Raw genomic sequence first — 45,697 nt, 5'->3', positions numbered from 1 at the left:
CGAATGTCTCCTGACTGCTTGTCAAACTTTCGGTCCATTCTACGCCGTAACGTCCGCGGCGAGCCCCGCCGCGGGCTGCGATAATCGTGTTCCAACCCAACCGGGCCGCATCGCGGCCGCGCACGAGAGGACACTCGCATGGGACACCGCTTGAGCAAGATCGCGACGCGCACGGGCGACGACGGCACCACCGGCCTCGGCGACGGGCGACGCATCGGCAAGGACGACGCGCGGATCGCGGCGATCGGCGACGTCGACGAACTGAACTCGAACCTCGGCGTGCTGCTCGCCGAGACGCTGCCGGACGGCGTGCGCACGGCGCTCGTCACGATCCAGCACGACCTGTTCGATCTCGGCGGCGAGTTGTGCATTCCCGGCCATGCGGTGCTCGACGACACGCATCTCGCGCGCCTCGATCAATGGCTGGCCGACTACAACGCGACGCTGCCGCCGCTGAAGGAATTCATCCTGCCGGCCGGCTCGCGCGCGGCGTCGCTCGCGCATGTGTGCCGGACGGTATGCCGCCGCACGGAGCGCTCGATCGTCGCGCTCGGCCGCGACGAAACGCTCAACGATGCGCCGCGGCGATACGTGAACCGGCTGTCCGACCTGCTGTTCGTGCTGGCGCGCGTGCTGAATCGTGCCGACGGCGGGACGGACGTGCTGTGGGAGCGCGGGCGCGTCCGCTAGCGCGCCGTTGCGCACTGCGACAATTTGTCCGGGTGAGGCAGGTTTTTAAACATGTATTGTATGAGCATGTTTAACGGAGAACCGAACATGACCCAGATCACCGCTGACCAGATGGCTCGCGTGAAGGCCACTGCCCCCGTCCTCGCCGTGCACGGCGCGACGATCACGAAGCATTTCTACCAGCGCATGTTCGCGCGTCATCCGGAACTGAAAAACCTGTTCAACCAGACGCACCAGAAGACCGGTAGCCAGCCGGAAACGCTCGCGAAGGCGGTTTATGCGTATGCGGCGAACATCGACAATCTCGGCGCACTCGGCGGCGCGGTGTCGCACATCGCGCACAAGCACGCGAGCCTGAACATCCGCCCCGAGCATTACCCGATCGTCGGCGAGAACCTGCTCGCGTCGATCGTCGAAGTGCTCGGCGACGCGGTCGATGCCGACACGCTCGAAGCCTGGCGCGTCGCGTACGGCCAGCTCGCGCAGATCCTGATCGGCGCCGAGGCCGACCTGTACGCGGGCGCAGCGTGGAGCGGCTTCCGTCCGTTCAAGGTGGCGCGCAAGGTGCGCGAGAGCGACGAGATCACGTCGTTCTACCTGAGCCCGGCCGACGGCGGCACGGCGCCGACCTTCGAGCCGGGCCAGTACGTCACGGTGAAGCGCTTCGTCGGCGATCTCGGCGTCGACCAGCCGCGCCAGTACAGCCTGTCCGACGCGCCGCACGGCAAGTGGCTGCGTATCTCGGTGAAGCGCGAGTCGGGCCAAGCCGAGGCGATCCCGGCCGGCAAGGTGTCGACGCTGATGCACGACGGCGTGGAGGAGGGCGCGATCGTCGAAGTGACCGCGCCGATGGGCGAATTCTCGCTGAAGCGCGGCGTCGATACGCCGGTCGTGCTGATCTCCGGCGGCGTCGGCCTGACGCCGATGGTGTCGATGGCGTCGACGCTGGCGTCGGAAGGCAGCAAGCGCGAGGTGCGCTTCATCCATGCATGCCGTTCAGGCGCGGTGCACGCGTTCCGCGACTGGCTGAACGATGCGGCGCGTGAGCACGCGAACGTCAAGCGCACGGTGCTGTACGAACTGGTCGGCCCGGACGATCGCGCAGGGCTCGACCACGACCTCGAAGGGCGGCTCACGCCGGAACGCGTGAAGCAATACGCGCTGGTGCCGGACGCCGACTACTACATCTGCGGCCCGATCGCGTTCATGAAGGCGCAACGCGATGCGCTGGTCGCGCTCGGCGTCGCGCCGGAGCGCATCAATACCGAAATCTTCGGCTCGGGCGCGCTCGAATGATGCGCTGACGGGTGGTCTCCGGCCAATAGAAAATGCCCGGCGCGAGCCGGGCATTTTCGTTGCGATGCCAGTGATCAGTTGCCGCTGCCGCGCGCCACGCGCCGCGCCTTGACCGACTCCGCGAGGCCTTCGAGCACCTTCACGCTGTCGTCCCACGCGATGCACGCATCGGTGATGCTCTGGCCGTAGGTCAGCGGGCAGCCTTCCTTCAGGTCCTGACGGCCTTCGACGAGATGCGACTCGATCATCACGCCGACGATCCGCTCGTCGCCCGCCGCGATCTGGCGGCCGATGTCCGCGCACACCGGGATCTGGTTCTCATGCTTCTTCGAGCTGTTCGCATGGCTCGCGTCGATCATCAGGCGCGCGGCGAGGCCGGCCTTGCCGATGTCCGCGCAGGCGGCGTTCACGCTGTCCGCGTCGTAGTTCGGCGTCTTGCCGCCGCGCAGGATCACGTGGCAATCCTCGTTGCCGGCCGTCGACACGATCGCCGAGTGGCCGCCCTTCGTCACCGACAGGAAATGGTGGGGTTGCGATGCGGCCTTGATCGCGTCGACCGCGATCTTCACGTTGCCGTCGGTGCCGTTCTTGAAGCCGACCGGGCACGACAGCCCCGACGCGAGCTCGCGGTGCACCTGCGACTCGGTCGTGCGCGCGCCGATCGCGCCCCACGAGATCAGGTCGGCGATGTACTGCGGGCTGATCATGTCGAGGTATTCGGTCGCAGCCGGCAGCCCCATCTCGTTGATCTGCAGCAGCAGCTCGCGCGCGGTGCGCAGCCCTTCGTTGATCTTGAAGCTGTTGTCGAGGTGCGGATCGTTGATGAGCCCCTTCCAGCCGACCGTCGTGCGCGGCTTCTCGAAATACACGCGCATCACGATCTCCAGTTCGCCCTTGAAGCGCTCGCGCTCCTTCACGAGCCGGCCCGCGTATTCGATCGCCGCCTTCGTATCGTGGATCGAGCACGGCCCGATCACGACGATCAGCCGGTCGTCCATCCCGTGCAGGATGCGGTGCATCGACTGGCGCGAGTTGTAGATCAGCTCGGACGCGGCTTCGGAGCACGCGAATTCGCGGATCAGGTGGGCGGGCGGCGTCAGTTCCTTGAGTTCGCGAATGCGGACGTCGTCGGTATTGTGCGGGGGCATGCTGTTTCTCCTATGTCGACCGAAGTTAGCGCTTTAGCGGTTACTCCGGTCCCATGCAAAGCGGTTGAGGGCGCCGTTCGGTCAGTGCGTGTGCGGCAGATTCATCAATTCAAGCGATTCAGTGGTTTCGGTCGGGGCCGCGGGACCGCTGCGGCGGCGACCGGCTGGCGAAGGGCGAAAAAAAACCGCCGGGTTCGCCGGCGGTTTTTTCGGGAATTTCGGTTGCGCTTTACGCGCCATCAACCCTCTCGATCCGCCAGCGGTCTGAGATACCAAAAAAAGTAAAAATAAAACTTGGCGGACATGACGGAGATTCGGCTCGTCAAAAAAAGTTGATTCGGAATTTATACCCCGTCGCCGAGCGGCTGGCAACCGGGAGAGGTTGAAAATGCGGACAATCCGCGCGTTTTCTTCAAAATGCGCGGATTGTCTGCGCCGCGATGCGGTTATGCCGTACCGCCAACCGTCATCTTGTCGATCCGCAGGGTCGGTTGGCCGACGCCGACCGGCACGCTCTGGCCTTCCTTGCCGCACACGCCGACCCCCGTGTCGAGCGACATGTCGTTGCCGATCATGCTTACGTACTTCAGCGATTCGGGGCCGCTGCCGATCAGCGTCGCGCCCTTCACCGGGTACGTGATCTTGCCGTTTTCGATCATGTACGCCTCGGACGCCGAGAACACGAACTTGCCGTTCGTGATGTCGACCTGGCCGCCGCCGAAGTTCACCGCGTACAGGCCGTTCTTCACCGACGCGATGATTTCCTGCGGATCCTTGTCGCCGTTCAGCATGTACGTGTTCGTCATGCGCGGCATCGGCAGCGCCGCGTACGACTCGCGCCGCGCGTTGCCCGTGATCGGCATCTTCATCAGGCGCGCGTTCAGCGTGTCCTGGATGTAGCCTTTCAGGATGCCGTCCTCGATCAGCGTCGTGCATTGCGTCGGGTTGCCTTCGTCGTCGATATTCAGCGACCCGCGGCGGTTCGGCAGCGTGCCGTCGTCGACGACGGTCACGCCCTTCGCGGCGACCCGCTCGCCGATCCGGCCCGCGAATGCCGACGAGCCCTTGCGGTTGAAGTCGCCCTCGAGGCCGTGGCCGATTGCCTCGTGCAGCAGCACGCCCGGCCAGCCCGGCCCGAGCACGACCGTCATCGCGCCGGCCGGCGCGGGGCGTGCGTCGAGGTTGACGAGTGCCGCGTGCACGGCGTCGTCGACGTAGCGCGACAGGACGTCATCGGTGAAGTAGCCGTAGTCGAAGCGGCCGCCGCCGCCGCCGGAGCCGATCTCGCGGCGGCCGTTCTGTTCGGCGATCACCGTGACCGACACGCGCACGAGCGGGCGGATGTCGGCCGCGAGCGCGCCGTCGCTGCGCGCGACGAGCACGACGTCGTATTCGCCCGCGAGGCCGGCCATCACCTGCGTGATGCGCGGGTCGCGGCCGCGTGCCATCTGCTCGATGCGCTCGAGCAGCTTGACCTTGGCCGTCGCGTCGAGCGACGCGAGCGGATCGGACGGCAGGTACAGGTCGCGGCCCGAGATGCCCTTCAGCGACGTCGCCGCCTTGATCTTCTGCCGGCCGCCGCCGGCCGCCGCGATCGCCTTGGTGGCCGCGGCCGCCTGTGCGATCGCTTCGGGCGACAGGTCGTCCGAATACGCGAATGCGGTGCGGTCACCCGCGACCGCGCGCACGCCGACACCCTGGTCGATGCTGAAGCTGCCCGACTTGACGATGCCTTCCTCGAGGCTCCACGCTTCGCTGCGGGTCGCCTGGAAGTACAGGTCCGCATAGTCGACGCGATGCGTGAAGATGTCGGCGATCGTGCGCGTGAGCAGGCTTTCGTCGAGGCCGTACGGCGTGAGCAGGATGTCCTTCGCCAGCGCGAGGTTGCGGATGCCGGGTTCGATGATGTTCATGCGGATATCGGGGTTTCTCAAAAAGTTGTCGGGTGCTTCTGGGCAGATGGGTTGGCCGCGCGGCGTTTCAAGCGGTGCGGCGGATTCAGGTCAGCACGCGGTGCCGCCATGCGGGCAGGCTCTGGCGCACGTCGGCGATGCGCTGCGGATCGATTGCGCCGAGCACGACGCTCGCGCCGACGTCGCGGACCGCGACGATCTCGCCCCACGGGTCGATCAGCATGCTGTGGCCCCAGGTGCGCCGGCCGTTCTCGTGCTTGCCGCCCTGTGCGGCCGCGAGCACGTAGCACTGGTTCTCGACGGCCCGCGCGCGCAGCAGCGTTTCCCAGTGCGCGCGGCCCGTCGTATACGTAAACGCCGACGGCACGACGATCAGCGCGCAGTCGCCCATCCTGCGATACAGCTCGGGAAAGCGCAGATCGTAACAGACCGACAGGCCGACCCGCCCGAACGGCGCGTCGAACGTGACGACCGTATCGCCCGCGCGGATCGTGCGCGCCTCGTCGAACGACTCGTCGCCTTTCTCGAAGTTGAACAGGTGGATCTTGTCGTAGCGCGCGGCCTCGTTGCCGGACGGATCGAACACGAGCGTCGTGTTCAGCACGCGATCGGGTTCCGGCGCCTTCAGCGGCAGTGTGCCGCCGATCACCCAGATGCCGTGGCGGCGCGCGGCGTCCGCGAGGAAGCGCTGGATCGGGCCGTCCTGGTAGGGTTCGGCGAGTGCGAGCTTGTCGGTATCGCGGTGGCCCATGAAGCAGAAATACTCGGGCAGCAGCACGAGCTGCGCGCCTTCGCCGACCGCTTCCGCGATCAGGCGGCGGGCTTCGGCGAGATTGCGCGTGACGTCCGGCGTGCTCACCATCTGCAGCGCGGCGACCCGAAAGGGCGTGGCGGAACGGGTGTGGTCGGTCATCGCGGGATCGGTTGCGTCATAAATGGGGTGCGGCCCGGCAGCGCGCGGAACTCAGTGGCTCGTCGCATCGGCCGGACCGTGATTCATCTTACCCTGATCGCCCCGCACCCGCTCGATGTGCGGGTGCGCCCACGAGCCCGTGATCGCGTAGTCGAGCGCGAACGCGTGCGACAGCGTTTCCGACAGCGCGTAGTTCGCGGCCAGCACGCCGACGCCGAGCAGCGGATTGATGATCGCGGCCGCGATCGCCGCGGTGCCGGCACCGATCTTCGGTGCGACGTGCGCGTGCAGGTCCTGCGTCTCGGTGCCGAGGTCGACCGCGCCGCGCACCGTCACGTTCGCGGGCGCCGTCGTCATCGAGAAGTCGTCGGTGCGCGCGATGCCGTTCGAGATTCGGCCGGTGCCCGTGATCTTGTCGAACGGCAGCCCCTTGCCGACCACGTCGCGGAAATTCAGCGTCAGGAAGCGCGCGAGGCTTTGCAGGCTCAGCACGCCGAGCAGCTTCGCGGCGCCCGGATCGACCTTCAGGATCTGCCCGTGTTCGAGGTCGACTGCGACCTGGCCGCCGAGCGACGGGAAGTCGACCGCGGTCGGGCCGCCGCGCCAGCCGACCTTGCCCGTTACCGTGCCGTGTCCGTCCGCGAGCGTGCGCGGCAGGCCGACGCGGTCGAGCAGCGCGCCCGCGTTGTCGATGTCGAGCTTGAAGTCGAACACGGTGCGGCGCGGCGCATCGTTTTCGTCGGCGCCGCGGGCGAGCGCGCGGCGCGACGTGCGCCAGTTGCCGGTGGCCGTCAGTTTCGCGGCCGGGTTCGACAGCTCCAGCTTGTCGAGCTGCCACACGGGCGTGCCGTCTTCGTCGATGTTGCGCGCGTTGACGACGAGGCGGCCGATGTCGTGGTCGCGCGCGACGACCTGGTCGACGATCAGGTCGATCGACGGTATCGGGCGATCGGTCGGCGTCGGCAGGTTCATCGCGCGGCCGACGAGGTCGTGCTGCGCGCTGTCCGGAATCACGAGCTTCGCGAGCCGCGCGTTCAGTACGCCCGCGCCATTGTGGCCGCCGCCCGGCGCCCACGACAGGTAGCCCGACACCTGGTTCGACGCGATGTTCGCCTGCCACAGCTCGTCGACGTGCGACGCGCCGACGATCACGTTTTCCCAGTTGCGCTTGAGCAGCTTCAGCGTGCCGAAGTGGAGCGCGAAGCGCTTCGGCGCGAAACTCGCGAGATCGACGCGCGACGGTGCCTGCGGCTCCGGCGCACGCGGCGTGTCGGGCTTCAGCGTGCGGGCGAGCGCAAGCCACGCGTCGGCATCGAGTTCGTCGACGTCGACGGCCGCGCTCACGCCTTCCTGCGGTATGTCGGGCATCCGGTGGATGCCCATCGCGCCGCGCACCGCGCGCAGCGGCCGGCCGCGCGTCGCGTCGAGCAGGTAGGTCGCCGTCACGGGGCCGAGCGTCAGGTCGGCGTGCTCGAGGCGCTTGCCGTCCGCCTGCGGCGCCGGCTGCAGCGTGAAGCTGAACGGCATCGGCGTGCCGGCCGCCTTCGCGAACGGCGCCGGGAAGTTCAGCGCGACGCCCGTCAGGTCGGAGCGCGCGGTGACGTCGGGCAGGCGGCCCGGCGCGCCGCGCACCGCGACCTTGTACGGCGCGTCGCCGACCACGTGCTCGAGCAGCGCCGCGGCCGCGCCGTGCAAGTTCAGGCCGCGCGCGGCGTCGAGCGCGAGCTTGCCGTCGACGTCCACCGCGTACGGGCCGTGCGACTGGAAGCTGCCGTTCGCGCGCACCGGGCCGCCGAGGAAGCGCCCCGACAGGTCGTGCAGCGACGCGCCGGCCTCGGTGAACCGGACGCTGCCGCGCAGCGCGGACAACGGCGGCACGCCGCGGGTCGACAGCGTGTTGCCGCCGAACGCGAGCGCGCCTTCGATGGCCGTGTGCTTGTGCGCGATGCGCTGCGGAATCGTCAGCTTGAGCGACAGCGCCGCGGGGCCCTGCGCGTCGATCCGCTGCGCCAGGTGGCCGCTCATCGCGCCGAGCGAGCTGTTGTCCGCGTAATCGAGCAGGTCGGCGAGCGGGCCGTTCGCATGACCTTCGATCACGAGCGGCGAATCGGCCGGGCGGCCGAGATCGTCGATGCGGCCCGCGACCTTCGTCATCGCGACGCGTTTGTAGTGCGCGCGGTCGATGTCGAAGCGCAGCTTGTTCTGTGCGAGCTCGAACACGCCGTCGATCCCGTCGAGCGCCGGCCAGACGCTCGGCGTGCCGTTCGCGAGCTTGCGCGGCGGGTACGGCGTCGGCTCGAAGCGGCCGCCGGTGAACGGCGCGACGATGTGGAACACGCCGGCGTCCGGCTCGTGTTCGAACGGGAATTTCTCGAGCGGGCCGCGGGCGACGATCGACGCGCCCTTGGTCACCTTGCCGTCCTGCAGCGCGTGGCCGAGATAGTCGCGCAGGTGCTCGGACATCCCGGTCGGCAGGTAGCGCGGAATGCGCGCCACCGACGCGCGATTGAAATCGGCGCGCAGGTCGAGCGAGCCGCGGCCGTGGCCGGGGTTCGTGTACGAGCCCGACACCGCGATTTCCGCATCGGGGTTCGAGACGAGCAGATCGGGCAACGTCACGTCGACGCGTGCGTGCTTGTCGCCGGGCGCGGGCGTGATCACCCATTTGGCGTTGCCGCGCAGCCGGTCGAACGTCAGGCGCGGTTCGTCGAATTCGCCGGGCACCGTGACGGCCGCGTTGACCGTGTCGAAATGCGCGGCGCCGCCCGTCTCGTTCGCATCGACGCGGCCCCACAGGTTCTCGACGCCCGGCCAGCCGGCACGCGGGTGGCCGCGCGGCGACAGGCCGGGCGGCGGCTCCTGCGCGGCGAAGCTGATGCCCTGCAGGTCGCCGAGGAAGCGGTAGCGGACGATCGGCGCGGCGCCGGTGCGCCGCTCCTCGTCGGCGAGCTCGGCCCGCGCGGGTTTCGCGCGCTCGACCTCGATGTGATAGTTCGACACCATCCCGCGCGGGTCGAGCTTGATCAACTCGTTGCGCAGGCGCGCCGGCAGCGGCAGCCCGCGGATGAACTCGCTGAGGATGCCGAGATCGACGCGGTCGCCGACGACGCTGATCAGTTGCCCCTGGCTGGCCGTCGGCACGCGGTAGCGGGCCGTCAGCGTCGACAGCGCGAGCGAGCGGGCGAGCGGCGTGCCGTCCGGCAGCGGCGGCTGGCCGAGTTCCGCGTGGAAGCGCGACAGGTGCAGCGTGTAGTCGTGCCCCGTGTCCATCGCCATGTCCCAGCCGAAGCCGACCGCCGGCACGTCGAGCCGCGGCTGCGTCGGCCGCACGCGCAGCGTGACGTCGGCGCCCTGCAGGTCGCCGCCCGCCGAGCGCAGCCGGCCGTCGCGGAAGGTTGCCCAGATCGCGTTGTCGATTCGGCCCGCATGGATCGTGAGCGGTATGTCGAGGTAGCGGGCGAGCGTCTGCAGGTCGACCGGGCCGGTCGACAGGTACGCGTCGCCGGTCCAGTTCGACGGCTTGCCGACCGGCGCGAGCGCCTTGTGCGTGAAGCGCGCGCGGAAATCGAGCGGGCCGAGCAGCAGCGTGCCGTTCGCGGGCGCCTGCAGCGCGGCCCGGTGCACGCGGCCGTCGTTGAGCACCGCGATCCGGATGCCCGACAGCACGAGTTCCGGCGCGGCGTGCTGTGCGTCGCGCCAGCGCAGCACGCCGCCGCGCAGCACGATCGCTTCCTGCTTCAGCAGCCACGTGCCGAACGTGTCGTTGCCGCCGTGGGTGGTCGCCACGCCGACGCCCGCGACGCTCAGCGAGCCGTCGGCCGCACGCGCGACGACGAGGTCGGGCTGGTCGACGATCAGGCTCGACAGCGCGGGCGACAGCCGCAACAGCGACATCCACGACAGCGCGGCCGTCGCGTGCGGCACCGACAGCGCGACCTTGCCGTCACGGCCGCGGATCGTCAGGTTCGTGAGTTCGACGCCCGGCTGCATGCCGGACCAGTTCGGGGAAAGCTTGCCGATCGAAAGCTGCGCGTGGAGCTTGTCGGACACGACGCGCTCGATGCGCGGGCGGAATTCGTCGATGCGGGGCAGCAGCACGTAGCGCAGCCCGAGGAACGCGCCGGCCGCAACGAAGTAAGTGCCGATCCCGACTGCCAGCGTCACCTTGAACACGCGACGCAGGACCGGATGATCGTGCTTCGGAGGTCCCGCTTCGGGCGCAGCTACGGCGGATTCCTGACGGTCGGACATGCGGCGGACGGGCGGCGATATGGTAGTTTTGCAGATTGACGTTGAAATGTATCACATGGGTTCGTGCCGGCGGCCGTTGCGGCAGCACGGCACGGGCTTTCCGGCGCGCGGTTTCGCGGCGGACGCACGCGCGTCCCGCGATGCCGCGCCGAGTCCATGGTGCCGGCCGGCAGCGGGGCGCACACGCGTATGCCCGCGCCGGCCGGCCTTACCGCCAGGCCCGCTTCTCGATGACCGACGCTTCCGCCCTGATCAGCACGTCCTATTCCCGTTATATCGCGCGCGCGGCCGCCGCGCGGCCCGCGCTGGCCGAGCAGGTCGCCGCGTGGGCCGCCGCGCCGCTCGCCCGCGCGCAGCTCGATGCGCGCCTCACCGAACTGCTCGCGATGCCGGACGGCGCGGCCGCGCCGTCCGAGGAGCAACTGAAGCGTGCGCTGCGGCAACTGCGCGCCGAGGCGTTCGGCGCGGTCGCGGAGCGCGACCTGCGCGGGCTGGCGGACGTCGCCGAGGTGACGGGCGCGATGACCGATCTCGCCGAAGTGGCCGTGCAGCGCTCGCTCGCGCTGCTGTCGGCCGAACTCGAGGCGCAGTACGGCGAGCCGCGCGGCGCCGACGGCCAGCGCGTCGTGCTCGGCGTGGTCGGGATGGGCAAGCTCGGCGGCCGCGAGCTGAACGTGTCGTCGGACATCGACCTGATCTTCGTATACGAGGACGACGGCGAGACGACCGGCGGCGCGCGCGCGCCGCTGTCCACGCAGGAATACTTCACGCGGCTCGGCCGGCGCCTGATCGGCGTGCTGTCCGAGGTCACGGCCGACGGCTATGTGTTTCGCGTCGACATGCGGTTGCGCCCGAACGGCGATTCGGGGCCGCTCGTGTGCAGCCTCGGGATGCTCGAGGAATATTTCTACGTGCAGGGGCGCGAGTGGGAGCGCTATGCGTGGATCAAGGGGCGGCTCGTGTCGGAAGGCGACAGCGACGCGGCGCGGCGGCTGGAGTCGCAGCTCGAGTCGATCGTCAAGCCGTTCGTGTATCGCCGCTATCTCGACTTCGGCGTGATCGGCGCGATCCGTTCGCTGCACCAGCAGATCCGGCAGGAAGCCGCGCGCCGCGCGTCGATGCGGCCCGACAAGGCCGACGATATCAAGCTCGGCCGCGGCGGGATCCGCGAGATCGAGTTCAGCGCGCAGGTGTTCCAGTTGATCCGCGGCGGCCAGGACGCGGAGTTCCGCGTGCGGCCGACGCTCGCGGTGCTGCGCCATGCGCAGGTGCGCGGGCTGATCGGCGAGGACGTGCGCGCCCGCCTGACCAACGCTTACAACTTCCTGCGTACGCTCGAGCACCGGCTGCAATACCGCAACGACGCGCAGACGCACGCGATGCCGGTCGAGCCCGACGAACGCGCGGCGCTGGCCGCGTCGCTCGGCTTTGCCGACTATGCGGCGCTGATGACGGTGCTGGACGAGTACCGGAACTTCGTCGAGGCGCAGTTCGACCAGATCTTCGCCGACAAGGTGAACGGTGCGCCCTGCGGCGCGGGCGAAGAGACGGCCGCCGCGTGGATCTGGAGCGGCGCGCTCGCCGACGACGGCGAGGACGACGCGCTCGCGGCCCGCCTCGACGGCCTCGGCTTCGCCGATCCGGCGGCGGTGCTCGCGCGGCTGCGCGCGATCTGGCAATCGTCGCGCTACACCGGCCTGCCGGAAAAGAGCCGGCACCGCTTCGACCGCGTCGCGCAGCGGGCGCTCGAGGCCGCGCCGCGGATCGACGCCGCGCGCCGCGACGACACGATCGTGCGCCTGTTCGACCTGCTCGAGACGGTCAGCCGGCGCGGCGTCTATCTCGCGCTGCTGACCGAATATCCGGCCGCGCTCGACCGCGTGCTGTCGGTGCTCGGCGCGACGCGCTGGGGCGGCGGTTACCTGATCCGCCACCCGCAACTGCTCGACGAACTGCTCGACGACGAGGCGATCGCGAGCCCGTTCGACTGGCCCGCGTTCAAGGATGCGCTGCGTGCGCGCCTCGCGGCAGCCGACGGCCCCGAGCAACAGATGGACCTGCTGCGGCACGCGCAGCACGCCGAGGTGTTCCGGATCCTGCTGATCGATCTCGCCGGGCAACTGTCGGTCGAGCATGTGAGCGACCGGCTGTCCGAGCTGGCCGACGCGGTGCTCGACGTGACGATCGAAGTCGTCTGGTCGCAGCTCGCGAAGCGCCATCGCGACGTGCCGAAATTCGCGATGATCGCGTACGGCAAGCTCGGCGGCAAGGAGCTCGGCTACGCATCGGATCTCGACCTGATCTTCCTGTACGACGACCCCGACGAGCGTTCGGCGGACGTCTACACGACCTTCACGCGGCGGCTCATCACGTGGCTCACGACGGCGACCGGCGCGGGCGCGCTGTTCGACATCGACCTGCGGCTGCGGCCGAACGGCGAGGCCGGGCTGCTCGTCACCGATCTCGACGCGTTCCGCCGCTACCAGCTGCGCGAGGGCGACGCCGCGAACACCGCGTGGGTGTGGGAGCACCAGGCGCTGACGCGCGCCCGCTACAGCGCGGGCGACGCGCAGATCGGCGCGGACTTCGAGGCGATCCGCCAGCAGGTGCTGACGACGCCGCGCGACGGCGGCGTGCTCGCGAAGGAGATCGTCGACATGCGCGGCAAGGTGTTTGCCGGCCATCCGAACCAGACCGAGCTGTTCGACCTGAAGCATGATCGCGGCGGGATGGTCGACATCGAGTTCATCGTCCAGTACTGGGTGCTGCTGCACGCATCGAGCGACGCCGAACTGATCCGCAACACGGGCAACATCGCGCTGCTGCGCGAGGTCGCGCGCTTCGGGCTGATGGGCGAGGACGAGGCCGAACGCGTCGGCGCGGCCTACCGCAAGTACCGGAAGCTGCAGCACAAGCTGCGGCTCGACGGGATGGAGAAGGCGCGCGTCGATCCGGCCGAGGTGGCCGACGAGCGGGCGGCCGTGACCGCGCTGTGGACGCGTGTGTTCGGGGCGGTTGAAACGAACGTTTGAACGAGGGCAGGGCGGGTTGCGGGCGCTTCATCCGCAGGCGCTCCGCGCTGAAAGCCGAACGGTGCGAGCCCGTTCGGCGTGGGCGGGACAGTCTGACGGCCGCGTCAGGCCGCCAGCATTTCCTTCGCGTGCTTGCGCGTCGTCGCCGTGATCTCGAGGCCGCCGAGCATCCGCGCGACTTCCTCGATCCGGTTGGCCCGGTCGAGTGCGACGACCGTCGACACCGTGCCGCCGCGGTCGTCGGCGCCTTTCGCGACCTGGAAGTGGTGGTCGCCGCGCGCGGCGACCTGCGGCAGGTGCGTCACGCACAGCACCTGACGGTCGCGCCCGAGCTGGTGCAGCAGGCGGCCGACCACTTCGGCGACGCCGCCGCCGATCCCCGTATCGACTTCGTCGAAGATCAGCGTCGGCGTCGGGCTTGCCGCGCTCGCGATCACGGCGAGCGCGAGGCTGATCCGCGCGAGCTCGCCGCCCGACGCGACTTTCCCGAGCGGCCGCAGCGGCACGCCGGGGTGCCCGGCGACCCGGAACTCGACCTGCTCGAGCCCGTGCGGGCCGCCGTCGGCGAGCGGCACGAGCGCGACTTCGAAACTTCCGCCCGCCATCGACAGTTCCTGCATGCCGGCCGTGACGGCCGTGCCCAGCGTCTTGGCCGCCTGCGCGCGCGCCTTCGACAGGTGTTTCGCGTCGGCCAGATACGCTTCCCGCGCCTTGGCCTGCACCGCCTCGAGCGCGCCGAGATCGGCGGCCGCATCGAGCGCGGCGAGCTGCGCGCGGCGTGCCGCGTGTTCTTCGTGCAGCGTGCCGGGCGGCAGCCGGAACTTGCGGGCGGTCGAGTGCAGCGCATCGAGACGGGTTTCGACCTGCGCGAGCCGCTCGGGATCGAGATCGACGCGCTGCGCATAGTGCGACAGCGAATAGACGGCTTCCTGCAACTGGATCTCGGCCGGTTCGAGCGACGCGAGTGCATCGCCGAGCGCGGTGTCGTAGTCGGCGAGGCTGCGCAGCTTCGACACGATCGCACCGAGCTGCGCGAGCATCGCGTCGTCGGATTCGGACAGCGCGTTGAGCGCGCCGCGCACGCCTTCGATCAGGTTCGCCGAATGCGACAGGCGCTTGTGCTCGTTGCTGACTTCGTCCCATTCGCCGGCTTGCGGCGCGAGCTTGTCGAGCTCGGCGAGCTGCCACGCGAGCTTTTCGCGTTCGAGCTGCAGCTCGCGCTCGTGCGCCTTCGCGGCGTCGATCGCCTGCGTCGCGTCGCGCCAGACGCGCCACGCGCGCGCGACGTTCGCGGCATCGGCGACGAGCCCCGCGTGCGTGTCGAACAGCTCGCGCTGCGCATCGGGCCGCATCAGCAACTGGTGCGCGTGCTGGCCGTGGATGTCGACGAGCATCTCGCCGAGTTCGCGCAGTTGCGCGAGCGTCGCGCTGGTGCCGTTGATGAACGCGCGCGAACGGCCGTTCGCGTCGATCACGCGGCGCAGCATCACGGTGTCCTCGGCGTCGAACGCGTGTTCGTCGAGCCAGCGCGCGACGCGGTCGTGCGGCGTGAATTCGGCCGTGATGTCGGCGCGGCCGCAGCCGGTGCGCACGACGCTCGCGTCGGCACGTTCGCCGAGCGCGAGGGCGAGGGCGTCGATCAGGATCGATTTCCCGGCGCCGGTTTCGCCGGAAAAGACGGAAAAGCCGCTGTCGAATTCGAGATCGAGCGCGGCCACGATGACGAAGTCGCGGATCGAGAGGTGGCGGAGCATGGTGTCGGGCGGTGGGGCGTCAGGACGCCGTGTCGTCGTCTTCGTTCGACGCGTGTTCGTTCCAGTGCAGCTTCTTGCGCAGCGTCGCGTAGTAGCTGTAGCCGATCGGGTGCAGGAACGGCACCGTGTGCTTCGAGCGGCGCACCTCGATCGTGTCGTTCAGTTCGAGCGAGGTGAACGACTGCATGTCGAAGTTCACGTTGACGTCGCGCCCGCCGACGATCTGGATCGCGATCTTGGAATCGTCAGGCAGCACGATCGGCCGGTTCGACAGCGCGTGCGGCGCGATCGGCACGAGCACGATGCCCTGAAGCTGCGGATGGAGGATCGGGCCGGCCGACGACAGCGCATACGCGGTCGAGCCCGTCGGCGTGGCGACGATCAGGCCGTCCGAACGCTGGTTGTACATGTACCGGCCGTCGACCGACGCGCGCAGCTCGACCATCCCGGAGAAGCCGCTGCGGTTCACGACGACGTCGTTGAATGCGAGCGCGTGGTAGATCGGTTCGCCGTCGCGCATGATCCTGGCCTCGAGCAGCGAGCGCTCCTCGCGCTCGAACTTGCCCGCCAGCATCACGGGGACGAGCGCGTGCATGTCGGCCGCCGCGATGTCCGTGATGAAGCCGAGCCGCCCGTGGTTGATCCCGATCAGCGGTGTCCGGTACGGCGCAAGCTGGCGGCCGATGCCGAGCATCGTGCCGTCGCCGCCCAGCACGACCGCCACGTCCGCGCGCGCCCCGATTTCGGCCGGGGTGAGCGCCGGATAGCCGGTGATGCCGAACTCGCGCGCGGTATCGCCTTCGAAGACGGCCTCGAAGCCAAGCTTCGCCAGGCTGGCGGCCAGTGTGGCGAGCGGCTCGGCGATGCCGGGCGTGTTGCTCCGGCCGACGAGCGCGACAGTATTGAACTGATTACCGGTTTTCATGCCGGCATTACACCATAGCTCGTTGACGAAAAGAACCGGCTGCGCGACGACGGGGCCGGATCGGGCCGGCCCGCGCAACGTTGGCCGACGCCACTCGCCGCGGTCGCGCGGTTGCGCTAAAATTTTCCACCATGCTAGATCCTCGCGCACGAACCCTCCTGAAAACCCTGATCGAACGGTATATCGCCGACGGTCAGCCAGTCGGATCGCGCACGTTGTCCCGTTATTCCGGGCTCGAGCTGAGCCCGGCGACGATCCGCAACGTGATGTCCGACCTGGAGGAGCTCGGCCTCGTGTCGAGCCCGCACACCTCGGCCGGCCGCGTGCCGACGCCGCGCGGCTACCGGCTGTTCGTCGACACGATGCTGACGGTCGAGGCGCCGATCGACGCCGAGGCCGTCGCGCGGCAGGTACAGAACACGCTGCAGGCCGGCGAGCCGCAGCAGCGGGTGGTCGCGGCCGCCGCGAGCGTGCTGTCGAACCTGTCGCAGTTCGCGGGCGTCGTGCTGACGCCGCGCCGCAGCCACGTGTTCAAGCAGATCGAGTTCATGCGCCTGTCGGACAAGCGCATCCTGCTGATCATCGTCACGCCCGAGGGCGACGTGCAGAACCGGATGCTCGCGACGCCGCGCGACTACTCGCCGTCGCAACTGACCGAGGCGTCCAATTACATCAACGCGCATTTCGCCGGCCTGTCGTTCGACGAGGTGCGCCGCCGCCTGCGCGACGAGATCGACCAGTTGCGCGGCGACATGACCACGCTGATGCATGCGGCCGTGACGGCCAGCACCGAGGTGCCCGACACCGAGGACACCGTGCTGATTTCGGGCGAGCGCAACCTGCTCGAGGTGGCGGACCTTTCCTCCGACATGGCGCGGCTGCGCAAGCTGTTCGACGTGTTCGACCAAAAGACGGGCCTCCTGCAACTGCTCGACGTGTCGAGCCACGCCCAGGGCGTGCAGATCTTCATCGGCGGCGAATCGACGCTCGTGCCGATCGAGGAAATGAGCGTCGTCACCGCGCCTTACGAGGTGAACGGGCAGATCGTCGGCACGCTCGGCGTGATCGGCCCGACCCGCATGGCGTACAACCGCGTGATACCGATCGTCGACATCACCGCGCGCCTGCTGTCGCTCACGCTGAGCCAGCAATAACCTGCAATCGCCAACCCGATCCCGCCCCGTCATCGTGCCGCGGCGCCGCCTGCGCCGACAGTCGGCCGAACGGCGCGGGGCGGCCCGCTATAATTGAGAGCCGTCCGGTCCCGTGCCCCGAGCACGTACTTGCCCATGCGTTTCGATCTTGAGCCGCCTTCGAGCACCGCGGCAGCCCATCGCATCGGCGTGCTGCTGATCAATCTCGGCACGCCCGACGCCCCCACGCCGCGCGCGGTGCGGCGCTATCTGGCCGAATTCCTGTCGGATCCGCGGGTCGTCGAAATCCCGCAGGCCGTCTGGCAGGTGCTGCTGCGCACGCTGATCCTGCCGCTGCGCGGCCGCGCGTCCGCGAAGAAATACGCGGCCGTCTGGATGCCCGAGGGCTCGCCGCTGCGCGTGCACACCGAGCGCCAGACCGACGGCGTGCGGCACCTGCTCGTGTCGAACGGCTATCACGTGCTGGTCGACTACGCGATGCGCTACGGCAGCCCGAACATTGCGCACGCGCTCGCGCAGTTCAAGCGCTCGGGCGTCGAGCGCGTGCTGCTGATGCCGATGTATCCGCAATATTCGGCGTCGACCACGGCCACCGCATTCGATGCCGCATTCGGCGCGCTCGCGCGCATGCGCAACCAGCCGGAGGTGCGCACGGTTCGGCACTACGCCGACCATCCGGCCTATATCCACGCGCTCGCCGAGCAGGTGCGCCAGTACTGGGCGCAGCACGGCCGGCCCGACTTCGCGGCCGGCGACAAGCTCGTGCTGAGCTTTCACGGCGTGCCGAAGCGCACGCTCGACCTCGGCGACCCCTATCACGACCAGTGCCAGCAGACGGGCGCGTTGCTGATGGCTGCGCTTGGACTGTCGACGACCGAATGCCGCGTCACCTTCCAGTCGCGCTTCGGCAAGGCCGAATGGCTGCAGCCTTACACGGCGCCGACGCTGCGCGGGTTCGGCGAGGCCGGCGTGCGGCGGGCCGACGTGTTCTGCCCCGGCTTCACGGCCGATTGCCTGGAAACGATCGAGGAGATCGGCATGGAAGTGCGCGACGAATTCCTCGCCGGCGGCGGCAAGGCATTCCACCGCATTCCGTGCCTGAACGGCGCGCCCGCGTGGCTCGGCGCGATCGGCGAGATCGTCGCCGAGAACCTGCAGGGCTGGCCCGTCAGGGCCGCGCAACCCGAAACGGTGAGCTGACATGGAGCGACTCCCGCGCTCACTTCATTCGCTGCGCCCCGCGGAGGCTGATACGAAACGACCCCCACGCTCACTTTGTTGGCTGCCCCCCGAGGGGGCGGTCAGCCTCCTTGGGGCGGCCCGGCGGAGGCTTACATGAACTACAAGATTTCCACGGAACCGGGCGCGAAGCTGCGCATCGACAAATGGCTGTGGGCGGCCCGGTTCTTCAAGACGCGCTCGCTCGCGACCGACGCGGTCGACAAAGGGCACGTGAAGATCGGCGGTGCGGCGATCAAGCCGGCGAAGGAGGTGCGCGTCGGCGACGAGGTCGAGATTGCGATCGACGGCATCGTCTGGCACATTGCCGTGCTGGGCATATGCGACGTGCGCGGACCCGCGAGCGTCGCGCAGACGCTTTACGCGGAAACGGAAGCGGGGCGGGCCGCGCGGCTCGCCGAACTGGAGCGGCGGCGCACGTATCGCGAGCCGGCGGCCGAGCTGCACGGCCGGCCGACGAAGCGCGACCGGCGCATCATCGACAGATTTTCTGGTGGGAGCTGAACATCTGGTCGAATGTCGCCCGCGCGCTTCCGTATTCGGTCGTGCGGTCGGTGACGGCTCCCGACAGGCAGATGGTGGTGGTGCCGGCAATGAGTACCAGCGCGACCACCGATATCGCAAAGGTCAGTTTCACGGTACTCCCCTCGAGAAGACGGGTGAAAACGGCGCCAGGTGGATGTAAGGCGACGGTCAGCTAGGGTAAACACGCTTTTTCGACGCTTGAGTGGAGTGTAGTGCAGCCGCGCTGTGCGCAGCTAGTACTTGCCTGGTAAGCGTTGTTACAGCCCGTTTCTCCCGGTCTGGCGAACTCTGCGGGCATGCACCGGCGAGACGCGCGGTTGTTTCGCGGCATTGGAGAATGCCGGCGAATAACCCTCTTGAAATCGCAGTTTTCGTCCTTATTTGCACCAGCAATGTGCGGTGCCGCCGGGTATACGGCCGGGCGGTTGCCGATTTGGCTTCAACCTCTAATCGACTTTCAGCGACATGGAAAATACGCAAGAGAACCCGGCTACCCGATCGGCCGAAGACATCGGCAGCGAGAAGCAGGCGGCGCAAGGCGCCGCTCCCGCCGCCGAAGCAGCCGACGCGGCGCTCGCGGAGGCTCAAGCCAAGGTCGCCGAGCTGCAGGAGAGCTTCCTGCGGGCGAAGGCCGAGACCGAGAACGTGCGCCGCCGCGCGCAGGATGACGTCTCGAAGGCGCACAAGTTCGCGATCGAGAGCTTCGCGGAAAACCTGCTGCCGGTGCTGGACAGCCTGGAAGCGGCTGTCAGCGATACGTCCGGCGACATCGCGAAGGTGCGCGAAGGCGTCGAACTGACGCTGCGCCAGCTGACGAGCGCGCTCGAGAAGGGCCGCGTCGTCGCGATCAACCCGGTCGGCGAGAAGTTCGATCCGCACCAGCACCAGGCGATTTCGATGGTGCCGGCCGAGCAGGAACCGAACACCGTCGTCGCGGTGCTGCAAAAGGGCTACACGATCGCCGACCGCGTGCTGCGTCCGGCGCTCGTCACCGTCGCGCAGCCGAAGTAAGGCAGCCCCGATGGTTCCCGCCGGCGTCGATCCGGCCGCGTTCGTCGCGTTCGACATGCAGGCGCTGGCCGCCGACACGTTCGATGCTGGGATCGAAGGTGCGGGCGATGCGCTCGCGGTGGTGTTCTTCTGGGGCGTCGACTGCTTCAACTGCGAGATCGCGAAGAAGGCGATGCTCGCGCAGCCCGACGCGATTCGCGCGCTGGACCTGAAGTGGTTCCATTGCAACGTGTACGAACACCATCAGCTCGGGCGCCGCTTCGGGCTGCATGGCGTGCCGACGTGGTTCTTCTTCCACCGCGGCAAGCGTCTCGGCCGCGCGACGGGCTGGCATGGCCTCGCGCAGTTCCAGGCGGCCGTTTCGGCGGCGCGCGCGAAGATCGCGGCGGCAGCGAGCCGAGAACCGGCGGCCGGCGATCCGGCGGCCGGCGATCCGGTAGCCGGCGGCGATTGAAAAAATTTAATATCCGCATCGCTTGTCGGGTCTTGAAAACGGGCCGGACGGACGCATTTCGGGAACAGAGTTGAATTCTGGCGCGCGAAACCGCCAAAAAAGGCGGGGTTTCGCGCAGCAAACAGGCATTTCTGGAGATTAGGAAAAATGGGAAAGATCATCGGTATTGACCTCGGCACCACGAACTCGTGCGTTGCCATCATGGAAGGCAACCAGGTCAAGGTCATCGAGAACTCGGAAGGCGCGCGCACCACGCCGTCGATCATCGCCTACATGGACGACAACGAAGTGCTCGTCGGCGCGCCGGCCAAGCGTCAGTCGGTGACCAACCCGAAGAACACGCTGTTCGCGGTGAAGCGCCTGATCGGCCGCCGCTTCGAAGAGAAGGAAGTCCAGAAGGACATCGGCCTGATGCCGTACGCCATCGTCAAGGCCGACAACGGCGACGCATGGGTCGAGGCACATGGCGAAAAGCTCGCGCCGCCGCAGGTTTCGGCGGAAGTGCTGCGCAAGATGAAGAAGACGGCCGAAGACTACCTCGGCGAGCCGGTCACGGAAGCCGTGATCACGGTGCCGGCGTACTTCAACGACAGCCAGCGCCAGGCGACCAAGGACGCCGGCCGCATCGCGGGCCTCGAAGTCAAGCGGATCATCAACGAGCCGACGGCAGCCGCGCTCGCGTTCGGTCTCGACAAGGCCGAGAAGGGCGACCGGAAGATCGCCGTGTATGACCTCGGCGGCGGCACGTTCGACGTGTCGATCATCGAGATCGCGGACGTCGACGGCGAAATGCAGTTCGAAGTGCTGTCGACCAACGGCGACACGTTCCTCGGCGGCGAAGATTTCGACCAGCGCATCATCGATTACATCATCGGCGAGTTCAAGAAGGAGCAGGGCGTCGACCTGTCGAAGGACGTGCTCGCGCTGCAACGCCTGAAGGAAGCCGCCGAAAAGGCGAAGATCGAGCTGTCGTCGAGCCAGCAGACCGAAATCAACCTGCCGTACATCACGGCGGACGCGTCGGGCCCGAAGCACTTGAACCTGAAGATCACCCGCGCGAAGCTGGAAGCGCTGGTGGAAGACCTCGTCGAGCGCACGATCGAACCGTGCCGCATCGCGATCAAGGACGCGGGCGTCAAGGTGTCGGACATCGACGACGTGATCCTGGTCGGCGGCCAGACCCGCATGCCGAAGGTCCTGGAGAAGGTGAAGGAGTTCTTCGGCAAGGATCCGCGTCGTGACGTGAACCCGGACGAAGCCGTCGCGGTCGGCGCGGCGATCCAGGGCCAGGTCCTGTCGGGCGACCGCAAGGACGTGCTGCTGCTCGACGTGACCCCGCTGTCGCTCGGCATCGAGACGCTCGGCGGCGTGATGACGAAGATGATCAGCAAGAACACGACGATCCCGACGAAGCACGCGCAGGTGTATTCGACGGCGGACGACAACCAGGGCGCCGTGACGATCAAGGTGTTCCAGGGCGAACGCGAAATGGCGGCCGGCAACAAGCTGCTCGGCGAGTTCAACCTCGAAGGCATCCCGCCGGCACCGCGCGGCGTGCCGCAGATCGAAGTGAGCTTCGACATCGACGCGAACGGCATCCTGCACGTCGGCGCGAAGGACAAGGCGACCGGCAAGGAAAACAGGATCACGATCAAGGCCAACTCGGGTCTGTCCGAGGCTGAAATCGACCAGATGATCAAGGACGCGGAAGCGAACGCAGCGGAAGACCACAAGCTGCGCGAGCTGGCCGATTCGCGCAACCAGGGCGACGCGCTGGTCCACAGCACGAAGAAGGCGCTCGCCGAGTACGGCGACAAGCTGGACGCGGGCGAGAAGGAAGCAATCGAAGCGTCGCTGAAGTCGCTCGAGGAAGCGCTGAAGGACACGTCGGCCGACAAGGCTGCGATCGACGCGAAGGTCGAGGAGCTCGGCAAGGTTTCGCAGAAGCTCGGCGAGAAGATGTACGCCGACATGCAGGCCCAGCAGGCGGGTGCCGCCGGCGCGGCGGGTGCAGCGGAAGGCGCGGCCCACGCGGGCGGTGCGCAGCAGGCTGCCGACGACGTCGTCGACGCCGAGTTCAAGGAAGTGAAGAAGGACTGAGCCGGGTTGCAATGGCACCGCACGCCGCGCGCTCGAACGCGCGCGGCGCGGCTGACAAGCGGCTGAAAAGCGGTCTGTCTTTCCTTCCGGATGGCCGGATCGACTCCACGCCTGGCGGGCTTCGCGGCCCTCCGGGCACATTTGTTTTTTGGCGGGTGCTGCGCGAGCCGTCTGCGGACGGGCGCAGCGCCAGACGAGTCGAGAGACTTTACTGCGGGCGAAAGGAGCCGCCGCGTGCGCGATGCGTGGCGGCACAGTGAATCGATATGGCGAAACGGGATTACTACGAGGTTCTGGGCGTCGCGAAGAATGCGAGCGACGACGAAATCAAGAAGGCATATCGCAAGCTTGCGATGAAGTATCACCCTGACCGCAATCCGGACAACAAGGATGCGGAAGAGCATTTCAAGGAGGTGAAGGAAGCCTATGAAATGCTGTCGGACAGCCAGAAGCGGGCCGCGTACGACCAGTACGGCCACGCGGGCGTCGATCCGAACATGGGCGGTGCGGGCGCACAGGGCTTCGGCGGCTTCGCGGATGCATTCGGCGATATCTTCGGCGACATCTTCGGCCAGGCCGCGGGCGGCGCCGCGCGCGGCGGCCGCGGCGGCCCGCAGGTATACCGCGGCGCCGACCTGCGCTACAGCATGGAAATCACGCTCGAGCAGGCTGCGCACGGTTACGACACGCAGATCCGCGTGCCGAGCTGGGTGTCGTGCGAGGTCTGCCACGGGTCGGGTGCGAAGCCCGGCACGAAGCCGGAAAGCTGCCCGACCTGTCACGGCCAGGGCACGGTGCGCATGTCGCAGGGTTTCTTCAGCATCCAGCAGACCTGCCCGAAGTGCCATGGCACGGGCACCTACATCCCCGAACCGTGCGTGCACTGCCACGGCTCGGGCAAGGTGAAGGAAACCAAGACGCTCGAAGTGAAGATCCCGGCCGGGATCGACGACGGGATGCGGATCCGCTCGGCCGGCAACGGCGAGCCGGGCATCAACGGCGGGCCGCCGGGTGACCTGTATGTCGAGATCCATATCAAGCCGCACGCGGTGTTCGAGCGCGACGGCGACGATCTCCACTGCCAGATGCCGATTCCGTTCACGACCGCCGCGCTCGGCGGCGAGATCGAGGTGCCGACGCTGGCCGGCCGTGCGTCGTTCCCGGTGCCGGAAGGCACGCAGTCGGGCAAGACGTTCCGCCTGCGCAGCAAGGGCATCAAGGGGCTGCGTTCGAGCATCGCGGGCGATCTGTACGTGCACGTGCAGGTCGAGACGCCCGTGAAGCTGACCGACCACCAGCGCGAACTGCTCAAGCAGTTCGAGAAGTCGCTGGCCGAGGGCGGCGCGCGTCACAGTCCGCAGAGCAAGAGCTGGTTCGACCGTGTGAAGAGCTTCTTCGAGTAATGGCATGACTGAAGGCAACGAGAGCGCGTCGTTCGCGCTCTTGGACGATTGCGACTCGACCGCGTCCGCGCGGTCGAGTCGTTTGTATTCCGGCTTCGTGCGCGAACGCGTGTGCACGGATCCGGCGCGGCTCGACGAAATCGACGCGGCGGTCGCGCAGGACCTGCGCGACGGGCTGCATGCGGTGGTCGTCGGCGATTACGAATTCGGACGCAACCTGCAACGGGCGCAGCCGGGCAATGCCCCGCTGCGCTTTTTGCTGTATGCGCGCTGCGAGCACCTGTCGCGCGACGAAGTCGACACGTGGCTCGCGCAGCAGGACGGCGGCGGCACGCCGTCGATCGCGGGCGTCGCGCATGTCGCGAAGAGCGTGTCGCGCGACGCGTTCGATGCGGCGATCGCCGCGGTGCACGACGCGCTGCGCGCGGGCGATTCATACCAGATCAACTACACGTACCGGCTGAATTTCGACGTCTTCGGCACGCCGCTTGCGCTGTACCGGCGGCTGCGCGCGCGCCAGCCCGTGCGTTATGGCGCGCTGATCGCGCTGCCCGGCGGCGCGTGGATCGTGTCGTGCTCGCCGGAACTGTTCGTCGAGAAGCACGGCGACGTGCTGCGCGCACGGCCGATGAAGGGCACCGCGCCGCGTTCGGCCGATCCCCGCGAAGATGCGGCCGCCGCCGCGTTCCTCGCGAGCGATCCGAAGAACCGTGCGGAAAACGTGATGATCGTCGACCTGCTGCGCAACGACGTGTCGCGGATCGCGCGCACCGGTACGGTCAGCGTGCCGGCGCTGTTCTCCGTCGAACCGTATGCGTCGGTGTGGCAGATGACGTCGACGGTCGAGGCAGGCTGGCGCGACGGCACGACGTTCGCGCAGATGCTGCGCGCGCTGTTCCCGTGCGGATCGATCACCGGCGCGCCGAAGCACATGACGATGCAGTTGATCGACGCGATCGAGTCGACGCCGCGCGGGCTCTATACGGGCGCGATCGGCTGGCTCGACGCGCCGAAGGAAGGCGCCGGCTCCGATGCGCCCGGCAATCACGCTGCCGGTTGCGGCGATTTCTGCCTGTCGGTCGCGATCCGCACGCTGACGCTCGATGCTACCGGCGAAGGCACGGCCGGCGAAGGTGTTGCCGGCGAAGGCGTGGCCGTCGCCGATACCGAAGCACGCGATCCGGCAACGGCAACGGCAACCGCCGGCCGGCGCCGCGGCACGATGGGCGTCGGCGCGGGCATCGTGCTCGACAGCGTCGCTGCCGACGAATATGCGGAGTGCGAATTGAAAGCGCGATTCCTGACGGACGCCGATCCCGGCTTCCAGTTGTTCGAAACGACCGCCGCCACGCGTGCGGACGGCATCCGGCATCTCGATCGTCATCTCGCACGGTTGCAGCGCAGCGCGGAGGCGTTCGGCTTCCGCTTCGACGTTGATGCGTTGCGCCGCGAGATCGACGCGCGCTGCGCGGCGCTCGACGGCGACGGCGCTTACCGGATGAAGCTCTCGCTTGCTAAGGATGGCACGGTCGAGATCGTCGCGGCACCGCTCAAGCCGCTGCCGGCGGGGCCGGTCGGCGTGCTGCTGGCGTCCGCGCACGGTTTCGCGCCGACCCGCGCGAGCGATGCGCTGCTGCTGCACAAGACGACGCGCCGCGCCGAATACGACCGCGCGTGGCATGCGGCGGAGGCGCTCGGCGGTTTCGACATGCTGTTCGTCAACGAGCGCGGCGAGGTGACGGAAGGCGGGCGCTCGAACCTGTTCGTGAAGCTCGACGGCCAGTGGGTGACGCCGCCGCTGGCGTGCGGCGTGCTGCCGGGCGTGATGCGCGGCGTGCTGCTCGATGATCGCGCGTTCGGTGCGACGGAGCGCGTCGTGACTTGCGACGATCTTGCGCGCGCGCAGGCGCTGCTGCTGACCAATGCGTTGCGCGGCGCGCTCGACGCGGTATTGAAGTAACGCAGCGATGGAACGGGCACCGCGTTCGCGCCGGTGCCGCGAAGCTTTTCACCGATGCAGCGTACCAACGAAAAGCGCGGCGCCCCGCAAAAGGCGCCGCGCTTTTTTCATCTCCGGGTGCCGGCGAACGCGCCGCCGGCCGTACACGTCAGAACGAATGTTCCGGACCGGGGAACGAACCGTCCTTCACCGCGCGCACGTACGCTTCGACCGCCGCCTGGATGTTCGGCTGGCCCTGCATGAAATCCTTCACGAAGCGCGGCCGCTTGCCGGGGAAGATCCCGAGCATGTCGTGCAGCACGAGCACCTGCCCCGAGCAGTCCGCGCCAGCGCCGATGCCGATCGTCGGAACGCGCAGCATGTGCGTGACTTCGGCCCCGACGAGGGTCGGCACGGCCTCGAGCAGGACGACCTGCGCGCCGGCCGCTTCGACCGCGCGCGCGTCGCGCAGCAGCTGCGCCGCGCCGGCCTCGGTCTTGCCCTGCACCTTGAAGCCGCCGAACGCGTGCACCGACTGCGGCGTGAGGCCCACGTGCGCACACACGGGCACCGCGCGCTCGACCAGGAAACGGATCGTGTCGGCGAGCCATTCGCCGCCTTCGAGCTTGATCATCTGCGCGCCCGCGCGCATCAGCTTGACGGCGCTCGCGAATGCGTCGGACGGCGTGCCGTACGTGCCGAACGGCAGGTCGGCCATGATCAGCGCGCGCGGCTGCGCGCGTGCGACACAGGCCGTGTGATATGCGATGTCGTCGAGCGTGACGGGCAGCGTGGTCGTGTGGCCCTGCAGCACGTTGCCGAGCGAATCGCCGATCAGCAGCACGTCGGCGCCCGCGCGATCGAGCAGCGCGGCAAAGCTCGCGTCGTAGCAGGTCAGCATCGCGATCTTCTCGCCGGCGTCGCGCATTGCCTGCAGCTTGGGCACCGTCACGGCAGGCCGGCTCGATTCCTGGAGATAGGTCATGGGGAAATCCGATTCGATGGGTGAAGAACGACAGGCGGGACGCGTCAGCGCGTCGTCTCGCCCTTGACGAAGAATTCCTTGCGGCCGCGCATCGTCTCGATGCGCTCGATCAGCAGCGCAAGATCTTCGGGGGAATCCAGCGGGTTCAGGTGTTCCGCGGCGACCGTCAGCACCGGCGTGCGGTCGTAGTGGTAGAAGAATTCGTTGTACGCGTCGACGAGCGAGCGCAGGTACGCGTCGCTGATCTGCAGCTCCATCGGCAGCCCGCGCTTCTGGATGCGCGAGAACAGCACTTCGGGGCTGGCCTGCAGATAGACGACGAGATCGGGCGACGGCGCCTGCGGCAGGTCCACGTGCGTCGCGATCGACCGATAGAGCTGCCATTCGTCTTCCGGCAGGTTCAGCCGCGCGAAGATGTCGTTCTTCTGCGGCATGAAATCGGCGATCACGGGGCGGCCCGTTTCGAGCGCGCCGACCAGCTCGCGCGCCTGCTGCGCGCGCTGCAGCGCGAACGACAGCTGCACGGGTAGCGCGTAGCGCGCGGTGTCGCGATAGAAGCGTTCGAGGAACGGGTTGTCCTGCGGGCGTTCGAGCAGCGTCTGCATCGACCAGCGCTCGCCGAGCAGGCGCGCGAGCGTCGTCTTGCCGACGCCGATCGGCCCTTCGATCACGAGATAGCGGTGCGGGGCACGCAGGTCGGGTGCGGTGACGGTCAGCGGAGTCGGGTTCATCGGCAGCGGTTCTTGTCGGTGTCGTCGCCGGCCGCGAGCGCCTTTTGCATCAGGCACTGGCAGGTCTGCACCTTTTCGACGCGCTGGTCCGCGACGGCGGCGAGGAACGCATCGGCGCGGCCGCGCGCGGGGATGTCGAGCGCCGGCTCGATCTCGACGAGCGGCACGAGCGCGAACGCGCGGTCGGTGAGGCGCGGGTGCGGGACGATCAGGTCGGGTTCGTCGATCGAGTCGGCGCCGAACAGCAGGATGTCGAGGTCGAGCGTGCGCGGCGCATTGCGATACGGGCGCTCGCGCCCGAAGTGATGTTCGATCTTCTGGCAGAGCGCGAGCAGCTCGCGAGCCGACAGCGTCGTGTCGAGCTTGACGGCGCAGTTGTAGTAGTCGTCGCCGCCCGCTTCGAACGGCGCCGTGCGATACAGGCTCGATTTGCCGAGGATCGAGATGGTGCGCTGCTGTGCGAGGCACACCACCGCGTCCTTCAGGGTCTGGCGTGCATCGCCGAGATTCGCTCCCAGTCCGATATATGCAACCGTCATGGCATCACTTCCTACGTCGTTCGCCGGCGCGCGCGTCAGTCGTCGGCACCGCCCGCGGTGTCCGGCGCCTGTTCGGCGGCACCTTCACCCGGCTTGCGGTTTCGCGCACCGCCGCGGCGGCGCCGCTTGCGGGGCGATTTTTCCTTCGAGCCGCCCTGCGTGAGCAATGCCTCGCGGGCAGCCGCGTCGCCTTCGATGAAATCCGTCCACCACTGTCCGACATCCGCATCGAGCTCGCCGGATTCGCAGCGTAACAGGAGGAAATCATACCCCGCTCTAAACCTTTGGTGTTCCAGCAGCCGCATCGCGCTGCGGCCCGAGCGTTTCTCGAGGCGCAACTGCAGGCCCCAGATCTCGCGCATGTCGGCCGAATAACGCTTGTGGATCGCGAGTTTCTCGGTCTGCATGTCGATCACGTCGTCCATCGCGCGATGGAGCGCCGGCACCGGGATCTCGCCTTCGGCCGTGTATTGCTCGAAGCGCTGGCGCATGTCGTGCCACAGCAGCGTCGCGAACAGGAAGCCCGGCGATACCGTCTTGCCGGCGCGCACGCGCGCGTCGGTGTTGTTCAGCGCGAGCGTGATGAACTTCTCGCCCTGCGGCTGTTCGAGCACGACGTCGAGGAGCGGCAGCAGCCCGTGGTGCAGGCCTTCCTTGCGCAACTGCTTCAGGCACGCGAGCGCGTGGCCCGACAGCAGCAGCTTCAGCATTTCGTCGAACAGGCGCGCGGCCGGCACGTTGTTGATCAGGTCGGCCAGCGCGTTGATCGGCTCGCGCGTATGCGGCTCGATCTCGAAGCCGAGCTTCGCCGCGAAGCGCACGACGCGCAGCATCCGCACCGGATCCTCGCGGAAACGCGTGGCCGGGTCGCCGATCATCCGCAGCAGGCGGGCGCGCATGTCGGCCATCCCGTCGTGGTAGTCGAGCACCGTCTGCGTCGACGGGTCGTAGTACATCGCGTTGATCGTGAAGTCGCGGCGCGCGGCATCTTCGTGCTGCTCGCCCCACACGTTGTCGCGCAGCACGCGGCCGCTCGCGTCGACCGCGTGCGTGCGGCGATCGAGTTCGTCGCGCTTCAGGCGCCTCGGCGGCTCGGCCGACGGGGCAGCCTCGGGCGGCGCGTCGACCAGCGCGCGGAACGTCGATACCTCGATCAGTTCCTGGCCGAACTGCACGTGGACGATCTGGAAGCGGCGGCCGATCAGGCGCGCGCGGCGGAACAGGCGCTGCACCTCGGTCGGCGTCGCGTCGGTCGCGACGTCGAAGTCCTTCGGCGCGATGCCGAGCAGCAGGTCGCGAACCGCGCCGCCGACGATGAACGCGCGAAAGCCTGCCTGCTGCAGCGTGTCGGTCACGCGCACGGCATTCCTCGAGATCAGCGACGGATCGATCTGGTGCACGCTGGCCGGCACGACGGTCGGCTCATGGTTGCTGCGCGGCTTCTTCGCGCCGCCGCCGCGGGTGCCTTTTGCGGGGCGCGGGGCAGCAGGGGCCGCTTCGTCGGCCTGAGCCGCTTCGGGGGGCGTTTGCTGGGCTTCGTCCTGGCCGAGCAGCTTGCGGATGAATTTTTTGATCACGACGTTCAGAATAAATCGAGGATACGCCAGCCGCGGGTGCTTGCATGCGCACGCAGCGTGTCGTCAGGGTTGGTCGCGATCGGGTCGGTGACTTTCTCGAGCAGCGGGATGTCGTTGTGCGAGTCGCTGTAGAAGTAGCTGTGCGCGAAGTCGTCCCAGTGCTTGCCGAGCGACGCGAGCCATGCTTCGGTACGCACGATCTTGCCTTCGCGATAGCTCGGCGTGCCGGTCGGCCGGCCCGTGTACGGCGAATCGGGATGCCCGTCGGTCGTTTCGACCTCGCATGCGATCAGCGTGTCGACGCCGAACGCGGTCGCGATCGGGCGCGTGATGAATTCGTTGGTCGCCGTCACGACGCAGCACAGGTCGCCCGCGTCGAGGTGCTTGCGCACGAGTTCGAGCGCGGCGGGCGTCATCGCGGGCCGGATCACCTCGTGCATGTACTGCTCGTGCCATTCGGCGAGCTGCGCGCGCGAATACTTCGCGAGCGGCGTGAGCATCGCCGTGAGGTACGCGTGGATGTCGAGCTTGCCGGCCTTGTAGTCGGCGAAGAACTGATCGTTCTGACGCGAGAAGCTTTCCGCGTCGACGATGCCGAGCTTCACCATGAAGCGACCCCATTCGTGGTCGCTATCGGTCGGGATCAGCGTGTGATCGAGGTCAAAGAGTGCCAGATTAGTCATGGAAGCGCATTTTACTCGAAGCGGTTCGGGCCCGTGCCCGGTGGTGTGATGTCGTCGCCGGGACGCGCGAGCATGCGGCGCAGCAGCGGCAGCGTGACGGCGCGTTTCTGCTCGAGCGAGAAGCGGTCGAGCGCGTCGAGCAGCGCCATCAGGCTCGGCATGTCGCGGCGGAAATGGGTCAGCAGGTAGGCGGCGATGTCGTCGGTGAGCGCGATCCCGCGCTCCTTCGCCGCGAGCTTGAGCACGGCGATCTTGCCGGCGTCGGACGGCGGCGACAGGTGGAACACGAGCCCCCAGCCGAGGCGCGTGCGCAGATCCTCGCGCACGTCGAGCGCGAGCGGCGCCGCGGGGCCCGCCGCGACGAACGCGCTCGACGGATGTGCGCGGACTTCGTTGAACAGGTTGAACAGCGCGACCTGCTGCGTGTCGGTCATCCGGTCGCAGTCGTCGATCGCGTAGATGCCGATGCGCGGGTCGAACGTGAACGCGCCGAGCGGGCTCTGCGGCGTCAGGTAGCGCGCGTAGCCGTACGACGCATCGCTCACGAGCGCCTGCAGCAGGTGGCTGCGGCCGCTGCCGGGCTCGCCCCAGATGTAGAACGACCGGTCCGGCACGGGGCCTGCCGCGAGCGCGAGGTCGAGCTTCTGCAGCCGCGTGACGAGCTCGTCGTTCTCCTCGCTCATGATGAAGTTGTCGAACGTGGCGGGCGGCGGCGTGCCGAGATCGAGCGTCAGTTGACGGGACACAGTCACAATGCGGGTCGGTTGAGAATACGCGTGCCGTACGCCGGGCACGCGCCGGGGACTGCCACTCCGTGGGCTGCACGCGCGACCGCACGCACGGCGGCACACCGGTTTCGGCGCGGCTCGCTGGGCGATGAAAACGGGGACGTGTTGACCAAGATGCAATCCCTGACGATTCGGTGCTGGGAATTCCGGCCAACGGGCCGGCTTCGGGTAAAATCGCATTTTACCGACCTTCTTGCATTCCCCCATGAATCCTCCGAAATCCGCTCCTGACGCCCAGGGTCTGTCCTATCGCGACGCAGGCGTCGACATCGACGCAGGCGATGCGCTCATCGACAAGATCAAGCCTTTTGCGAAGAAAACCCTGCGCGACGGCGTGCTCGGCGGTATCGGCGGGTTCGGCGCGCTGTTCGAAGTGCCGAAGAAGTATCGCGAGCCCGTGCTCGTGTCGGGCACCGACGGCGTGGGCACCAAGCTCAAGCTGGCGTTTCATCTGAACAAACACGACACCGTCGGCCAGGATCTGGTCGCGATGAGCGTGAACGACATCCTCGTGCAGGGCGCCGAGCCGCTGTTCTTCCTCGACTACTTCGCGTGCGGCAAGCTCGACGTCGACACGGCCGCAACGGTCGTCAAGGGCATCGCGCAAGGCTGCGAACTGTCGGGCTGCGCGCTGATCGGCGGTGAAACGGCCGAAATGCCGGGCATGTACCCGGACGGCGAATACGACCTGGCCGGCTTCGCCGTCGGCGCGGTCGAGAAGAGCAAGATCATCGACGGCAGCACGATCGCCGAAGGCGACGTGGTGCTGGGCCTTGCATCGAGCGGCATCCACTCGAACGGCTTCTCGCTCGTGCGAAAGATCATCGAGCGCGCGAACCCCGACCTGTCGGCCGATTTCCACGGCCGCTCGCTCGCCGACGCGCTGATGGCACCCACGCGCATCTACGTGAAGCCGCTGCTCGCGCTGATGCAGAAGCTGTCGGTGAAGGGCATGGCGCACATCACGGGCGGCGGCCTCGTCGAGAACATTCCGCGCGTGCTGCGCGAAGGCCTCACCGCCGAGCTCGACCAGAAGGCCTGGCCGCTGCCGCCGCTGTTCAAGTGGCTGCAGGAGCACGGCGGCGTCGCCGACGCGGAAATGCACCGCGTGTTCAACTGCGGGATCGGCATGGCCGTGATCGTCGCGGCGGCCTATGCCGACGCAGCGATCGCCGACCTGACCGCCGCCGGCGAACAGGTGTGGAAGATCGGCACCGTGCGTGCGACCCGCGAAGGCGAGGCGCAGACGGTCGTGGTCTGACGCACCGCCAGCAGCAGATGCAGCAGTGAAAGCCGCCCGGAGTCGATCCGGGCGGCTTTTTTTTCGGGCGCCGCGCGGCGCCGATGAAGGAGGGACGACGATGACCGAAGACGAACGCGCGATCCGCGAGCTCGTGGAAAACTGGTTCGTGTCGAGCCGGCGCGGCGATCTGGCGACCGTGCTCGACCTGATCGCCGACGACGCGATCTTCATGGTGGCCGGCAAGCCGCCGTTCGACAAGGCGGCGTTCGCGGCCGCGTCGCGTGAAGCGAACGTGGGTGCGGAGCACGCACCGAAGGTCGACGGCCGCTACCGGATCGACGAACTGCGCGTGATCGGCGACTGGGCGTACATGCGCAATTTCCTCGAGATCGACGCGACGCCGCCGGGCGGCGAAACGATCCGCCGCTCGGGCCATACGCTGACGATCCTCCGCAAGGCCGACGGCCGCTGGCAGCTCGTGCGCGATGCGAATCTCGTGACGCTCGCGCACTGAGTTCGGTGATGAGCGCGGCGTCGCGCTGTTCGTCGACGGCGCCCGCGCGCATCTGGCAGCGCGCCGGCACGGCTGACGCGGGCTACCGGCGGGCCGGTCAGCCCGGCGCGCGGCCGTCGAGTACGCGTTCGAGCGCGTCGAGCGCGCGGGCCGTCGAGTCCGGCGCGATGCAGTCGACGACGATCCGCTCCGGCATCGCGCGCAGCCAGGTGAGCTGGCGCTTGCACAGCTGGCGCGTCGCGAAGATGCCTTTGTCGCGCATCGTCCGGTAGTCGGTGTCGCCGTCGAGGAATTCCCACGCCTGCCGGTAGCCGACGGAGCGCATCGACGGCAGGTCGGGATGGAGGTCGTCGCGACGGCGCAGCCGTTCGACTTCGTCGATGAAGCCCGCGTCGAGCATCGCGTCGAAGCGCTGCGCGATCCGTGCGTGCAATACCGCGCGATCCGACGGTTCGAGCGCGACCGGGGCGAAGCGGTACGCGGCGGCCGCATCGTCCGCGCGCCGCGGCGCGGCAAGCAGCGCCGACATCGGCTGCCCGCTCAGCATGAAGATTTCGAGCGCGCGCTGGATCCGCTGCGAATCGTTCGGTGCGAGCCGCGCGGCCGTGTCGGGATCGACCTGTGCGAGCCGCGCGTGCAGCGCGGGCCAGCCGTCGCGTGCGGCGTCGGCGTCGAGCTTCGCGCGCACGTCCGGATCGGCGCCCGGCAGGTCGTTGAGCCCCTGCGTCAGCGCCTTGTAGTACAGCATCGTGCCGCCCGCGAGCAGCGGCGTGCGGCCGCGCTCGGCGATCTCGCCGATCAGGCGGAGCGCATCCGCGCGGAATTCCGCGGCCGAATACGCATCGGCCGGGTCGATGATGTCGATCAGGTGATGCGGCACGCTCGCGCGTTCTTCGCGAGTCGGCTTCGCGGTGCCGATATCCATGTCGCGGTAGACGAGCGCCGAATCGACGCTGACGATCTCGATCGGGCGGCGCGCGGCGAGCGCCAGCGCCGCGGCCGTCTTGCCCGAAGCGGTGGGGCCGAGCAGGCAGGCGATCGTCGTCGGGGTGGACTGCGAAGGAGCGCTCATTGCCCGCGCATGAAGAGACGGTCGAGATCGTTCAGCGTGAGCTGATACCACGTCGGCCGGCCATGATTGCATTGGTCCGCGCGCTCGGTCGCCTCCATCTGGCGCAGCAGCGCGTTCATCTCGTCGAGCGTCAGGCGCCGATTCGCGCGCACCGCGTGGTGGCACGCGAGCGTGCCGAGCAGTTCGTGCTGGCGCTCGGTGAGCACGCGCGAGCCGCCGAACGCGTGCAGGTCGGCGAGCACCGCGCGCGCGAGCGACTGCAGGTCGGCATCCTTCAGCAGCGCCGGCACCGCACGGATCGCGAGCGTCGTCGGCGACAGCACCGCGAGATCGAAGCCGAGCGATTCGAGCGTGTCGCGTTCCTCCTCGACCGTGCCGATCTCGACCGGCGTGGCCGTCATCGACACCGGCAGCAGCAGCGACTGCACGGCGACCGAGCGATCGGCGAGCGCGTTCTTGAACTGTTCGTACAGGATCCGCTCGTGCGCCGCGTGCATGTCGACGATCACGAGCCCGTGCGCGTTCTGCGCGAGTACGTAGATGCCGTGAATCTGGCCGAGCGCGAAGCCGAGCGGCTGCTCGTCGTGCGCGGTGGCGGCGATCGGCGCTGCGGTGAAGCCCGGCAGCGGCGCGCCCGGCGCGTCGGCCGAATCGCGGGCGACGGTCGTCGTGCCGTCTGGCGTGCCCGCGCCGCTGTCCTTGCGGCCGAACAGCGCGTCGTAGAGCGCGAGCGGCTGCGCGACGGGCAGCGTGCCCTGCGTCATCCGTGCCTGGCGCATCCAGGTGTTGCCCGCCGGCGATGACGACGACGGCGACGAGAAGCCGCCGCCGGTGGCCGGGCCGTGGCCCTGGCCGAGCGGCGTGTCCAGGAACGAGGCGGGCCCGCGCGGCGCGGGTTCGATATGCGCGGCATGCCCGCCCGCGGTGGTTTCCGGCGACGCACCCGCGTGGCGCGCGAGCGCGCGCTGGACCGCGTGGAACACGTACTGGTGGATCGAGCGCGAATCGCGGAAGCGCACCTCGATCTTCGACGGATGCACGTTCACGTCGACGGCTTCGGGCGGCAGGTCGAGGAACAGCACGTACGACGGGTAGCGGTCGCCGTGCAGCACGTCCTCGTAGGCCGCGCGCACCGCGTGCGTCAGCAGCTTGTCGCGCACGAAGCGGCCGTTGACGAAGAAATACTGCTGGTCGGCGCGCCCGCGGCTCGCGGTCGGCAGGCCTGCGCAACCGTAGACGGCGAGCGGGCCGGCCTGTTCGTCGAGCGGCAGGTGCGCGGTCGCGAAGCTGTCGCCCAGGATCTTCGCGACGCGCTGCGCGGGCTCGGTCGCATTCCAGTGCTCGACTGCCTTGCCGTTGTGCAGCACCGAGATCGCGACGTCCGGCCGCGCGAGCGCCGCGCGGCGGATCATTTCCAGGCAGTGGCCGAACTCGGTCTGCTCGCTTTTCAGGAACTTGCGCCGCGCGGGCGTGTTGAAGTACAGCTCGCGCACCTCGATCGTCGTGCCGGTCGAGCCGGCGGCGGGCGACAGCACGCCGGTCTGCGCATCGATCTTCATCGCATGCGCGGCATCGGTCGTCCGGCTCGTGATCGACATCTCGGCGACCGACGCGATCGACGCGAGCGCTTCGCCGCGGAACCCGAGCGTCGCGACCGCCTCGAGTTCCTCGAGCGAGCGGATCTTGCTGGTGGCATGGCGCATCAGCGCGAGCGCCAGCTCGTCGGGCGGAATCCCGCAACCGTCGTCGGTGATCGAGATGCGCTTGACGCCGCCTTCTTCCAGCACGATGCGCAGCGTCGTCGCGCCGGCATCCATTGCGTTCTCGAGCAGCTCCTTGACGACCGACGCCGGGCGTTCGACGACCTCGCCCGCGGCGATCTGGCTGATCAGCTGATCGGGCAGGGGCTGGATCGCGCGCAGCGGGCGCGGAGCGGGGGCGGGCGCGGCGCCCGCGGCCGTTTCGGTGATATCGGACATGGCCGAATTATAGCGAGGCGGCGGATGCGTGCCGGGGCGACCGGCGGTTACGTTTTTTCACGGAGCCTTAAGGTAGTTTCGGTATGATGGCTCCGTCGCGCGCGCCGCCTTGGCCGGCGGGTGCTTCCGCCTGTTCCGGCCATTCCGGCCCTTTCGCCCTTTCGCCTTCGAGGAATCGCATTTGGATACGCTGCTTCATTTCGTCAACCTTGTCCTGCATATCGACGCATTCCTCGGCGATTTCATCCGGCAGTACGGCGCATGGGTCTATCTCGTCCTGTTCCTGATCGTGTTCTGCGAGACGGGGCTCGTCGTGTTCCCGTTCCTGCCCGGCGATTCGCTGCTGTTCATTGGCGGCGCGTTCGCGGCGACAGGCGAAATGAACGTCGGTGCGCTGATCGTGCTGCTGCTCGTCGCGGCGATCTCCGGCAACACCGTGAACTACCTGATCGGCCGCTGGGTCGGCCCGAAGGTGTTCAATACGCATATTCCGGTGCTCGAGCGCTTCCTCGATCGCGCCGCGCTGCAGAAGACCCACTCGTTCTACGACAAGCACGGCGGCAAGACGATCGTGCTCGCACGCTTCATCCCGGTCGTGCGTACGTTCGCGCCGTTCGTCGCGGGCGCGTCGTCGATGAGCGCCACGCGCTTCCAGCTCTTCAACGTGATCGGCGCGCTGGTCTGGGTGCTGCTGCTGGTGCTGCTCGGCTATTTCTTCGGCAACATCCCGTTCATCCGCCAGTACCTGAACGTGATCGTGCTGGTCGGCATTGGCGCGGCGATCGTGCCGGTCGCGCTCGGCGCGGTCTGGAAGCTCGTGCGCGGGCGGCGGTCGGACCATGCGCAGAAGACGGGTGGGCGCTGAGCGGGGCGCTTCGCTTCCTTTTCGGTGCAAAAAAAGCGTGGCAATTCAAATTGCCACGCTTTTTTTTCGTCCGGCGAAGCGGTTAAGCGTTGCGATGCGAGACCGGCGTTTCGGGCGTCGGGTATTGCGCGTCGCGGAACGTATCGAGGATCACGCGGTTCGTGTCGCAGTACACCTGCCAGTAGTTCTCGGGTGCCGTGGACGGGCGCACGAACAGCAGCGGGCCTTCCGGCGTGAACTGCAGCACGCCGACGTCCGGCGCCGGGTTGGTCAGCACGTTCGGGATCTGCTGGATCGACGCCTTCAGGCGGTTGATCGCATCGACCGCATCGACGCTGTTCGCGATCTTCGCGGTCAGGTCGACGCGACGGTGCGACGTTGCGCTGTAGTTCGCGATGTTGTCCGAGAAGATCTTGTTGTTGCCGACGATCGTCACGATGTTGTCGGGCGTGATGATCGTCGTGCCGAACAGGCCGAGCTCCTTCACCGTGCCCGTGACGCCGCCCGCGTTGATCACGTCGCCGATCTTGAACGGGCGCAGCACCTGCATGAACACGCCGGCGGCGAAGTGCGCGAGCAGGCCGCCCCAGGCCGTGCCGATCGCGAGGCCGAGGCCGGCGAGCAGTGCGGCGAACGAGGTCGTCTGTACGCCGAAGATCTGCAGGATCGCGAGGATCAGCAGGATCGTCAGCAGCACGCCGACGACGGAGGTCAGGTAGTCGGTGAGCGTCGGGTCGACCTTGCCGCTGCGGCGTACGACCTTGCCGAGCAGGCGGGTGCCGATGCGGATCGCCCAGCGGCCGATGAACCACAATGCGATCGCGGCGAGGAGGTTGAGGCCGAAATCGAGGCCGCGGGTCATCAGGAATTGCTGGGCGGTGGCGAGATCGAGCATGGAGTCTCCAGGGAGTGGGAAGGGGGCGGGTGACGATCGAACGTAAGGGGGCTCGATCGATGAGCCCTTTATAGCCGACACGGCGCCACGAGACAACGGGCCTGGCGGTCGGAGTGTTGGTCAACGCTTGCCGGACACCTCGATCCGCAACGATTCCTTACCTCTCTCCATTTGCGGTACATGCGCCGCGCCTGACGGCGCGAACGGTGCCGGCCGCTACTTCTGCCGCGGCTCGAACGGCCGCTGCTGCACGTCCGCCCCGTGCGCGACGATCGCCATGCTTTCCGGCACTTCCTCCCACGCGCCGCGCAGGTCGACGAGCGGCTCGGATACGACCATGAACGCGTCGTTGCCGACTTCGGCGATGCGCGGGTCATGCGGATACAGCTCGTGCAGGTGCTTGAACGACGTGCTGTGGAACAGCGAACGCGATTGCCGTTCGCTCGAGTAGCGCACCGCGATGATCCGTTCGCCGTCGGTCGCGCAGACCGTCATGTTGAGCGGGTCGGCCACGCGATGTCGCGCAGCGGTTTCCTCGACCACGCCGGCCATCCGTTCGAGCGCCTGCAGCGGCGTCTGCTCGAGGCCGTACGTCAGCGCGAGGCGGAACATCAGCTCGGAATCGGTCGAGCCTTCGAGCGTCGGGAACAGCGCGGGATCGACCTTCATCGTCAGGTCGCGGCGCAGCTTGTGGAAGCCGCGGATCAGCCCGTTGTGCGCGAACAGCCAGCGGCCGTGGCGGAACGGGTGGCAGTTGGTTTCCTGCACCGGCGTTTCGGTCGCCGCGCGGATATGCGCGATGAACATCCGCGAGCGGATCGCGCGCGCGGCTTCGCGCAGGTTGCGGTCGTTCCACGCGGGATGCACGGAGCGGTAGCGGAACGGCAGTTCGTCGGGGGGGCCGTACCAGCCGATGCCGAAACCGTCGCCATTGGTGGTCGTGGCGCCGAGCTCAGAATGCAGGCTCTGGTCGATCAGCGAATGCTTCGCGCGGAACAGCACGGTCTCGAGATGGATAGGATTGCCCGTATAGGCGAGCCAGCGGCACATGGTGCGCTCCTTCACGATGGATCGTTCGCGCATGGTAGCCGACTTCACCGTGCGGCCGCGTCTGCGGCCTGCCGGCACGGTTGTCCGTGCGAGCGCGCTGCCCAATGCTCGTATGTAACGCATGCGCAACCGCCCGGCCAGGCGGCCGGGCGCCACGCAGCAAGGCGGCGCGCGATGGCGCCGCCGCGGCCGACACGCTCAGTCGCCGAGCGCGTCCATCACGCGGGCCGAATAGACGAGCGCCGCGCCCGCATTCAGTGCAATCGCGACGCCGAGCGCTTCCGCCACTTCCTCCCTGGTCGCGCCTTGCTTCGTCGCTTCGGCCGTGTGCACGGCGATACAGCCGTCGCAGCGCGTCGTGACGGCCACCGCGAGCGCGATCAGCTCGCGCGTTTTCGCGTCGAGATGGCCCGTCTTGGCGCCGGCCCCTGCCAGCGCCTGGTAGCCGGCCAGCGTATCGGGCGACAGCTTGGCGATATCGCCGATGCGCGTCGAGAGTTCCTTCCGGTATTCGTTCCAGTTCAGCATGATGCGTCCTTTCGAGTAGAGGTGAGGAGGGCGGCGGGCGCCGCGATCTCGGGCGATGCAGGGCTATTCTGATCGTTCGCGCTGAGGGTTTCGATACGCTAGAGTGTCAATTTTTAGCGCGATCGTCTCATGGATGCATTGAGTCAACTGTTGTCGCTGGGCCGCAGCCATGTCGAACTCGACGTGCGCTGCCTGCTCGACGGGCCGTTCGAGATGCCGCACGATCCGTTGCCGCCCGGCGAGGCGGCGTTCCACCTGCTGCTGGCCGGCACGTGCCGGCTGCGTACCGCCGACGGGCGCACGCTGCAACTCGCCGACGGCGATTTCGTGCTGCTGCCCGCGGGCGGCGCGCACGACCTGCTCGATGCGGGGGGCGGCCGGTCGCGACCGGTCGCGCCGCTGCGCGAACCGGATGCCGCCGGCGGCGCGGTGGTGCCGGTCAAGTCGAATCTCGATCCGGCCGACCCGGGCAACGCGAGCGTGGACCTGCTGTGCGGACGGTTCGTCTATGCGCGCGGCGCGGGCGAACTGCTGATGCGCACGCTGCCGCAGGTGCTGCACGTCGGGTTGCGCGAGGCGTCGGGGTTCGCGCCGCTGCAGCTGCTGACGAGCGTGCTGCGCATCGAGGCGTCGAATGTGCAGCCGGGCGCCGGCGCGATCGTGAACGCGCTCGGCCAGGCGCTGCTCGCGTATGCGTTGCGCGCGTACGGCCGCGACGCGCGCGTGCCGTCCGGCTGGCTCGCGCTCGCGGCCGATGCGCGGCTCGGCCCGTCGGTCCAGGCCGTGCTGCAGGCGCCGGAGCAGCCGTGGACGGTCGAGTCGCTCGGCGACGCAGCGGCGATGTCGCGCGCGACCTATGCGCGGCATTTCCGCGAGAAAGCCGGGATGAGCGTCGGCGCGTTCGTCGCGCAGATCCGGATGATGCACGCGTGCGCGCTGCTGCAGGATACGCAGCGCGGGCAGGCGGAGATCGGCCAGGCGGTCGGTTATCAATCCGAGGCGGCCTTCGGCAAGGCGTTTCGCGCGGTGCTCGGCACGACGCCCGGGCGCTGGCGGCGCGCGCAGCGCGGCATGTAAGAGTGCAAGCGCGCCCGTCTTGGCGCGCGCCAAAGCTGCTACCATGCGCGAAACGCAGTTCAACGAAAACGATTTCGAACAACAAGAAAGAGAGGGCAAAGCAATGAACCAGACCACCATCCAGCAGCCGTCGTTCGCATTCGTGGCCGCGTCGTGGGCCGCACTGATCGCAGGTTTCGCGGCATTCCTGATCGGGCTCTGGAACGCCGGCATGCAGCTCAACGAGAAGGGCTACTACTTCACCGTGCTGGTGTTCGGCCTTTATGCGGCGATCTCGCTGCAGAAAAGCGTCCGCGACCGCGCGGAAGGCATCCCCGTCACCGGCATCTACTACGGCATCAGTTGGATCGCGCTGCTGCTGTCCATCGCGCTGCTGGTCGTCGGCCTCTTCAACGCAACGCTGCAACTGAGCGAGAAGGGCTTCTACGCGATGTCGTTCGTGCTCGCGCTGTTCGGCGCAGTGGCCGTGCAGAAGAACACGCGCGACCTGCAGAGCGCGAAGCCGCGTTATACCGACGCCGATTCCGCGCCGTCCGTCCAGGAGTAACGGCACACGGGGCGGGCGCCTGCGAAGGCCGCCCGTTTCGAGACGACGCCAGCTGCGCCCCGCATTCGCCGGCGTGCCGCGGGCTCCCCGTCCATTCGTTTCATCCGTGCCGCTGCGCATGACGATGGAGATATTCAGGATGCCAGACATCACAGACACCGCACCGCGCACGCGCGCGGCAGCCCGTGCCGTGGCCGCGAAGGCCGCGCTCGTGCTGGAGACGAACAACCTGCGCGGCGGCGCCGGCCTCGCACAGGCCGTAGACAGCCTGAAGCGCCTCGTGTCGGCGCTGTCGAAGCAGACCGTGCCGCCCGCGGCACTCGCGCAATGGATCATCACGCACGACGGCCTGCCTGCCGATGCGTGCGCGCAGATCGCCGCGCTGGCCGGCCGCCCGATCGACTTCGTCGAGATCGGTGCGAGCACCGGCTACTACGATGCGAAGAACGACGGCTTCGATCGCGTCGACGCGGCCCGCTGCGACATCGTCGTGTTCGGCGACGCCGATTGCCGGCCGGCCGACGACTGGCTCGAGCACCTGCTCGCGCCGTTCGCGCGCGATGCGGACGATGTGGACGATGCGGGTGATGTGCCCGCAGCGGTGGCGGGGCGGACCAGCTATGCGCCGAACGTGCTCGGCACCGCGTTGACGTCGATCGATTTCATGTATTTCCCGAGCCCGCTGCGCGACGGCGCGACACGCAACTTCTACGCGAACAACGTCGCGTTCCGGCGCGACGTGTTCGCGCAATTCCGCTACGAGCCGCTCGACGGCGTCTATCGCGCGCATTGCCAGGTGATGGGGCTGCGGATGCAGGCGGCCGGCGTGGCCGTCGAGTTCGCGCCGGCCGCGCACACCGAGCATCGGCTGCCGGACACGCACCGCGAATCGCTGAAGCTGCGCTGGATGCGCGGCGAGGACAGCGTCGGGCTGACGCCGTATCTCGTGAACGCGTACCTGCCGCGCCAGTGGCAGTGGCTCGGCCGCAGCGGCCCGCTCGGTCCGTTCTGCGTGATGGCGATGCGGCTCGGCTACAGCCTGCGCGCGCTCGATCGCCAGCAACTGCCGCGGCTTGGCGCCGTCCGTTATCTCGCGGCCGTCGGCGTCACGATCGCCGCGTCCGCTGTCGATACGCTCGGCGCGCTCGCGCGCGGTTTCGGGCTCGCGGGACGGGCGTCGGCCCGCCGCGATCTCGAAGCGCTGTCCTATCACCGTCATTGAAACGGCACCGACACTCCGACTCCCTGCATTCATCCCGACGACGACCATGCCTTCATTCGCTACCCGTGTTGCCTGCCTCGCCCTGTTTGCCGCCAGCGCCGGCGCCCATGCCGCGCCGGTCGATCACGCGGGGCGCGGGATCGTCCACTTCGCGTCGCAAAGCGGCTGCCCGTTCGCGAGCGCGGCCGCGACGGACTGCAATCGCGTCGCGCTCGATGCGCCCGACGTTCACGCGAGCATCGATACCGACGCGCACGCGATCGTCTTTTCGAGCGACGCGAATCGCCGCACGAAGGACGTGCGCGGCGATGTGCTGCTGCAGGGCACGGGCGTCGACGGCGACGGCCGGCGCGTGCCGTTGAGCGTGCACGTGCTGCTGCGTCGCGACGGTGCGAAATGGGGCCGCGACGTGTATGTCCATGCGCCGGTGCACGGCAAGTTCACCGATGTCCGCATCGATCCGTATCGCGTGCGCGTGAAGGAAGGCGACGGCGAGCGCGACGTGCTCACGCCGGACGAAACGCTTGCGCTGTTCGCGCATCCGTCGCTGGCATCGCGGCTCGCGCAACATCTCGTGAAGGTGAGCGCGACCGATCCGAAGCAGCCGTCCGCCGACGACATCACGATCGCGCTCGGCGTCGGCGGCCTGACGAAGTCGGTCGCACGTGCGAGCTTCACGTCGAACGCGCCGCACGATGCGGGCGTCGATCGCGCACTCGCGGCCGGCACGTGGTCGATCCGTTTCGATGCACTGAGCAATCACATTCCGGTGTGGGTCGCGCAGCGCGAGCTGTTCCTGTTCGGTCTCGACGGCAGTGCGCTTTTGAAAGAGGTGCGCGAGCGCGGCTTCAGGAAGAACGACCGGATCGAATTCGGCGCGCGCGACGGCAACGGCTATCTGCGCGTGAACGGCCGCGAGGAGGCATTCGCGGGCGCGGCGGCGTCCGCGCATGCGTTCATGCAGGAAAGCTTCGTCGGCCTGATTCTCGGCTGGCGTCGCGATCCGGCTGCCGCGGCGGCATCCGCCACGAAATCGGCATCCGCGCGGGGCGTGCCGGCATGACCGCGGCCGGCGAACTGCCCGCGTCGCCGCAGGCGGCGCACGGCGGGCGCTTCGATTGTCTCGATGCGCCCGTGCCGCGCGGCGCGGCGCGAGTACGTGCGTATCTCGTCGATCGCATCAAGCGGGCGGCGATCCGGCAGCTTCATCGCAGCACGCATGGCGAGCGCTGGATGCTGCGCATGTACCTGATCGGCGAAGAAGCGACCGAGTGCGCGTTGCACGACGACTGGACCGGACAGCCGCCGGACTGGCTCGCGCCGCGCATCGAGCAGCATCTCGCGGACGAGCGCCGCCATGCGGCCGCGTTTGCCGATGCGCTGCGCGTGCGCGGCGTGGCGCCATCGACGGAGCCGCACGAACCCGACTGGCTGAGCCGGCGCAAGATCATCCGATGGCGCCGGCTCGCGCAGCGCTATGCGCCGCATTTCGCGCAGGGCGTGCTCGTGCCGGCCTATGCGACCGGCCTGTGCGCGGAACAGATGGCGATGCGCGTGCTGGCGCGTCACTGCGCGACGATCGGCGACGCGCATCCGCTGTATCCGCTGCTCGCCCGCGTGCTCGCCGACGAGACGCGGCACGTCCGGCTCTGCTCGGACACGCTGCGCCGTCTCGTCGCGCCGTCCGAGGCGGCGCATCTGGCCGCGTTGCTGGTCGAGATCCGCGCGATCGAAGCCGGTTTCGGCGTGACGGGCGCGCTGGCGATGTACGCGGCCGGATGGATCCAGTCGCTTCGTCCGCGCGCATGATGCCGCGGATCGTCTATCTCGCGACGGCCGACGCACGCGGCCACCTGATGCGCGCGCAACTGCTCGTGCATGCGCTGCGCACGGCCGGCGCACAGGTCGACGTGCTGACGACGTCCGATGCGGGGCAGGCATTCCTGTCCGCGTTCGGTATCGACGCTCCTGTGCTGTCCCGTCACTACGCGGTGCAGTTCGACGCGCGGCAGAACATGCTGCGCGACGCGACCGATCGCAATGTCGCGCATTACGTGTTCAGGCCGACGCGCATGCTGCGCGACATCGCGCGGCTGCGATCGCTCGTTCGCGATGCCGATCTCGTGATCAACGACTCGTTTCATCCGGCGCTGTTGTTCATGGGCGCGATGCCGGGCTGGCGGCGCCGCATCGTTCACGTGTACGGCGGCAGCCTGCGCCGCGCGCTGACCGCGAATTTCGACGCGCGGCTGCCGCACGCGCTGGCGCGTGCGTTTGCGCGGATCGTCGACTGGCAGATCGATTCGGCGCGGTGCTGCATCGAGCACGACTTTGCGTACGAGGTGGCCGACGATGCGCAGCGATCGCGCGGGCATTGCCGGTTGCCGACGCCGGTGCCGGTCGTCGCCGAACTGCCGGCATCGGAGCCGGCTGCCGCCGCCGTGTATCTGAATCCGCACTTTCGCGATGTCGCGCTCGCCGATGCGCTGTCGGCCGGCATGTGCGACGCGGGGCTCGCCGCGCACCGCGTGGGCGAGGGTTACGCCGGGCACGACGGCTGGACCGGTGTCGATACCGACTGGGCGATGCGTGCCGCGCACGCGCCGCTGATCGTGTCCGCACCCGGAATGGCCGCGCTTTCGATTGCGCGCGTATATCGCCGCCCGATCCTGCTCGTGCTGACCGATCAGCCCGAGCAGGCGAGCAATGCCGCGCGCGCGGCACGGCTGCAACTCGTGCATCGCATCGTCACGTGGCGCGGCGATGCGGCCGCGTTCAGGCGGGAGATCGGGCAGGCCGCGGCGGACCTGATGCGCAATCCGGGCACGCCGGCAGGAACGATCGCCGGCCGCGAGCATGCGCGTGCGCGGGTGGATGCGTGGACGTCGCGCATCCTCGCGCTGCGTCCGCATGCGCGGACGGCCGATGCGGATCCCCGATGCGAGGCGCCGGCGCCGCGATGAATACGTTGTCGCTTCGTGACGATCGCCGGCCCGATATCCGGCAGATGCTGGCCGCGACGTTCGGCATGGCCGCGGGCCTCGCGATCTTCTTTCTGCTGGAGCGCAGCGTCACGCCGCGCTACGTGTTTGCCACGGCGATCGATGCGCGGATTCCGTTCATCGCATGGTCGTGGTTCGTCTATGTCGGCTTCTTTCCGTTCGTGATTGCACTTGCCGCGTATGCACGACCGCCCGCGTTCGCCGCGTTCAAGGAGGCCGTGCTGATCGCGTTCGTGCTCGGTGTCGTCTGCTTCCTGCTGTTTCCGGAAGCCGTGCCGCGGCCCGACGTCGCGGAGATCGGCAATACGTTCGTGCGCCACCGTCTCGTGCGCATGTGGCAGCTCGATCTTGCGGCCAACGGTTTTCCGAGCCTGCATGTCGCGGTGACATGTCTTGCCTGCCGGATGCTGACGGACCGGCGCCGGATCGTGGCGACAGCGATCGGCCTGCTGATCTGTGCGTCGACGCTGACGCTCAAGCAGCATACGGTCGCCGACGTATCGGGTGGTGTCGCGCTGGCGATGGTCGGCGTGCTGTGGGTCGAGCGGCGTTCGCTGCGCAGGAGGCTCGCGTGACGACGGATGCCCATGTTCATCATGCCGGCCCGAACGCCGGGCTTGCGCGGTTCGTGCCCGATCCCGTGCTGTTTCGCG

General features: G+C 68.3%; 40 protein-coding genes (1 of these 40 only partly in view). 22 read left to right on the top strand and 18 right to left on the bottom strand.

Translation table 11 applies throughout. From position 1 onward, the window contains the following. Window positions 1-138: 138 nt before the first annotated feature. Window positions 139-690 (top strand): cob(I)yrinic acid a,c-diamide adenosyltransferase, encoded by a 552-nt coding sequence (locus tag GD429_RS28535; RefSeq protein ID WP_152861979.1) that lies wholly within the window; start codon window positions 139-141, stop codon window positions 688-690. Window positions 691-777: 87 nt separating this feature from the next. Next, complete coding sequence (gene hmpA, locus GD429_RS28530; protein WP_152861977.1) at window positions 778-1,986, top strand: NO-inducible flavohemoprotein; 1,209 nt, start codon at window positions 778-780, stop codon at window positions 1,984-1,986. A 74-nt stretch (window positions 1,987-2,060) separates the two neighbouring features. On the opposite strand, the gene aroG is transcribed toward hmpA, so the two are convergent. The 4 genes from aroG to GD429_RS28505 all read right to left on the bottom strand — a co-directional run bounded on the left by aroG (window position 2,061) and on the right by GD429_RS28505 (window position 10,211). Continuing rightward, complete coding sequence (gene aroG / locus GD429_RS28525) at window positions 2,061-3,134, bottom strand: 3-deoxy-7-phosphoheptulonate synthase AroG (RefSeq protein WP_034182785.1); 1,074 nt, start codon at window positions 3,132-3,134, stop codon at window positions 2,061-2,063. A 446-nt stretch (window positions 3,135-3,580) separates the two neighbouring features. Further along, window positions 3,581-5,047, bottom strand: coding sequence for a metalloprotease TldD (tldD, locus tag GD429_RS28515; RefSeq protein WP_152861974.1), 1,467 nt, complete (start codon window positions 5,045-5,047; stop codon window positions 3,581-3,583). An 85-nt stretch (window positions 5,048-5,132) separates the two neighbouring features. Continuing rightward, window positions 5,133-5,960, bottom strand: a complete 828-nt coding sequence (locus GD429_RS28510) for a carbon-nitrogen hydrolase family protein (RefSeq protein WP_152861972.1) — start codon at window positions 5,958-5,960, stop codon at window positions 5,133-5,135. A gap of 51 nt (window positions 5,961-6,011) precedes the next feature. Continuing rightward, window positions 6,012-10,211: a YhdP family protein gene (locus GD429_RS28505; protein WP_152861970.1), complete on the bottom strand. Its 4,200-nt coding sequence runs from the start codon at window positions 10,209-10,211 to the stop codon at window positions 6,012-6,014. Window positions 10,212-10,441: 230 nt separating this feature from the next. Here GD429_RS28505 and glnE point away from each other — a divergent pair, with 230 nt between their 5' ends. Further along, window positions 10,442-13,243, top strand: a complete 2,802-nt coding sequence (gene glnE / locus GD429_RS28500) for a bifunctional [glutamate--ammonia ligase]-adenylyl-L-tyrosine phosphorylase/[glutamate--ammonia-ligase] adenylyltransferase (protein WP_152861968.1) — start codon at window positions 10,442-10,444, stop codon at window positions 13,241-13,243. A gap of 104 nt (window positions 13,244-13,347) precedes the next feature. Here glnE and recN read toward each other — a convergent pair whose 3' ends face one another. Next, complete coding sequence (gene recN, locus GD429_RS28495) at window positions 13,348-14,997, bottom strand: DNA repair protein RecN (RefSeq protein WP_152861966.1); 1,650 nt, start codon at window positions 14,995-14,997, stop codon at window positions 13,348-13,350. Between the two features lie 19 nt (window positions 14,998-15,016). After that, a complete protein-coding gene (locus GD429_RS28490) occupies window positions 15,017-15,922 on the bottom strand; it encodes an NAD kinase (protein WP_152861965.1) in 906 nt (301 codons plus the stop codon). 131 nt (window positions 15,923-16,053) lie between these two features. Between GD429_RS28490 and hrcA the strand changes: the two genes are divergently transcribed. The 3 genes from hrcA to GD429_RS28475 all read left to right on the top strand — a co-directional run bounded on the left by hrcA (window position 16,054) and on the right by GD429_RS28475 (window position 18,819). Further along, a complete protein-coding gene (hrcA, locus tag GD429_RS28485) occupies window positions 16,054-17,076 on the top strand; it encodes a heat-inducible transcriptional repressor HrcA (protein WP_011544637.1) in 1,023 nt (340 codons plus the stop codon). Window positions 17,077-17,211: 135 nt separating this feature from the next. Then, window positions 17,212-18,276 (top strand): ferrochelatase, encoded by a 1,065-nt coding sequence (hemH, locus tag GD429_RS28480; protein ID WP_152861964.1) that lies wholly within the window; start codon window positions 17,212-17,214, stop codon window positions 18,274-18,276. A gap of 135 nt (window positions 18,277-18,411) precedes the next feature. After that, window positions 18,412-18,819: an RNA-binding S4 domain-containing protein gene (locus tag GD429_RS28475; RefSeq protein WP_152861963.1), complete on the top strand. Its 408-nt coding sequence runs from the start codon at window positions 18,412-18,414 to the stop codon at window positions 18,817-18,819. On the opposite strand, the gene GD429_RS28470 is transcribed toward GD429_RS28475, so the two are convergent. Continuing rightward, complete coding sequence (locus tag GD429_RS28470; protein ID WP_006476841.1) at window positions 18,791-18,952, bottom strand: hypothetical protein; 162 nt, start codon at window positions 18,950-18,952, stop codon at window positions 18,791-18,793. The two genes, GD429_RS28475 and GD429_RS28470, sit on opposite strands and share 29 nt — an antisense overlap. Before the next feature lie 353 nt (window positions 18,953-19,305). Here GD429_RS28470 and grpE point away from each other — a divergent pair, with 353 nt between their 5' ends. From grpE to GD429_RS28445, 5 genes are all read left to right on the top strand, one after another. Continuing rightward, complete coding sequence (gene grpE, locus GD429_RS28465) at window positions 19,306-19,851, top strand: nucleotide exchange factor GrpE (protein WP_152861961.1); 546 nt, start codon at window positions 19,306-19,308, stop codon at window positions 19,849-19,851. A 10-nt stretch (window positions 19,852-19,861) separates the two neighbouring features. Next, window positions 19,862-20,305 carry a thioredoxin family protein gene (locus GD429_RS28460; protein ID WP_152861960.1) on the top strand — a complete coding sequence of 148 codons (444 nt, stop codon included), beginning with the start codon at window positions 19,862-19,864 and terminating at the stop codon, window positions 20,303-20,305. A gap of 147 nt (window positions 20,306-20,452) precedes the next feature. Continuing rightward, a complete protein-coding gene (gene dnaK / locus GD429_RS28455) occupies window positions 20,453-22,405 on the top strand; it encodes a molecular chaperone DnaK (protein ID WP_152861959.1) in 1,953 nt (650 codons plus the stop codon). Window positions 22,406-22,671: 266 nt separating this feature from the next. Further along, window positions 22,672-23,808, top strand: a complete 1,137-nt coding sequence (gene dnaJ, locus GD429_RS28450; RefSeq protein WP_152861958.1) for a molecular chaperone DnaJ — start codon at window positions 22,672-22,674, stop codon at window positions 23,806-23,808. A 4-nt stretch (window positions 23,809-23,812) separates the two neighbouring features. Further along, window positions 23,813-25,768, top strand: a complete 1,956-nt coding sequence (locus tag GD429_RS28445) for a chorismate-binding protein (RefSeq protein WP_152861957.1) — start codon at window positions 23,813-23,815, stop codon at window positions 25,766-25,768. Window positions 25,769-25,916: 148 nt separating this feature from the next. On the opposite strand, the gene panB is transcribed toward GD429_RS28445, so the two are convergent. Genes panB through hda form a run of 6 tightly spaced genes read right to left on the bottom strand, consistent with a single transcriptional unit; the run spans window position 25,917 to window position 31,014 of the window. Next, window positions 25,917-26,732 carry a 3-methyl-2-oxobutanoate hydroxymethyltransferase gene (gene panB, locus GD429_RS28440; RefSeq protein ID WP_152861956.1) on the bottom strand — a complete coding sequence of 272 codons (816 nt, stop codon included), beginning with the start codon at window positions 26,730-26,732 and terminating at the stop codon, window positions 25,917-25,919. Window positions 26,733-26,776: 44 nt separating this feature from the next. Further along, on the bottom strand, window positions 26,777-27,463 hold the full coding sequence (locus GD429_RS28435; protein WP_152861954.1) for a deoxynucleoside kinase: 687 nt from the start codon (window positions 27,461-27,463) through the stop codon (window positions 26,777-26,779). Then, window positions 27,460-28,002: a 2-amino-4-hydroxy-6-hydroxymethyldihydropteridine diphosphokinase gene (gene folK, locus GD429_RS28430; protein WP_034182800.1), complete on the bottom strand. Its 543-nt coding sequence runs from the start codon at window positions 28,000-28,002 to the stop codon at window positions 27,460-27,462. The genes GD429_RS28435 and folK overlap by 4 nt, the downstream gene beginning before the upstream one ends. Window positions 28,003-28,037: 35 nt before the next feature. After that, window positions 28,038-29,579 carry a polynucleotide adenylyltransferase PcnB gene (gene pcnB, locus GD429_RS28425; protein WP_321574936.1) on the bottom strand — a complete coding sequence of 514 codons (1,542 nt, stop codon included), beginning with the start codon at window positions 29,577-29,579 and terminating at the stop codon, window positions 28,038-28,040. 5 nt (window positions 29,580-29,584) lie between these two features. Further along, a complete protein-coding gene (locus GD429_RS28420) occupies window positions 29,585-30,262 on the bottom strand; it encodes an HAD family hydrolase (protein WP_034182802.1) in 678 nt (225 codons plus the stop codon). An 11-nt stretch (window positions 30,263-30,273) separates the two neighbouring features. Then, window positions 30,274-31,014, bottom strand: a complete 741-nt coding sequence (gene hda / locus GD429_RS28415; protein WP_279388899.1) for a DnaA regulatory inactivator Hda — start codon at window positions 31,012-31,014, stop codon at window positions 30,274-30,276. 241 nt (window positions 31,015-31,255) lie between these two features. Between hda and purM the strand changes: the two genes are divergently transcribed. Both purM and GD429_RS28405 read left to right on the top strand, forming a co-directional pair. Continuing rightward, the gene (gene purM / locus GD429_RS28410; RefSeq protein ID WP_152861947.1) at window positions 31,256-32,311 is read left to right on the top strand and encodes a phosphoribosylformylglycinamidine cyclo-ligase; all 1,056 of its coding nucleotides are present in this window, start codon (window positions 31,256-31,258) and stop codon (window positions 32,309-32,311) included. A 100-nt stretch (window positions 32,312-32,411) separates the two neighbouring features. After that, on the top strand, window positions 32,412-32,807 hold the full coding sequence (locus GD429_RS28405; protein ID WP_152861945.1) for a YybH family protein: 396 nt from the start codon (window positions 32,412-32,414) through the stop codon (window positions 32,805-32,807). A 97-nt stretch (window positions 32,808-32,904) separates the two neighbouring features. On the opposite strand, the gene miaA is transcribed toward GD429_RS28405, so the two are convergent. Together miaA and mutL are read right to left on the bottom strand one after the other, a co-directional pair. Next, on the bottom strand, window positions 32,905-33,879 hold the full coding sequence (miaA, locus tag GD429_RS28400; RefSeq protein ID WP_152861943.1) for a tRNA (adenosine(37)-N6)-dimethylallyltransferase MiaA: 975 nt from the start codon (window positions 33,877-33,879) through the stop codon (window positions 32,905-32,907). Further along, window positions 33,876-35,858, bottom strand: coding sequence for a DNA mismatch repair endonuclease MutL (gene mutL, locus GD429_RS28395; protein ID WP_152861941.1), 1,983 nt, complete (start codon window positions 35,856-35,858; stop codon window positions 33,876-33,878). Before mutL ends, miaA begins: the two co-directional genes overlap by 4 nt. A 181-nt stretch (window positions 35,859-36,039) precedes the next feature. Here mutL and GD429_RS28390 point away from each other — a divergent pair, with 181 nt between their 5' ends. Then, window positions 36,040-36,723: a DedA family protein gene (locus GD429_RS28390; RefSeq protein WP_174421176.1), complete on the top strand. Its 684-nt coding sequence runs from the start codon at window positions 36,040-36,042 to the stop codon at window positions 36,721-36,723. Window positions 36,724-36,805: 82 nt separating this feature from the next. Here the strand turns inward: GD429_RS28390 and GD429_RS28385 are convergent, their stop codons facing one another. The 3 genes from GD429_RS28385 to GD429_RS28375 all read right to left on the bottom strand — a co-directional run bounded on the left by GD429_RS28385 (window position 36,806) and on the right by GD429_RS28375 (window position 39,196). Next, entirely contained in the window at window positions 36,806-37,618 is an 813-nt protein-coding gene (locus tag GD429_RS28385) for a mechanosensitive ion channel family protein (RefSeq protein ID WP_152861939.1), read from the bottom strand. Between the two features lie 216 nt (window positions 37,619-37,834). After that, window positions 37,835-38,668, bottom strand: coding sequence for a class II glutamine amidotransferase (locus tag GD429_RS28380; protein WP_152861989.1), 834 nt, complete (start codon window positions 38,666-38,668; stop codon window positions 37,835-37,837). 198 nt (window positions 38,669-38,866) lie between these two features. Continuing rightward, window positions 38,867-39,196, bottom strand: a complete 330-nt coding sequence (locus tag GD429_RS28375; protein ID WP_152861937.1) for a carboxymuconolactone decarboxylase family protein — start codon at window positions 39,194-39,196, stop codon at window positions 38,867-38,869. A 129-nt stretch (window positions 39,197-39,325) separates the two neighbouring features. Here GD429_RS28375 and GD429_RS28370 point away from each other — a divergent pair, with 129 nt between their 5' ends. The 8 genes from GD429_RS28370 to GD429_RS28335 all read left to right on the top strand — a co-directional run. Continuing rightward, window positions 39,326-40,273 (top strand): cupin domain-containing protein, encoded by a 948-nt coding sequence (locus GD429_RS28370; protein WP_152861935.1) that lies wholly within the window; start codon window positions 39,326-39,328, stop codon window positions 40,271-40,273. Window positions 40,274-40,376: 103 nt separating this feature from the next. Beyond that, window positions 40,377-40,820, top strand: coding sequence for an inner membrane protein YiaA (yiaA, locus tag GD429_RS28365; protein WP_152861933.1), 444 nt, complete (start codon window positions 40,377-40,379; stop codon window positions 40,818-40,820). 139 nt (window positions 40,821-40,959) lie between these two features. Beyond that, window positions 40,960-42,042, top strand: coding sequence for a glycosyltransferase (locus GD429_RS28360; RefSeq protein WP_152861931.1), 1,083 nt, complete (start codon window positions 40,960-40,962; stop codon window positions 42,040-42,042). A 46-nt stretch (window positions 42,043-42,088) separates the two neighbouring features. After that, window positions 42,089-43,105 carry a hypothetical protein gene (locus GD429_RS28355; RefSeq protein WP_152861929.1) on the top strand — a complete coding sequence of 339 codons (1,017 nt, stop codon included), beginning with the start codon at window positions 42,089-42,091 and terminating at the stop codon, window positions 43,103-43,105. After that, window positions 43,102-43,851, top strand: a complete 750-nt coding sequence (locus GD429_RS28350) for a hypothetical protein (RefSeq protein WP_152861927.1) — start codon at window positions 43,102-43,104, stop codon at window positions 43,849-43,851. The genes GD429_RS28355 and GD429_RS28350 overlap by 4 nt, the downstream gene beginning before the upstream one ends. Next, on the top strand, window positions 43,848-45,005 hold the full coding sequence (locus GD429_RS28345) for a hypothetical protein (protein WP_152861987.1): 1,158 nt from the start codon (window positions 43,848-43,850) through the stop codon (window positions 45,003-45,005). The genes GD429_RS28350 and GD429_RS28345 overlap by 4 nt, the downstream gene beginning before the upstream one ends. Further along, window positions 45,002-45,619: a phosphatase PAP2 family protein gene (locus tag GD429_RS28340; protein ID WP_152861925.1), complete on the top strand. Its 618-nt coding sequence runs from the start codon at window positions 45,002-45,004 to the stop codon at window positions 45,617-45,619. The genes GD429_RS28345 and GD429_RS28340 overlap by 4 nt, the downstream gene beginning before the upstream one ends. Further along, window positions 45,616-45,697, top strand: the 5' portion of a protein-coding gene (locus tag GD429_RS28335; protein WP_321574935.1) for a fatty acid desaturase family protein. Its footprint extends 869 nt past the window's final position; 82 of the gene's 951 nt are visible here — the first part of the coding sequence; its start codon is at window positions 45,616-45,618; the stop codon falls past the right edge of the window. Before GD429_RS28340 ends, GD429_RS28335 begins: the two co-directional genes overlap by 4 nt.

It is taken from the genome of Burkholderia sp. BE17 (genome assembly GCF_009362305.1).
Lineage (GTDB): Bacteria > Pseudomonadota > Gammaproteobacteria > Burkholderiales > Burkholderiaceae > Burkholderia > Burkholderia pyrrocinia_C.
Note: the sequence above shows the minus strand (reverse complement) of the source record. Positions and strands in the feature narration are given on the sequence as shown.

Coding starts and splice junctions, on each gene's coding strand:
- GD429_RS28535 (WP_152861979.1), top strand. CDS start 139: ATGGGACACCGCTTGAGCAAGATCGCGACGCGCACGGGCGACGACGGC.
- hmpA (WP_152861977.1), top strand. CDS start 778: ATGACCCAGATCACCGCTGACCAGATGGCTCGCGTGAAGGCCACTGCC.
- aroG (WP_034182785.1), bottom strand. CDS start 3,134: ATGCCCCCGCACAATACCGACGACGTCCGCATTCGCGAACTCAAGGAA.
- tldD (WP_152861974.1), bottom strand. CDS start 5,047: ATGAACATCATCGAACCCGGCATCCGCAACCTCGCGCTGGCGAAGGAC.
- GD429_RS28510 (WP_152861972.1), bottom strand. CDS start 5,960: ATGACCGACCACACCCGTTCCGCCACGCCCTTTCGGGTCGCCGCGCTG.
- GD429_RS28505 (WP_152861970.1), bottom strand. CDS start 10,211: ATGTCCGACCGTCAGGAATCCGCCGTAGCTGCGCCCGAAGCGGGACCT.
- glnE (WP_152861968.1), top strand. CDS start 10,442: ATGACCGACGCTTCCGCCCTGATCAGCACGTCCTATTCCCGTTATATC.
- recN (WP_152861966.1), bottom strand. CDS start 14,997: ATGCTCCGCCACCTCTCGATCCGCGACTTCGTCATCGTGGCCGCGCTC.
- GD429_RS28490 (WP_152861965.1), bottom strand. CDS start 15,922: ATGAAAACCGGTAATCAGTTCAATACTGTCGCGCTCGTCGGCCGGAGC.
- hrcA (WP_011544637.1), top strand. CDS start 16,054: ATGCTAGATCCTCGCGCACGAACCCTCCTGAAAACCCTGATCGAACGG.
- hemH (WP_152861964.1), top strand. CDS start 17,212: ATGCGTTTCGATCTTGAGCCGCCTTCGAGCACCGCGGCAGCCCATCGC.
- GD429_RS28475 (WP_152861963.1), top strand. CDS start 18,412: ATGAACTACAAGATTTCCACGGAACCGGGCGCGAAGCTGCGCATCGAC.
- grpE (WP_152861961.1), top strand. CDS start 19,306: ATGGAAAATACGCAAGAGAACCCGGCTACCCGATCGGCCGAAGACATC.
- GD429_RS28460 (WP_152861960.1), top strand. CDS start 19,862: ATGGTTCCCGCCGGCGTCGATCCGGCCGCGTTCGTCGCGTTCGACATG.
- dnaK (WP_152861959.1), top strand. CDS start 20,453: ATGGGAAAGATCATCGGTATTGACCTCGGCACCACGAACTCGTGCGTT.
- dnaJ (WP_152861958.1), top strand. CDS start 22,672: ATGGCGAAACGGGATTACTACGAGGTTCTGGGCGTCGCGAAGAATGCG.
- GD429_RS28445 (WP_152861957.1), top strand. CDS start 23,813: ATGACTGAAGGCAACGAGAGCGCGTCGTTCGCGCTCTTGGACGATTGC.
- panB (WP_152861956.1), bottom strand. CDS start 26,732: ATGACCTATCTCCAGGAATCGAGCCGGCCTGCCGTGACGGTGCCCAAG.
- GD429_RS28435 (WP_152861954.1), bottom strand. CDS start 27,463: ATGAACCCGACTCCGCTGACCGTCACCGCACCCGACCTGCGTGCCCCG.
- folK (WP_034182800.1), bottom strand. CDS start 28,002: ATGACGGTTGCATATATCGGACTGGGAGCGAATCTCGGCGATGCACGC.
- GD429_RS28420 (WP_034182802.1), bottom strand. CDS start 30,262: ATGACTAATCTGGCACTCTTTGACCTCGATCACACGCTGATCCCGACC.
- purM (WP_152861947.1), top strand. CDS start 31,256: ATGAATCCTCCGAAATCCGCTCCTGACGCCCAGGGTCTGTCCTATCGC.
- GD429_RS28405 (WP_152861945.1), top strand. CDS start 32,412: ATGACCGAAGACGAACGCGCGATCCGCGAGCTCGTGGAAAACTGGTTC.
- miaA (WP_152861943.1), bottom strand. CDS start 33,879: ATGAGCGCTCCTTCGCAGTCCACCCCGACGACGATCGCCTGCCTGCTC.
- mutL (WP_152861941.1), bottom strand. CDS start 35,858: ATGTCCGATATCACCGAAACGGCCGCGGGCGCCGCGCCCGCCCCCGCT.
- GD429_RS28385 (WP_152861939.1), bottom strand. CDS start 37,618: ATGCTCGATCTCGCCACCGCCCAGCAATTCCTGATGACCCGCGGCCTC.
- GD429_RS28380 (WP_152861989.1), bottom strand. CDS start 38,668: ATGTGCCGCTGGCTCGCCTATACGGGCAATCCTATCCATCTCGAGACC.
- GD429_RS28375 (WP_152861937.1), bottom strand. CDS start 39,196: ATGCTGAACTGGAACGAATACCGGAAGGAACTCTCGACGCGCATCGGC.
- GD429_RS28370 (WP_152861935.1), top strand. CDS start 39,326: ATGGATGCATTGAGTCAACTGTTGTCGCTGGGCCGCAGCCATGTCGAA.
- yiaA (WP_152861933.1), top strand. CDS start 40,377: ATGAACCAGACCACCATCCAGCAGCCGTCGTTCGCATTCGTGGCCGCG.
- GD429_RS28360 (WP_152861931.1), top strand. CDS start 40,960: ATGCCAGACATCACAGACACCGCACCGCGCACGCGCGCGGCAGCCCGT.
- GD429_RS28355 (WP_152861929.1), top strand. CDS start 42,089: ATGCCTTCATTCGCTACCCGTGTTGCCTGCCTCGCCCTGTTTGCCGCC.
- GD429_RS28350 (WP_152861927.1), top strand. CDS start 43,102: ATGACCGCGGCCGGCGAACTGCCCGCGTCGCCGCAGGCGGCGCACGGC.
- GD429_RS28345 (WP_152861987.1), top strand. CDS start 43,848: ATGATGCCGCGGATCGTCTATCTCGCGACGGCCGACGCACGCGGCCAC.
- GD429_RS28340 (WP_152861925.1), top strand. CDS start 45,002: ATGAATACGTTGTCGCTTCGTGACGATCGCCGGCCCGATATCCGGCAG.